55 protein-coding genes, 1 pseudogene and 1 riboswitch (1 of these 57 only partly in view) are annotated in these 54882 nt (G+C 70.7%); of the genes and pseudogenes, 21 read left to right on the top strand and 35 right to left on the bottom strand.

Annotated elements, in window-relative coordinates; genetic code table 11:
* Positions 1–402, top strand: the end of a protein-coding gene (locus tag OV207_RS25995) for a carboxypeptidase regulatory-like domain-containing protein (protein WP_267557790.1). 1236 nt of this gene lie to the left of the window's left edge; 402 of the gene's 1638 nt are visible here — the last part of the coding sequence; the start codon falls outside the window, past its left edge; the stop codon is at positions 400–402.
* An 8-nt stretch (positions 403–410) separates the two neighbouring features.
* Here the strand turns inward: OV207_RS25995 and OV207_RS25990 are convergent, their stop codons facing one another.
* The 3 genes from OV207_RS25990 to OV207_RS25980 all read right to left on the bottom strand — a co-directional run bounded on the left by OV207_RS25990 (position 411) and on the right by OV207_RS25980 (position 2907).
* Entirely contained in the window at positions 411–923 is a 513-nt protein-coding gene (locus OV207_RS25990; RefSeq protein WP_267557789.1) for a hypothetical protein, read from the bottom strand.
* A 101-nt stretch (positions 924–1024) separates the two neighbouring features.
* Positions 1025–1993: a tetratricopeptide repeat protein gene (locus OV207_RS25985; RefSeq protein ID WP_227027182.1), complete on the bottom strand. Its 969-nt coding sequence runs from the start codon at positions 1991–1993 to the stop codon at positions 1025–1027.
* Positions 1994–2169: 176 nt separating this feature from the next.
* On the bottom strand, positions 2170–2907 hold the full coding sequence (locus tag OV207_RS25980; RefSeq protein WP_267557788.1) for a hypothetical protein: 738 nt from the start codon (positions 2905–2907) through the stop codon (positions 2170–2172).
* Between the two features lie 220 nt (positions 2908–3127).
* Between OV207_RS25980 and OV207_RS25975 the strand changes: the two genes are divergently transcribed.
* Entirely contained in the window at positions 3128–3553 is a 426-nt protein-coding gene (locus OV207_RS25975) for a YciI family protein (protein ID WP_193348696.1), read from the top strand.
* Between the two features lie 19 nt (positions 3554–3572).
* On the opposite strand, the gene mutL is transcribed toward OV207_RS25975, so the two are convergent.
* Entirely contained in the window at positions 3573–5441 is a 1869-nt protein-coding gene (mutL, locus tag OV207_RS25970; RefSeq protein WP_193348695.1) for a DNA mismatch repair endonuclease MutL, read from the bottom strand.
* A 102-nt stretch (positions 5442–5543) separates the two neighbouring features.
* On the opposite strand from mutL, the gene OV207_RS25965 reads away from it, so the two are divergent.
* Both OV207_RS25965 and OV207_RS25960 read left to right on the top strand, forming a co-directional pair.
* Positions 5544–6515: an SDR family oxidoreductase gene (locus OV207_RS25965; RefSeq protein ID WP_267557787.1), complete on the top strand. Its 972-nt coding sequence runs from the start codon at positions 5544–5546 to the stop codon at positions 6513–6515.
* Positions 6512–8578, top strand: a complete 2067-nt coding sequence (locus tag OV207_RS25960; RefSeq protein WP_267557786.1) for a 1-acyl-sn-glycerol-3-phosphate acyltransferase — start codon at positions 6512–6514, stop codon at positions 8576–8578. Before OV207_RS25965 ends, OV207_RS25960 begins: the two co-directional genes overlap by 4 nt.
* 24 nt (positions 8579–8602) lie before the next feature.
* On the opposite strand, the gene OV207_RS25955 is transcribed toward OV207_RS25960, so the two are convergent.
* Together OV207_RS25955 and OV207_RS25950 are read right to left on the bottom strand one after the other, a co-directional pair.
* Positions 8603–9484, bottom strand: coding sequence for a GGDEF domain-containing protein (locus tag OV207_RS25955; RefSeq protein ID WP_267557785.1), 882 nt, complete (start codon positions 9482–9484; stop codon positions 8603–8605).
* Between the two features lie 97 nt (positions 9485–9581).
* Complete coding sequence (locus OV207_RS25950; RefSeq protein ID WP_267557784.1) at positions 9582–12101, bottom strand: carboxypeptidase regulatory-like domain-containing protein; 2520 nt, start codon at positions 12099–12101, stop codon at positions 9582–9584.
* A gap of 255 nt (positions 12102–12356) precedes the next feature.
* Here OV207_RS25950 and OV207_RS25945 point away from each other — a divergent pair, with 255 nt between their 5' ends.
* Both OV207_RS25945 and OV207_RS25940 read left to right on the top strand, forming a co-directional pair.
* Positions 12357–12656, top strand: a complete 300-nt coding sequence (locus tag OV207_RS25945; protein ID WP_193348690.1) for a DciA family protein — start codon at positions 12357–12359, stop codon at positions 12654–12656.
* Positions 12653–14272 (top strand): CAP domain-containing protein, encoded by a 1620-nt coding sequence (locus OV207_RS25940; RefSeq protein WP_267557783.1) that lies wholly within the window; start codon positions 12653–12655, stop codon positions 14270–14272. Before OV207_RS25945 ends, OV207_RS25940 begins: the two co-directional genes overlap by 4 nt.
* 199 nt (positions 14273–14471) lie before the next feature.
* On the opposite strand, the gene OV207_RS25935 is transcribed toward OV207_RS25940, so the two are convergent.
* Entirely contained in the window at positions 14472–14705 is a 234-nt protein-coding gene (locus OV207_RS25935) for a hypothetical protein (protein WP_014396719.1), read from the bottom strand.
* 291 nt (positions 14706–14996) lie between these two features.
* On the opposite strand from OV207_RS25935, the gene OV207_RS25930 reads away from it, so the two are divergent.
* Positions 14997–17132, top strand: coding sequence for a transglycosylase SLT domain-containing protein (locus tag OV207_RS25930; protein ID WP_267557781.1), 2136 nt, complete (start codon positions 14997–14999; stop codon positions 17130–17132).
* An 18-nt stretch (positions 17133–17150) separates the two neighbouring features.
* On the opposite strand, the gene cmk is transcribed toward OV207_RS25930, so the two are convergent.
* From cmk to OV207_RS25915, 3 genes are read right to left on the bottom strand one after another with little or no spacing between them, the layout of a single operon-like run.
* Entirely contained in the window at positions 17151–17846 is a 696-nt protein-coding gene (gene cmk, locus OV207_RS25925) for a (d)CMP kinase (RefSeq protein ID WP_267557780.1), read from the bottom strand.
* On the bottom strand, positions 17843–18934 hold the full coding sequence (hisC, locus tag OV207_RS25920) for a histidinol-phosphate transaminase (protein WP_193348686.1): 1092 nt from the start codon (positions 18932–18934) through the stop codon (positions 17843–17845). The genes cmk and hisC overlap by 4 nt, the downstream gene beginning before the upstream one ends.
* A gap of 14 nt (positions 18935–18948) precedes the next feature.
* The gene (locus tag OV207_RS25915; protein ID WP_193348685.1) at positions 18949–19917 is read right to left on the bottom strand and encodes an acetyl-CoA carboxylase carboxyltransferase subunit alpha; all 969 of its coding nucleotides are present in this window, start codon (positions 19915–19917) and stop codon (positions 18949–18951) included.
* Positions 19918–20009: 92 nt separating this feature from the next.
* On the opposite strand from OV207_RS25915, the gene OV207_RS25910 reads away from it, so the two are divergent.
* Together OV207_RS25910 and OV207_RS25905 are read left to right on the top strand one after the other, a co-directional pair.
* Positions 20010–20702 (top strand): tetratricopeptide repeat protein, encoded by a 693-nt coding sequence (locus OV207_RS25910; protein WP_267557778.1) that lies wholly within the window; start codon positions 20010–20012, stop codon positions 20700–20702.
* A 107-nt stretch (positions 20703–20809) separates the two neighbouring features.
* Positions 20810–21289, top strand: coding sequence for a hypothetical protein (locus tag OV207_RS25905; protein ID WP_267557776.1), 480 nt, complete (start codon positions 20810–20812; stop codon positions 21287–21289).
* A 24-nt stretch (positions 21290–21313) separates the two neighbouring features.
* On the opposite strand, the gene OV207_RS25900 is transcribed toward OV207_RS25905, so the two are convergent.
* The 6 genes from OV207_RS25900 to OV207_RS25875 all read right to left on the bottom strand — a co-directional run bounded on the left by OV207_RS25900 (position 21314) and on the right by OV207_RS25875 (position 29835).
* Positions 21314–23281 (bottom strand): ArsA family ATPase, encoded by a 1968-nt coding sequence (locus OV207_RS25900; protein WP_193348682.1) that lies wholly within the window; start codon positions 23279–23281, stop codon positions 21314–21316.
* Positions 23282–23568: 287 nt separating this feature from the next.
* Positions 23569–25008 (bottom strand): enhancer binding protein Nla6, encoded by a 1440-nt coding sequence (nla6, locus tag OV207_RS25895; protein ID WP_193348681.1) that lies wholly within the window; start codon positions 25006–25008, stop codon positions 23569–23571.
* Between the two features lie 68 nt (positions 25009–25076).
* Positions 25077–25697, bottom strand: coding sequence for a histidine kinase dimerization/phospho-acceptor domain-containing protein (locus OV207_RS25890; RefSeq protein ID WP_324291569.1), 621 nt, complete (start codon positions 25695–25697; stop codon positions 25077–25079).
* Positions 25698–25995: 298 nt separating this feature from the next.
* A complete protein-coding gene (locus OV207_RS25885) occupies positions 25996–26448 on the bottom strand; it encodes a deoxycytidylate deaminase (protein ID WP_193348679.1) in 453 nt (150 codons plus the stop codon).
* Positions 26449–26540: 92 nt separating this feature from the next.
* Positions 26541–27431 carry a S1 family peptidase gene (locus OV207_RS25880; protein WP_267557773.1) on the bottom strand — a complete coding sequence of 297 codons (891 nt, stop codon included), beginning with the start codon at positions 27429–27431 and terminating at the stop codon, positions 26541–26543.
* Positions 27432–27579: 148 nt separating this feature from the next.
* Positions 27580–29835, bottom strand: a complete 2256-nt coding sequence (locus OV207_RS25875; RefSeq protein ID WP_267557772.1) for a PrkA family serine protein kinase — start codon at positions 29833–29835, stop codon at positions 27580–27582.
* A 333-nt stretch (positions 29836–30168) separates the two neighbouring features.
* Here OV207_RS25875 and OV207_RS25870 point away from each other — a divergent pair, with 333 nt between their 5' ends.
* Complete coding sequence (locus OV207_RS25870; protein WP_193348676.1) at positions 30169–31689, top strand: Hsp70 family protein; 1521 nt, start codon at positions 30169–30171, stop codon at positions 31687–31689.
* Between the two features lie 114 nt (positions 31690–31803).
* Here OV207_RS25870 and clpX read toward each other — a convergent pair whose 3' ends face one another.
* From clpX to OV207_RS25855, 3 genes are all read right to left on the bottom strand, one after another.
* Positions 31804–33081, bottom strand: coding sequence for an ATP-dependent Clp protease ATP-binding subunit ClpX (gene clpX / locus OV207_RS25865; RefSeq protein ID WP_193348984.1), 1278 nt, complete (start codon positions 33079–33081; stop codon positions 31804–31806).
* 224 nt (positions 33082–33305) lie between these two features.
* Positions 33306–33944 carry a hypothetical protein gene (locus OV207_RS25860; RefSeq protein WP_227027181.1) on the bottom strand — a complete coding sequence of 213 codons (639 nt, stop codon included), beginning with the start codon at positions 33942–33944 and terminating at the stop codon, positions 33306–33308.
* A gap of 45 nt (positions 33945–33989) precedes the next feature.
* The gene (locus tag OV207_RS25855) at positions 33990–34922 is read right to left on the bottom strand and encodes an AgmX/PglI C-terminal domain-containing protein (protein ID WP_267557771.1); all 933 of its coding nucleotides are present in this window, start codon (positions 34920–34922) and stop codon (positions 33990–33992) included.
* A 127-nt stretch (positions 34923–35049) separates the two neighbouring features.
* Between OV207_RS25855 and OV207_RS25850 the strand changes: the two genes are divergently transcribed.
* Positions 35050–35826, top strand: a complete 777-nt coding sequence (locus tag OV207_RS25850; protein ID WP_415835278.1) for a tRNA pseudouridine synthase A — start codon at positions 35050–35052, stop codon at positions 35824–35826.
* Between the two features lie 14 nt (positions 35827–35840).
* Here OV207_RS25850 and OV207_RS25845 read toward each other — a convergent pair whose 3' ends face one another.
* The 9 genes from OV207_RS25845 to OV207_RS25805 form a co-directional block, all read right to left on the bottom strand.
* Positions 35841–36005 carry a ribbon-helix-helix domain-containing protein gene (locus OV207_RS25845; RefSeq protein ID WP_120533031.1) on the bottom strand — a complete coding sequence of 55 codons (165 nt, stop codon included), beginning with the start codon at positions 36003–36005 and terminating at the stop codon, positions 35841–35843.
* 61 nt (positions 36006–36066) lie between these two features.
* The gene (locus OV207_RS25840; RefSeq protein WP_267557769.1) at positions 36067–36600 is read right to left on the bottom strand and encodes a hypothetical protein; all 534 of its coding nucleotides are present in this window, start codon (positions 36598–36600) and stop codon (positions 36067–36069) included.
* A complete protein-coding gene (gene larE / locus OV207_RS25835; RefSeq protein ID WP_267557768.1) occupies positions 36597–37502 on the bottom strand; it encodes an ATP-dependent sacrificial sulfur transferase LarE in 906 nt (301 codons plus the stop codon). The genes OV207_RS25840 and larE overlap by 4 nt, the downstream gene beginning before the upstream one ends.
* Positions 37503–37594: 92 nt before the next feature.
* Positions 37595–38380: an adenylyl-sulfate kinase gene (gene cysC / locus OV207_RS25830; protein WP_193348670.1), complete on the bottom strand. Its 786-nt coding sequence runs from the start codon at positions 38378–38380 to the stop codon at positions 37595–37597.
* 157 nt (positions 38381–38537) lie between these two features.
* Positions 38538–39002 carry a M67 family metallopeptidase gene (locus OV207_RS25825; protein WP_267557767.1) on the bottom strand — a complete coding sequence of 155 codons (465 nt, stop codon included), beginning with the start codon at positions 39000–39002 and terminating at the stop codon, positions 38538–38540.
* A gap of 7 nt (positions 39003–39009) precedes the next feature.
* Positions 39010–39636: a HesA/MoeB/ThiF family protein gene (locus OV207_RS25820; RefSeq protein ID WP_267557766.1), complete on the bottom strand. Its 627-nt coding sequence runs from the start codon at positions 39634–39636 to the stop codon at positions 39010–39012.
* 7 nt (positions 39637–39643) lie between these two features.
* Positions 39644–39916 carry a ubiquitin-like small modifier protein 1 gene (locus OV207_RS25815; RefSeq protein WP_267557765.1) on the bottom strand — a complete coding sequence of 91 codons (273 nt, stop codon included), beginning with the start codon at positions 39914–39916 and terminating at the stop codon, positions 39644–39646.
* 2 nt (positions 39917–39918) lie between these two features.
* The gene (locus OV207_RS25810) at positions 39919–40158 is read right to left on the bottom strand and encodes a sulfurtransferase TusA family protein (RefSeq protein ID WP_193348667.1); all 240 of its coding nucleotides are present in this window, start codon (positions 40156–40158) and stop codon (positions 39919–39921) included.
* Positions 40146–40922, bottom strand: a complete 777-nt coding sequence (locus OV207_RS25805) for a HesA/MoeB/ThiF family protein (RefSeq protein WP_267557764.1) — start codon at positions 40920–40922, stop codon at positions 40146–40148. Before OV207_RS25805 ends, OV207_RS25810 begins: the two co-directional genes overlap by 13 nt.
* 134 nt (positions 40923–41056) lie before the next feature.
* Between OV207_RS25805 and OV207_RS25800 the strand changes: the two genes are divergently transcribed.
* From OV207_RS25800 to OV207_RS25775, 6 genes are all read left to right on the top strand, one after another.
* Positions 41057–41479 (top strand): hypothetical protein, encoded by a 423-nt coding sequence (locus tag OV207_RS25800; RefSeq protein ID WP_267557763.1) that lies wholly within the window; start codon positions 41057–41059, stop codon positions 41477–41479.
* Between the two features lie 90 nt (positions 41480–41569).
* On the top strand, positions 41570–42862 hold the full coding sequence (locus OV207_RS25795) for a sensor histidine kinase (protein WP_193348664.1): 1293 nt from the start codon (positions 41570–41572) through the stop codon (positions 42860–42862).
* Positions 42863–42882: 20 nt separating this feature from the next.
* Positions 42883–43635, top strand: a complete 753-nt coding sequence (locus OV207_RS25790; RefSeq protein WP_267557762.1) for a response regulator — start codon at positions 42883–42885, stop codon at positions 43633–43635.
* 102 nt (positions 43636–43737) lie between these two features.
* Positions 43738–44850, top strand: a complete 1113-nt coding sequence (locus OV207_RS25785) for an S-(hydroxymethyl)glutathione dehydrogenase/class III alcohol dehydrogenase (RefSeq protein ID WP_267557761.1) — start codon at positions 43738–43740, stop codon at positions 44848–44850.
* Positions 44847–45698, top strand: a complete 852-nt coding sequence (gene fghA, locus OV207_RS25780; RefSeq protein WP_267557760.1) for an S-formylglutathione hydrolase — start codon at positions 44847–44849, stop codon at positions 45696–45698. The genes OV207_RS25785 and fghA overlap by 4 nt, the downstream gene beginning before the upstream one ends.
* Before the next feature lie 106 nt (positions 45699–45804).
* Positions 45805–47079, top strand: a complete 1275-nt coding sequence (locus tag OV207_RS25775) for a DEAD/DEAH box helicase (RefSeq protein ID WP_193348660.1) — start codon at positions 45805–45807, stop codon at positions 47077–47079.
* On the opposite strand, the gene OV207_RS25770 is transcribed toward OV207_RS25775, so the two are convergent.
* Both OV207_RS25770 and OV207_RS25765 read right to left on the bottom strand, forming a co-directional pair.
* Complete coding sequence (locus tag OV207_RS25770; RefSeq protein ID WP_267557759.1) at positions 47073–47561, bottom strand: FKBP-type peptidyl-prolyl cis-trans isomerase; 489 nt, start codon at positions 47559–47561, stop codon at positions 47073–47075. The two genes, OV207_RS25775 and OV207_RS25770, sit on opposite strands and share 7 nt — an antisense overlap.
* A gap of 75 nt (positions 47562–47636) precedes the next feature.
* Positions 47637–48173 (bottom strand): DUF2378 family protein, encoded by a 537-nt coding sequence (locus OV207_RS25765; RefSeq protein WP_193348658.1) that lies wholly within the window; start codon positions 48171–48173, stop codon positions 47637–47639.
* Between the two features lie 188 nt (positions 48174–48361).
* Between OV207_RS25765 and OV207_RS25760 the strand changes: the two genes are divergently transcribed.
* From OV207_RS25760 to OV207_RS25750, 3 genes are read left to right on the top strand one after another with little or no spacing between them, the layout of a single operon-like run.
* Positions 48362–48901 (top strand): RNA polymerase sigma factor, encoded by a 540-nt coding sequence (locus OV207_RS25760; RefSeq protein ID WP_267557800.1) that lies wholly within the window; start codon positions 48362–48364, stop codon positions 48899–48901.
* Positions 48901–49560, top strand: coding sequence for a DUF1109 domain-containing protein (locus tag OV207_RS25755; RefSeq protein WP_267557758.1), 660 nt, complete (start codon positions 48901–48903; stop codon positions 49558–49560). Before OV207_RS25760 ends, OV207_RS25755 begins: the two co-directional genes overlap by 1 nt.
* Positions 49557–49853, top strand: a complete 297-nt coding sequence (locus OV207_RS25750) for a Carotenogenesis protein CarS (protein WP_193348656.1) — start codon at positions 49557–49559, stop codon at positions 49851–49853. Before OV207_RS25755 ends, OV207_RS25750 begins: the two co-directional genes overlap by 4 nt.
* Here OV207_RS25750 and OV207_RS25745 read toward each other — a convergent pair.
* Both OV207_RS25745 and OV207_RS25740 read right to left on the bottom strand, forming a co-directional pair.
* Positions 49817–50566, bottom strand: coding sequence for a glutathione S-transferase family protein (locus tag OV207_RS25745; RefSeq protein WP_267557757.1), 750 nt, complete (start codon positions 50564–50566; stop codon positions 49817–49819). The two genes, OV207_RS25750 and OV207_RS25745, sit on opposite strands and share 37 nt — an antisense overlap.
* A 260-nt stretch (positions 50567–50826) precedes the next feature.
* Positions 50827–52410, bottom strand: coding sequence for a LamG-like jellyroll fold domain-containing protein (locus tag OV207_RS25740; RefSeq protein WP_420715262.1), 1584 nt, complete (start codon positions 52408–52410; stop codon positions 50827–50829).
* A gap of 490 nt (positions 52411–52900) precedes the next feature.
* Between OV207_RS25740 and OV207_RS25735 the strand changes: the two genes are divergently transcribed.
* Complete coding sequence (locus tag OV207_RS25735) at positions 52901–53335, top strand: DUF3592 domain-containing protein (RefSeq protein ID WP_193348654.1); 435 nt, start codon at positions 52901–52903, stop codon at positions 53333–53335.
* 3 nt (positions 53336–53338) lie between these two features.
* Here the strand turns inward: OV207_RS25735 and OV207_RS25730 are convergent, their stop codons facing one another.
* The 3 genes and pseudogenes from OV207_RS25730 to OV207_RS25720 form a co-directional block, all read right to left on the bottom strand.
* On the bottom strand, positions 53339–54094 hold the full coding sequence (locus OV207_RS25730) for a class I SAM-dependent methyltransferase (RefSeq protein ID WP_267557756.1): 756 nt from the start codon (positions 54092–54094) through the stop codon (positions 53339–53341).
* A 106-nt stretch (positions 54095–54200) separates the two neighbouring features.
* Positions 54201–54527, bottom strand: a complete 327-nt coding sequence (gene sugE / locus OV207_RS25725) for a quaternary ammonium compound efflux SMR transporter SugE (RefSeq protein ID WP_267557755.1) — start codon at positions 54525–54527, stop codon at positions 54201–54203.
* A gap of 17 nt (positions 54528–54544) precedes the next feature.
* Positions 54545–54616: riboswitch (guanidine-III (ykkC-III) riboswitch) on the bottom strand.
* A gap of 37 nt (positions 54617–54653) precedes the next feature.
* Positions 54654–54882 (bottom strand): annotated as a pseudogene (locus tag OV207_RS25720) (hypothetical protein); the annotation flags it as partial.

Below are 54882 nucleotides of genomic sequence, written 5' to 3'. Positions count from 1 at the left end.
GCCCTGTCCGGCTGGCCCCAGCCGCCCATGGGCTTCGAGTCCCCCTACACCACCGACGCCCTGGGGGGCTTCCAACTGGCGTTGGATCCCGGCGAGTACCGGCTGGACTTCCTGCCCGGGGAGAACCTGCCGCGCGTCAGCCGCTTCGTCACCGTGCCGCCCCGGACGCAGGAGGCGGAGCGGCTGGAGCTGGTGCCCTTCACGCTGTCGCGGGGGCGCTCGCTGAGCGGGCGCATCACCCTGCCCCCGGATCCCGCGCTGGCGCCGGACGGCATCGCGGCGAACGCGTCCGTGCGCTTCTTCCGCGTGGTGACGGTGGCGGGCCGCCCCGCGTCACTGCTGCTGGCGCAGACGGTGTCCGACAGCACGGGGCGCTACTCCACCGTGCTGCCCACGCGCTGACGGAGGCTTCAGGGCTGCGTGTGGGTATTGCGTCGCGCGGCGTCGAAGGCGGCGTGCAGCGCGTCCACCGCGCCGCCCACCTCGCCCGCGTACTGCACCGCGTGGATGGTGTAGTGGTCCTGCACCTTGCCGAGCTGCTTGTACACGGCGCGCAGCTCCTTCCGGGCCGGATCGCGCGAGTCCAGGGCGCACTCGGATTCGGACTTGCGCAGGCGCGTGAGCCATTCGGAGCGGAAGCGCATCCACTCCTGGTCGACCTTGCGCGCGGGCAGCACGTGCACGAGCTTCTCGCGCTCGGCCTCCAGGTTGCGCCAGTGCCCATCCGCGGCGTCCAGACACTCGCGCACGGTGAGCGGCGGCGTCACGGCCGGGGGGCGCGCGGGCGTCATCGCCGCCACGGAGTGCCCCACGTTCCAGATCATCCACAGCGAGAACAGCGTGGACAGCGTGATGTGGACCCCGTACGCGGCGCCACGGAAGCGGCGGAAGCGGGGGTCTTTCCGGGGTTCGGGAGCGGACACGGGGTCCAGGTCTTACGACCCTGGACCCCGGGTGGCAATGCTTCCGTTTCGCGCCGTCCGGGGGAGGACCCAACCCCCCGGGGCGGCCACGGGAATTCCGGTTACTGGCCCGCGGGGGCGGCGGTCTGCGCGGCCGGAGCCACACCGGGGACACCGGCGGGCGGCGCGGCGTCACCACCGGAGGCGGCGCGCTTGGCGGACGAGAGGCGACCGCGGAACTGCGACAGGTACTGGGTGGCCGGGTACGTGGCCAGCGCGTCGCGCACCGTGTCCGCCGCCTTATCGTACGCGCCCGTCTCCTGGTACGACTGGGCGAGCAGCAGCATGGCGTAGTCGCGCGTCTTGGACTTCTTGTCGCCGTCCACGAAGCGGGCCAGCAGCGGCACCGCCTTGTCGTGCTGGCGCAGCTGGTTGTACGCCGTGCCCAGGAAGAAGGACGCGTCCAGCGCGTCCGCCTCCGCGGGGTTCATGGCGAGGAAGCGCGACAGGTCCGACACCACCGCGTTCATCTCATTGCGGCGGAAGGCCAGCTTGCCGCGCTCGAAGGCGGCGTCGCCCGTCTCACGGCGCAGGGCGGCGGCGCGATCATTGAGGGCCTGGCGCTCCAGCGACGACAGCCGCTGCGTGTCCAGCTTCACCAGCGCGTCGATGCCCTTGAGGCGCTCGTCCCCGGGCAGCGTCGTCATCATCTTGTAGACCTCACCCGCGGCGCGCTGGGCCGTCAGGTGCGCGGTGGCGTCGCCGCGCTGCTTCTCCAACTGGGTGCTCAGGTCCGAGACCTGCTTCTCCAGGCGCTCGCGCTCGTTGGTGGAGCTGGAGCTGCGCGCGCCGCTGACCAGCACCGCGCCACCGACCGCCAGGATCGCGAACAGCGCGTAGGCCACGGCCGAGGAGATCCACTGCCGCTTCTGGAAGTCCTCGTGACGCTTGCCGACCGCCTTCACCTCCGCGTGGAGGTTCTTCAGCAGGTTGTCCGTCTTGATGACGAGGTTGCGCGATTCGATGACTTCACGACGGAGCTCGGAGAGCTCCTTGTCGAGGTCAGTCTTCGGCGATTCAGAGGGGGGCATGGACATCTTCCTGGGACCGGTAATGACTTCGGCCGACTCACGCATGCTAGGGGACTCTCCTGGATGAGGGGCGGGTTCTTTTTCCGCTCCCCAACAGAGTTCGCCGCCAGCGTCATTCCCCGACCGCCTGGATGCCTGCGCGCCTGCCTGCCCAGATCACCACGGCCCGTGAAGGCCTAGAAGGTCGGAAGGGGGCGGGACGGATCCGGTGGGAACGTATAAGTCACGCCCAGCGAGAACCAGTTGCCGCCGCTGCTGAAGCTGAAGGGGCCCTTGAAGCGCGCCGTGTCCTGCGACTCCACCGGGCCGCGCAGGAACATGAGGCGGTATTCGGCGGTGATGCCCCACTTCGCGGACAGTCGCAGCGTGGCGCCGAGCGACCCCACCCAGGCCTGGGCCACGTTCTCCTGGAGGGCCGAGCCCTCGCGCTGCGAGGAGATGACGGTGGGCCCGGTGTGCAGGCCCACGAAGGGCACCAGCCCCTGCGGTCCGACGTCCAGCACGCCCTGGAAGCGCAGGCCCACGAGCAGGCCGTACGCCAGCGTGGTCACCTTGCGCGACACGGTGGTGCCATCCCCCTGCCCCTCCGTCAGGCGCAGGTTCTGCGTCGTGCCGACGAGGTCCAGCCCCAGCTCCACCAGGTCCGACACCGCGTACGCGAACGTCAGCGCGCCCACCGGGGCCCCGCTGGATTCCGGCGCGCGCTCCAGGCCCGCGCCCGGTCCCTTGGGGCCGTACCAGGATTCGTAGAGCGTGGCGTTGGAGGTCAGCCGGTAACCGGCCTGCACGGTGATGCGGCCCACGCCGTCCAGGGACGTGGGCGCGTCCCCGTCCGCATCATCCTGGGCGAAGGCGGGCGCGGCGATGAGGGCGAACAGCAAGGGTGCGCGGCGGAGCATCACGGAGGAGGACACGCATCTTTCTGCCGGAGTGACAGGCTCGGCCCGGTGCTACAGGCGTGTGGCGCACCGTAGCCCCGCGCCCCCCCGCGTCAACATTCCGGCCCCTTGGCGGGGACGCGCGCGACAGGAAAAAATGAGGCGTGTCGATCCTCGCGCCCCTCGTTCGACGCATCTTTGAAACGACGTGAACCCCGCGGGGGGGACAGCCCTCCCGCCCACAGGAGAGACCCACATGCGATTCATGATGATCGTGAAGGCCAGCGCGGACAGCGAAGCCGGCAAGCTCCCCTCCACCGAGGAGCTGGAGGCCATGGGGAAGTACAACGAGGAGCTGGTGAAGGCCGGCATCCTGCTCGCCGGCGAGGGCCTCCATGGCACCTCCAAGGGAGCGAGGGTGCGCTTCTCCGGCAAGCAGACGACCGTGGTGGACGGCCCGTTCACGGAGACGAAGGAGCTGGTGGCCGGCTTCTGGATCATCGAGGTGAAGTCGAAGGCGGAGGCCATCGCCTGGGCGCGGCGCGTCCCCTTCGTGGAGGGGGAGATCGAAGTCCGCCAGGTGGCCTCCGCGGAGGACTTCGCGGCGAGCGACCCCACCGGCGAGCTCATGGCGAAGGAGGAGCAGCTGCGCGCGCAGGTGGAGCAGCGCGCGAAGGCCTGAGCCCACCCCGCGCCGCGCTTCAGCGGGCGCGGCGCTCCAGCTCCAGCAGGGGCATCTCCAGCACCACCACCGTGCCGTGCGTGCACGGTGGGGTGAAGTCCGCGCGGTCCAGCTCTCCCAGGAGCGCGCGCAGCTGCGCGTCGGTGAGCGGCGTGGACGAGGCGCGGCGCGCGGCGTGACAGGCCATCACGCGCACGGCCTCCGCGAGGCTCGTGACGTCCAGCGGGGCGCTGCGAGGGGGCAGCGCGCGCGACAGGGCCTCCAGGAGCGCGCGCGGATCCACGCCCTCCAGGCCCGGGGGCACCGACTTGAGCGCGATGGCGGTGCCGCCAAAGGGCTCCAGGTCCACGCCCAGCAGGAGCAGCGCTTCGCGGCCCTCCACCAGCGACTTCACCGCCGCCAATGACAGCTCCACCGTGGTGCCGAACAGCGAAGGCGGCGGAGCCTTGGCCCCGTCGTCCAGCCGGCGCAGGTACGCGGTGAGGCGGGCGCGCTCCAGCGCGGCGTGCGGATCCAGCACCACCAGCGTGCCGCCGGGGCCTTCGCAGACGTGGAAGCGGCTGCCCAGCAGGCCCATGGGGCGCAGCGCGGCGAAGTAGCCCGGAGGCGGCGCTTCGTTGAGCTGGGGCTGCGCTTCACCGAACGCGGGCGAGCGGCCGGGCATCACAGGGCCCTGGAACGGACCCGGCCCCGCGCCTCCACCGGGAGGGGCGAAGTAGGACGGGCTCAGCGGTCGCCCGGGCTGCGAGGGCCCCGGTCCATCCATCGCCGTGGGCAGCGGCGCGCCCCAGGTGGCCTCCTGCGCGCGGGTGAGGAAGCGCTCCACGGCGTGCGCGTAGTGCGCGGCGTCGCGGGGCGGGGGGTTGGCGGCCTGCTGTTCGGGGGTGCCCAGCCAGGGGGACGCGCGGAGGACCCGGGTGAGCGCGGCGCTCACCGCGTCCTGCACGCCCCGGGCGTCGGCGAAGCGCACCTCCTGCTTCTGCGGGTGCACGTTGACGTCCACCGCGCGGGGCTCCACGTCGATGTGCAGCACCACCACCGGCTGGCGGCCCGCGGGCAGGAAGTCCTGGAACGCGCGCTGCACGGTGCTGATGAGGCCCCGGTCGCGGATGTAGCGGCGGTTGACGAAGGTGTAGAGGCCGCGCGCGTTGGGCAGCGTGTACTCCGGCGAGGCCAGGTAGCCCGTCACGCTCACGCCCAGCCGCCGCTCCTCCACCGGGAACAGGTGCGCGAAGGACGCGGGGCCCAGCGCCGCGGCGATGCGCTCGCGCGGATCATGTTCGCTGGCGGGGCTGGCGAACAGCTCGTGGCCCTCGTGGGTGGCGAAGAAGCCGACCTCCGGGTGCGCGAGCGCCAGGCGCACCACGGACTCCTCGCAGTGCTTGAGCTCGGTGGCGCCCTGCCGCATGAACTTGCGGCGCGCCGGCACGTTGAAGAACAGGTCCTCCACCGTGATGACGGTGCCCACGCGCGGCGGCGCGTCCTCCACCGCGGCCGGCCCTCCGCCCTCCACATGGATTTTCGTGCCCTCGTGCGCTTCGGGCTCCGCGGTGTGCAGCGTGAAGCGGGACACGGAGGCGATGGCGGGGATGGCCTCGCCCCGGAACCCCATGGAGTCGATGTGGAACAGGTCGTCCAGTTCGCGCAGCTTGCTGGTCGCGTGGCGCTCCAGGCAGAGCGTGGCGTCCTCGCGGTTCATCCCGTGCCCGTCGTCGGAGATGGTGATGCGGCCCACGCCGCCGCCCTCCAGCTCCACGCGCACGGTGCGAGCGCCCGCGTCGAGCGAGTTCTCACACAGCTCCTTCACCACCGAGGCGGGGCGTTCCACCACCTCGCCGGCGGCGATCTTGTTGATGAGCACGTCGCTCAGGCGCGCGATTCGGGACATGACGGTTTTCGACCCTCCGCCACCTGGATGACGTTGTCCAGAACATCACGGGCACACCCGGCTGACATTCCGGAACGGCTGGGCTAACACCCGCCCCAGCCAATGGAAGTGATCCGAGCAGGCAAGGGCCCGATGCGCATCGCGGTGACAGGCGCCAATGGCGACTACGGCAAGCTGCTCCTGCCGAGACTGGAAGCGGACCCGGCGGTGGAGAGCATCCTCGTGCTCGACACGAAGCCGCCGCAAGGAACGCGGAAGGTCGAATTCCACCGGGTGGACCTCACCCGCTACGACGCGGAGGGCGAGCTGACCGACGCGCTCACGGAGCGCCCCGTGGACGCGCTCTACCACCTGGCCTTCCTCTTCGGCCCCATCCTCAACGGCCCGCTGGCGCACGAACTGGAGGTCATCGGCACGATGAACGTGCTGACGGCGGTGGGCCGCGCGAAGCTGCCCCGGCTGGTGGTGCCGTCGCTCACCGCCACCTACGGGGCCCGGGGCAACAACCCCGCGCTGCTGCGGGAGGGGTCCCCCCTGTTCGGCTGTCCGCACAGCCGGTTCGTGAACGACAAGGTGGAGGTGGAGGGCCAGGTGCGGGCCTTCCGCGAACGGCACCCGGACACGCGCACGCTGGTGCTGCGCTTCGCGCCCCTGCTCGGTCGGAGCCTGGACAACCCCGCCACGCGCCTGCTGTCCCAGGCCGTGGTGCCCACGCTGCTGGGCTTCGACCCCCTGTGGCAGGCGGTGCACGAGGACGACGCGGGCCGGGCGCTGCACCTGGCCCTGGGCGCGAACGCCGCAGGGGAATTCAACATCGTGGGGCGCGGGGTGCTGCCCCTGTCCGGGCTCATCCGCCAGGCGGGCTCACAACCGCTCCCCCTGCCGGGGCCGTTGTTTCGTGGAGCACTTCGCGCGCTCGGGGTGCTGGGGGCGGGCACGTTGCCGGTGGCCCTGCTCGACTACATGCATTACTCCTGGGTCGCGGACGGAGAGCGCGCTGAATCCGCCCTGGGGTTCGTGCCCCTCCACCACGTCAAGGACGCCGCCGCGGCGCTCCGAAGGAGCCAGTCATGACCAAGGGTGTCCTCGGGAATGATCCCTTCCAGCGGGGCGCAGCGCCTCGCGCGGGTGACGCGAAGGAGGGCCCGACCGAAGCGAAGGCCCCGAAGAAGGCGCCCGCGAAGAAGGCCGCGAAGGGCGCGAAGAAGACCGCGAAGTCGAACGGCAAGACACGCGACGCGAAGGAGCCCTCGCGCGCGAAGGGCCCGAAGGAGGCCGCGGCCTCCCCGAGGACGCCCGCCGTGGCGGTCCACAAGTTCGAGGCGCGGGCGAACCCTCCGCGCGGCGCCACGCCCCCGGAGCACGACGACAGGGCGGCTTCGGAGCAGAAGGAGCCCCGGAGCGCGCCGGCCAGCAGGCGCGGCCCACCGCCCGCCGCGTCCGGGTCCACGTCCCAGGGGGACGAGCCGACGCCGCTGCGCGAGCCCTCGACGCCGCGGCCCCCTGTCGCGCCACGGGCCGCCAGGCCGCCGGTGCCCGATGAAGGGATGCACGCCCCGCATCGCGAGGAGCGTGGGGTGGACCGTGCGCTGACCGAGGCGCTGGCGTCGGATGCGGCGGAGGTCGCCGCGAAGAGCGCCGTGGAAGAGCTGCTCCCCAGACGCCCGGGCCAGGATCGCAGCATGGAGCGCATCCTCGCGACGGAGCTCGTCACCGAGCTGGCCGAGTCCGCGGTGCGGCAGGTCCTGGACGACGACCACGACGCCACCATTGAACGGGAGCTCGCCACCATGGTCGCGACCCAGGTGGCCGAGGCCACCGCCGGCGTCGCCGTGGACGAGGTGCTGGACCGCCAGGCCACCACGCCCGACGAGCGCGCCGTCGCCACCGCCGAGGACGGCGACTCCCAGGAGCTGGACGAGGCCGAAGAGGAGGTGTGGACCGCCGACGCCTGGCAGCGGGATCCGGCCAGCGTGCCCACGGACGCATCCCCCGACGGTGACGACGCATCGGAGGGCGTGGAGCGCGGCGAGGCGGACGGCGTGCACATCTCCGTCTCCATCCGCGCGGGCGCGGCCCCGACCAACGTGGAGCCGGAGGTCGAGCTGCCCGACGAGTCCCACGACGAGCTGCCCCCCAGCCGCCGCGTCCCCCTGTCCCTGGTGACGGACGAGGGCGCCCCGCTCCGCGAGGATCCGGAGCAGGACGCGTCCGCCTTCGCCCGGCCGGAGGAGGTTTCGCCGTCGCACGGGTTCGCGGGACGCGCGGCGGGCATGTTCTCCCTGGCGCGGGAGATCGCCGGCCAGGCGCTCGCGAGCGAGGGCCTGGGCCGCGCGGTCGGCGCGATGCACGGCCTGATGGAGGCGGTGCGCACGGGCCTGGGCACGGGCGGCGGCAGCCGGCTGGACGACTACGGCAAGGACGCCGGGCTGGTGGAGAACCTCCAGCCGGTGCTCGACTTCCTCTACGAGCAGTACTGGCGCGTGTCCGTGGAGGGCGTGGATCACGTGCCCCGGGGCGCCGCCATCCTCGTCGCCAACCACTCCGGCGCCCTGCCCTACGACGGGCTCGTCATGTCCCAGGTGCTCCTGCGCGAGCGCCCCGACCTGCTCGAACCCCGGTGGCTCGTGGAGGATCAGGTGTTCCACGCGCCCATGCTGGGCACCCTCTTCAACCGGCTGGGCGCCGTGCGCGCCTCACCGGAGAACGCGCTGCGGCTGCTCGACGAACGCCGGCCGCTCGTCGTCTTCCCGGAGGGCTACCAGGGCGCGAGCAAGCCGTTCGCGGAGCGCTACCGCCTCAAGCGCTTCGGGCGCGGCGGGTTCGTGAAGCTGGCCCTGCGCACCGGCGCGCCCATCGTGCCGGTGGCCATCGTCGGCGCGGAGGAGACGTCCCCGCTGCTGGGCCGCATCCCCGGCGGGTTCCTGGGGCTGCCGTCACTGCCGCTCACCGCCCCGGGCCCGCTGCCGGCCAAGTGGACCATCCGCTTCGGTGAGCCCATCACCATGGAAGGACTGCCCACGGAGTCCGCGGACGACCTGGGCGAGGTGCAGCGGCTCACCGAACAGACCCGCGAGGCCATCCAGGCCATGCTCCAGGCCCTGCTGCGCGAGCGTCGCTCCGTGTTCGCGGGCTGAAGAGGCCCACACGCCCGGGGGCGCTCAGCCGCAGACGCGGTTGCGCCCCTGGTGCTTGGCTTCGAAGAGGCGCTCGTCCGCCGTGCGCACCAGCTCCCCGGGCTCGCGGTGGTGCGGCTCCAGCGTGGCCACGCCCACCGACAGCGTGACGGGGATGACCTGCTTGTCGAACTCGAAGCGCTGCCGCTCCACCAGCTTGCGCACCTTCTCCGCGAGCTGCCGCGCGCCGCCCAGGGTGATCTCCGGCAGGAGCAGCGCGAACTCCTCGCCGCCATAGCGGGCGAAGACGTCCTCGCGCCGGATGCGCGTGCGCACCGTGGACGCCAGTTGCTTGAGGACCGAGTCCCCCGCCAGGTGGCCGAAGGTGTCGTTGACCTCCTTGAAGTGATCCAGGTCCAGCATCACCAGCGACAGCGTGCGCTCGTAGCGGCGGCTGCGGGAGATCTCCCGGTCCAGCTGTTCGTCGAAGTAGCGGCGGTTGTAGATCTGCGTCAGGCCGTCCATCGTGGTCAGCCGGTAGATCTCGTCGTGGTACGCCGCCTCGATGTTGCCGCCCGCGATGAACTTGAAGATGGTGCGGCCAATCTTCACCAGGTCGCCGTTCTGCAGCGACCGGCCGCCCCCCGGCGCCACGTCGTCGTTGACGAACGTGCCGTTGGTGGAGCCCAGGTCCTCGATGCGCACGCCCTTGGTGGTGTTGGTGATCCGCGCGTGGTTGCGGCTCACCGCCTCCTGATCAATCTGGATGTCCGCCTTGGACGAGCGCCCGATGAGGGTCTCCTCGCGCGTCAGGTCGAACTTGCGCCCCAGATCCAGGCCGTAGATGACCACCAGCGCCGCGTCCAGGTTGACGGGGCGCTCGGAGATCTTCGAGATGACGGTGACGACCGTCTCCTTCTGGCCCATGGCATTGGCAAACGTATCACCGCGCAAATCGTGAAAGCGAATTCACGGCCGGAGAAGGTGCCCTCCCAGGGCGGGGACGCCCCGGGGCGCCGCCACGTCAGGGCACGCGCACGGTGCGCACGGCGGTGACCGCGGGCCGCAGCGGCAGGCCCAGCCCATCCACCAGGGACGCCGCGAGCACCACCGCCTCGCCCGAGCACGCGCCGGGCAGCGACAGGACCACCTCGCCCGAGCGCGAGGCGGCGTCGCTGCCCACCTTCACGCCCTCACAGCCCGCGCCGCCGCCCCGCACGGTGAGCAACACCCCGCCCTCGTCGGTGAGGGCGGGCCCCACCTGGAAGCCCTCCACCCGCACACGGACGGTGGCGCCGCGAGCAAGCGAGGCCCCCTCGGGAGGCTCCACCCACGTCACCTGGGGCCGCCCCTGGTGCAGCGTGGACGCGGCGCGGGTCGCCTCCGCGAGCGCCTCCGGCGCGAACCCACCGGACTCCGCCAGCGCCGGGGCACCGAGCGGGGCCCCCTCCGCGGTCGTCGCCCGCAGGGCCTCCACGGACAGCGCCGCGCGCGAGCCTTCGGTGTCGCCCTGGAAGGTGCGGTCCTCCAGGCCCGCCGGGGGCACGGGCAGGCGCACGCCGGACGTCGCGCGGCGGCCGTCCATCAGCACCGTCCAGCGCCGCCCGGACGCGTTGGTGAAGGTCGCGCGCACCACGGTCGCCAGCGTCACCGGGGCGTCCAGGCGCCACTCGCGGGGCAGCAGGCCGTGCCAGGGCAGCACGTCCGGGTTGTAGTGGGACCCTTCCGGGATGGAGAGGAAGCCTTCGGGGAACGTCACCGGCTCGGTGCCCTCGGGGTCGAAGCGGGGGGCCGCCAGGGGGGCGAACACGGCGCTGGTGGCGGAGCCCGCGGCGGGCTCACCGACCAGGGCTCCCGACGACGCGAGCGCGAGCAAGCGGTAGGGCTGGCCCTCCAGGCCGTGATGCCCCGGGGCCATGCGCACGCGCACGAAGCCCGGCGCCAGCAGGCCCGGCTGCGTGTCCGTGAGCGGATCCGACGGCTGGGTGTTGATGGCGGCGCCCAGGCCCAGCGGCACCAGGCCCCGTCCGGGCGCGGCCACCGAGCCCAACACCACGGCACGCTCCGGGTAGCCGTCGCGGAAGCGCGGGAGCGCGGGGACGCGCACCACGAACGGGAAGGCCAGCGGCACCTGCTGGAAGTCATGCGTCACCGGCGCGAGCGGCACCTCCTCCCCTCCGTCCGGAGGCCGCAGCGTGAACTGCACGTCGCGCACGAGCGAGGAGGAGAACCGGCCCGACGGAGGCAGCGCCCGCGCCAGGAGCAGCAGCGGATCCGTGCCGGTGTCCATCGTCCCCGCCGGGAGCCCGCCCGAAGGCACCTGCGCGGTGAGGGCCCAGGCGGAGCGCGTGCCGCAGGCGCCCGCGCGCATGGCCTGCTCCGGATCCGTCACCTCCATGAGCCGGGCATCACAGACGCCCGCGATGCCGGGCGCGGTCACCGACGGCATGTCCGGGCTCCCCAGCCCGCGCACCCAGATGTTGGACGGCACCTGGAACTGGCGCGTCGCCCCTCCCAGCATCAGGTCCACCGGCCGCTCGGGCCCCGCCACCTGGGCGGGCGCCGCTTCCGACAGGAGCCCCGGCACCGACAGGCCCGTGAGCCCCACGGCCAGCGCCTCTCCTGAGCCCATTGGGGAGCCCACCGGGGCGAAGTGGTCGAACCGGGCGCGCACCCCACCCTCGCGGTCCGCCGGGTTGCGGCGCAGGGGCAGTCGCAGGTCGCGCGAACCCTTCGTGTCGTAGTGGGCCAGGGTGAGGTAGCCGAAGTCCTGGTGGAACACGGACACGCCCACCTCGCCCCGCGCGGCCACCACCGCCACGCCCGTCGCGTTCGTCGCTTCGCGGGCCAGCGTCTGGCCCAGCGTGTCCGAAACCAGCACGGACGCCCCCTCGACGGGGTGTCCCGTGAGCGCGTCCGTCACCAGCACCCGCACCTGCTCCGGCTCGGCGTGGCGGGGCAGCACGGTGACGCGCGCGCGGCAGGAGATGACGCCCACCCGGGCCTCCACCGCTTCGACCTCCGCTCCGGCCGTGGTCAGGGTGAAAGTGGCCCCGACCCCGGTGCCGCCCTCCCGCGTCACGGCCGCGGCCACGGCGGTCCAGGTGAGGGCCGCGCCCGGGACGAAGGGCTGCCCCTTCGCGTCGGACACCCAGGCCTCGAAGCGCACGGGGGTGCCCACGGGCGCGATGACCCGCTCCGGCACCACGCGACAGGCCGCGGCGACGGTCGGCGGCAGCGGCTCACCGCAGGCGCCATCGCGGCACACCTGGCCCTCCTCGCACGCCTCGTCGCCGGTGCAGAGGGCGGGCACACAGCGGCTCGCGTCACAGCGACAGCCCAGCGACCTGGACTCGCAGGAGAGGATGGCGTGATGCGAACCCCGGCGCTCCATCGAGCAGTCGTCATCGCTCCGGCACGCGGCCTCGCAGCGCGACAGGGCGGTGTTGCAGAAGAACAGGGCTGGATCCGCGCAGTCCTGATCCACCGTGCACGCCCCATCCGGGCGCTCCCCCTGGATGAAGGGGAAATCCGCGTCGGCCATCCCGCAGCCCATGGCGCACGCCAACAGCAATGCGAGCACGGGGCCGGGGGACCGGACCGCAAGGGGGACTGGAAGCATGAGGGGGAACTCCGAGGGGGACCGGCCTTGCCCGGACCTTACAAGGGGTCCGCCCGTGACGCGACCCGTGCGCACATCCGGGAACACCGTGGGTGCCCGAGGGGACGGAAAATCAGACGGGCGGGCAGGCAAGTGTCGGTTGGCATCCGGCGCCCGGGGTCCCAGAATCGCCCGACGATGGCGCGCAGTGAGCCCAAGACCCTGGAGAGCCTGCTTCCCCGCGTGCTGGCGCGCCTTGCCGGAGAGTCGGGCCGTGGGATGTCGCTCATGCCGCTCTGGGTGGCCGCGGCCGGGGCGAACATCGCGCGCCACAGCCGCCCGCACCACCTGGAGGGCAAGACGCTCGTCATCACCGTGGAGAACGCCGAGTGGGCCCAGGCCCTCACCCGCCAGTCCGCGTTCCTCTGCGAGCGACTCAACGCGACGCTGGGGCCGGGCACGGTGACGGCGCTCGAGTTCCAGCTGGAGGTGCGATGAGGCGGGCCGCGCTCCTGGGCGCGCTGCTCGCTCTGGCATGGGGCACGCCGCCCCGCGCGTCCGCCGGGCCACCGCCCCCACGGGTGGCCTCCGTCACGCCCGCGGATCCCGGCGCCGTGGCCGTCACCGCCCCCGTCGCGGCGCAGACGCCCCAGTCGCATGAGGCCCGGGCCCGCATGCACGTCGCGCGCGAATTCGAGCGCGTGGGCCGGCGCGCGCCCACCAGCGACAAGGGCCTGGAGACCGCGGCCCGGAGGCTCGCGCGCGAGGCCCTGAGTGAGTTCACCACCGGCGCCCCCGACCTGCTCACCCTGACGGAGGCCGTCAGCGAGTCCGGCGCCGCGGATCCCTCGCCGCGGACCCTGGTCATCCGCGCCTGGGTGCACTCGCACGCCATCGAGACCTTCCTCGCCCGCACGGACTTCAACGAGGAGCGCGCGAGCCACTACGGCGTGGGCGTGGCGTTCCTGGGCGAGCGGGCCGCGCTGGTGCTGCTGCTCGCGGACCGCAAGGCGGAGGTGCTCCCCTTCCCTCGCGCGCTCACCTCCGCGAAGACGGAGCGCATGGTGTGCGGGCGGCTGATGTCGCCGTTGCGGAGCCCGGAAGTTTTCATCACCCGGCCGGATGGCGAGGTGGAAGGCGTCCCGTTGACGCGCGCCCCCACGGGCACGGCCGGCTTCTGCGCCCGGCTGCCCTTCACGCGCCCCGGCTCCTACACCGTGGAGGTGGTGGGCCAGGGCCCGGCGGGTCCGGAGGTGACCTCGCTGTTCCTCGTGCAGGTGGGCGCGCGCTCGGCGCGGGGCGAGCGCGAGGCCACCCGCGAGCCCACCACCCTGGGCGAGGCCCGCACCGCCCTCTACGAGCGCATCAACGCCTTGCGCCGCGCGCACCACCTGCCGGAGCTCGCGCCGGACACCACGCTGGAGGACGTGGCGCTGCGCTACAGCACGCGCATGGCCAACGAGGGCTTCTTCGCCCACATCGCGCCGGACGGCTCCACCCTCACGCGCCGGCTCCCGGAGGGCACGCGCTACGTCCGCGCCGGGGAGAACCTGGGGCTCGCGGCGGGTCCGCTCGCCGCGCACTTCGGCATCGAGCACAGCCCCGGCCACCGCAAGAACCTGATGGACCCCGCGTTCCGCTTCATGGGCGTGGGCGTGGCGTTCCAGAAGCTCGACGGGCGCGACCAGGCCATCGTCACGGAGGTCTTCACCGCGGCCTCGCCCGGCGCGGCGGCCTCCGCGGATCCGCTGTCGGATGCATACGAGGCGCTGGCCCGGCACCGCGCCACGCTCAAGCTGCCGCCGCTGGTGCGCAGCGATGCGCTGGAGCGACTGGCGCGCGAACACGCCCGGCGCTCGCTCGCGCAGGATGAACCGTCCGCCGGAGCGGAGGATCCGTCTCCCTTGCACGAGCGGGTGTTCTCCGTGCTCCCCGACGCGGGCACGGCGTCGGTGGACTTCTTCGTCGTGGGAGACCCGGGCGCGCTGCCTGAGTCCCGCAGCCTCGCCACCGCCACCAACACCCGCGTGGGCGTGGGACTGGTGCGGGGAAACTCCAAGCGCTTCGGCCAGGGGCAGTACTGGGTGGCCGTCATCTACGCCGCGGTTCGCTGAAAACCCTGGGTGCCCCTCGTGGGACGCCCTTCCTGGCCCTGATGAAGCGCAGGGCCGCCAGCCGGGGTCCCTGGCCGGAAGGTCGGGGGCGGAGGCGCGACGAAGGGATGTCCACGCGGACTTCCGGCCACGACCCCCTTCGGGCGTGGCCGGAAAACAGCATCACGCGCCCGAAACAAAAGGGCGCGCCCGTCGATAACTAGACGGGGCGACGCTGGGTCGCATAGGCCTCGAGCCCCATCTGCGGAGGCGCGAGGTTGGCGTACATCGGGCACTTCATGCACGTGAACGACTGCCACCCACGACGCACGGCCTCATCGAGGCAGTTGTCGTAGTGGTTGCAGTTCAGGTTGCGATGCGTCTCGACGCCTGCCCGCTTGGGGCCGGCTTCGGGATTGATGGTCTGCGGCAGATCGGATGGACACGGCTTCATGGAGCCTCCCCTATGAGCTGTTTCCCCCCCCGAGGTCTGTGAACGAGCGGTGCTACCGACGACAGGTCCGGCTGACACGACGGTCCGGAGTAGCGCTCAACGGCGGCGCAACGTAAGGATTCCCTCCGGCTTGCGCAACGGGTGGACAACCCCTCGGGACCAGCCCGTGGGCGCGGGATCTAGGACTTGTCGGGCCGACTGTCAAACCGACCCCCGCCCACCTGGTGGGGAATGTCGACTTCAAACCTCTCGTTCCGTTGCCGCAAGGCCGCGATGTGAAAGGAAGATTCCATGAGTTGGACCGGCTGGGTGGCGGGTTGGGTGACGGGGGTGGCGCTGGGGCAGTCACCGGCGACACTGGAGGCCGTCCGCCTGCATCGGCCCGACGCGGCCGCCCTCGCCCAGGCGGAGCTCGCCGCCTGTGAGTCCAAGAAGTGCCCCGACGCCGGCCGCCTGGGCCTGCTCGCCGGCACCCTGGTCCTCTCCGACGGCGACGCGGCCCTGGCCCGGGACCTGCTCGCCCGCCACGCCGCCCCGCCCCCCCTGGAGGCCTTCCAGGCCTTCTACCTGGGTCAGGCGCGCTTCTACGCGGGCGACCCCAACGGCGCGGCCGGGGACTTCGAGCGGGCGCTGGAGAAGGCCTCCCCGGCCCTCGCGGTGCGCGCGCGCGCCCGCCTGGGCGAGGCCCTGCTGGAGGCCCACCGCCCCAAGGACGCGGCCCCGGTGCTGGAGTCCGCGGCGACGGCGCAGCCCACCCCGGAGCTGCTCTTCCAGCGGGCGACGACGCGCGCGGCCACCGGCAACGCCGCGGGCCTGCGCGCGGACCTGAAGGCCGTGGCGCTGCGCTTCCCCACCCACCCCTACGCGGACGAGGCGCTGGAGAAGCTGGCCGCGCTGAAGCCGGCGGTGAAGCTGACCCTCCCCGACCACCTCCAGCGCGCCCGGGGCTTCCTCTCCGCCGGCGCGGCGACCCGGGCCCAGGAGGAGCTGGAGACGGCGGAGAAGCGCTCGCTGGTGAAGGGCGCTCCCGCGCAGGCGCAGGTGGCGCTGCTGCGGGCCCAGGTGCTCTTCGCGCGCGGCAAGCCCGACGAGGCGGCGAAGGCGCTCGCGGTGGCGCGCAAGGGTCCGCCGGCCATCGCCGCGGAGGCCGCGCTGGTGGTGGCGCGCCGGGCGCTGCGCTCGGATGACAACGCGAAGGCGCGCGAGCTGATGGCGGCGCTGGACAAGGCCTATCCGTCCCAGGCCGCGGGTGAGGAAGGCGCGTTCTTCGCCGCGTGGTTGGACCTGCAGGGCGGACGCTTCGAGGAAGCGGCGAAGTCCTTCGCGGACTACGAGAAGCGCTACAAGGGTTCACGCCGCCGCGACGAGGCGATGTGGTTCCGGGCCCTGGCGCACCTGCGGCTCGAGCAGTACCCGCAGGCGAAGCTGGCGCTGGACGCGATGGTGACGGCGTATCCGAAGACGAGCCTCGCGCCGCAGGCCCGCTACTGGACGGCGCGCGCGGAGGAGCTGGCCGGCGGCAAGCCCGCCGTGGTGGGCCCGGCCTACGAGGCGGTCATCAGCGCCGCGCCCGCGTCGTTCTACGCGCTGCTGGCCTCGGAGCGGTTGCGGGAGCTGGGACGCACGCCGCCGGCCGCCTTCCCGCAGCCTCCGAAGCAGCTCACCCTGCCCCGTCCCCCGGAGCTGGAGCTGGCGGTGGCCCTCACGCGCGCGGGCCTCTTCCGCGACGCGGCGGACGAGGTGCAGTCGCGCGTGTCGGGCCTGCGCTCCGCGGACCAGGCGCTGCCGTTCGCGCACGCGCTCCTGCAACTGGGCGAATACGGGCACGCGCACAGCGTGGCCGCGCGCCACCTGTGGGGCCGCGCGTTCGGAGCGAAGGCCCCGGACGCGCTGGCCGCGTTCTATCCGCGCGCGTTCGCGAAGGCGGTGGAGGCGGAGGCCACGCGGCAGGCGCTGGATCCGTTCTTCGTGTGGGCCATCATGCGGCGGGAGAGCGCCTTCCGTCCGGAGGTGATGAGCGCCGCGGACGCGCGCGGGCTGATGCAGATCATCCCGCCCACGGCCACGGAGATCGCGCTGAAGATGTCGGAGCCCGCGCCCGCGCCCGCGGACCTCTTCGCCCCGGAGCGCAACATCCGCTACGGCGCGTGGTACCTGGCGCAGCTGATGAAGCGCTTCGCCCATCCGGCGCTCGCGGCCGCGGCCTACAACGCGGGGCCCAAGGCGGCGGTGCGCTGGACGCAGGAGCGGGGCAGCCTCCCGTTGGACCTCTTCGTGGAGTCCATCCCCTACCGGGAGACGCGCGGCTACGTGAAGCAGGTGCTCGCGGACCTGTACCTGTACCACCGCTTCTACGAGAAGGACGGCACCCAGGCCCGGCTGACGATGACGGTGCCCGCCCCCGCCACGGACGGCGTCAGCTTCTGACGGACGGCCGCGAAGGCGTCAGCCGCCGCCCGTGGCCCGGCGGCGTTCAATCTCCTGCTCCAGGGTCCGCACGACGTCGGACAGGGGCATGCTGCTGGAGTCCACGTGCACCGCGTCGTCCGCGGCCTTCAGGGGCGCCACGGCGCGGCCCGAGTCGGCGGTGTCCCGCTGCGTCTGATCCGTGAGGACGGCCTCCAGGCTGCTGTCCACGCCCTTCTGGAACAGCTCCTCGAAGCGGCGGCGGGCGCGCACCTCCGGGTCCGCCGCGAGGAAGAACTTCGCGTCCGCGTCCGGGAACACCACCGTGCCGATGTCGCGCCCCTCCAGGATGGCGCCCGCCTGCGTCTCCAGCGCCAACCGCCGCTGAAGCGCGAGCAACCCCGCGCGCACCACCGGCCGGCCCGACACCTGCGAGGCGCCCATGGAGATGGCCGGCGTGCGGATCTCCCCGGACACGTCCTCGCCCCCCAGGAAGACGTGGTTCTCCTCGCCCACCACCTGGAAGTGGATGCGCACGCGCCCGAGCAGCTCGCCCAGCTTCGCGTCGTCGTCGAACGCGATGCCTTCGCGGGAGGCCATCAGCGCCACGCAGCGGTAGATGGCGCCGGTGTCCACCAGCGCGAACCCCAGCCGCCGCGCGAGCAGCTTGGACACGGAGGACTTGCCCGCCCCGGCCGGCCCGTCGATGGCGACGATGAACGGACGCGGGCTCACGACAGGATCTCCTTCAGCGCGGCCACGCAGCGCGCGTTCTCCGCGGGCGTGCCCACGGAGATGCGCAGGCAGGTGGGGAAGCCGTTGCCCCCCATCGGCCGGACGATGACGCCCCGGCGCAGCAGCTGTTCGTACACCTCGCCCGCGGGCCGGTGGCAGTCCACGAAGACGAAGTTGGCGTGGCTCTCCGACAGCGTGACGCCCAGCTTCGACAGCTCCTGCCCGTAGTAGCGCAGGCCCGCGTGGTTGTTCTCCCGCGTCTGGCGCACGTGCTCCGTGTCGTCCAGCGCCGCCATGCCGGCCGCCTGCGCCACCACCGTGAGGTTGAAGGGCATGCGCGTGCGGTGCACGTAGTTCGCGAGCTTCGCGTCCATCACCGCGCAGCCCAGCCGGATGCCGGCGAGCCCGTGGATCTTGCTGAACGTGCGCAGCGCCACGAGGTTCGGGTGCGCGCGGAACAGCTCCACGGCGCTCGCGTAGTCGGGCCAGTCCACGAACTCCGCGTAGGCCTCGTCGTGGATGACGAGCACGTCCCTGGGCACCGCGGCCAGGAACGTCTCCAGGTCCTTGCGCCCGAACGTCGTCCCCGTGGGGTTGTCCGGATTGGCCAGGAACACCATGCGCGTGCGCGGCGTGACGGCGCGGGCCATGGCCACCAGGTCGTAGCGGAAGCCCTCGCGCATGGGCACCTCCACGAACGGCCGCCCGTGCGCCTGCGCGGAGATGCGGTACGCCGGGAACGAGCCCTGGCACAGGAGGATTTCATCCTCCGGCGTGGTGAACGTGCGCATCAACAGCTCGATGAGCTCGTTGGAGCCGCTGCCGAGCACGACCTCCTCCGGCTTCACGCCCAGGTGCGTGGCCAGCCGGCGCACCAGGTGGAAGCTCGTCGCGTCCGGGTACAGGTGCACGGATGAGACGGCGTTCTTCATCGCCTCCACGGCGCGGGGCGACGGGCCCAGCGGGTTCTCGTTGGAGGCGAGCTTGATGACACCGGTGAGGCCGTACTCCCGCTCGGTCTCCTCGATGGGCTTGCCCGGGACGTAGGCCTTGAGCGTCTCGACGTAGGGAGGAACGAGCGGTCGCATGTGGAGTGAACCTCTTACTTGCCGGAGAACATGCCCAGCGCGCGGAACTTGTTGTAGCGGTCCTTCACCAGCTCATCCGGGGACAGCTCGGCCAGCTGCCCCAGGTGCTTGCGCAGCATCTTGCCCAGCGCCTCGGCGGCCTTGGGCGGATCGCGGTGCGCGCCACCGGGAGGCTCGGGGATGACCTCGTCGATGATCTTCATCTCCAGGAGGTCCGGCGCGGTGGGCCGCATCGCGTCCGCGGCCTTGTCCGCCTTGGTCGCGTCGCGGAAGAGGATGGACGCGCAGCCCTCCGGGCTGATGACGGAATAGACGCTGTTCTGGAACATCAGCACGCGGTTGCCCACGCCAATGGCCAGCGCGCCGCCGGAGCCGCCCTCGCCCACCACCGTGGAGATGATGGGCACGCGCAGCCGGCTCATCACCTCCAGGTTGACGGCGATGGCCTCCGCCTGCCCGCGCTCCTCCGCGCCGATGCCCGGGTACGCGCCCGGCGTGTCCACGAAGGTCAGGATGGGCTTCTCCATCCGCTCCGCCAGCTCCATCAGCCGGCGCGCCTTGCGGTAGCCCTCCGGGCGCGGCATGCCGAAGTTGCGCGCCATGTTCTCCTTCGTGTTGCGCCCCTTCTGGTGGCCAATGACCATCACCGGCTTGCCGTCGAAGCGCGCGAAGCCGCCGACGATGGAGGGGTCCTCGCCGAAGTGCCGGTCGCCGCACATCTCGAAGAAGTCCGTGAAGAGGTACTGGACGTAGTCCAGGAAGTACGGCCGGGCGTTGTGGCGCGACAGCTGCACCACCTGCCAGCGCGTCAGGTCGCTGAAGATCTCCGTCTGGAGCTTCTTCGCCTTCTTCTCCAGCTTCGAAATCTCGGAGGAGAAGTCCACGGTGCCGCTCGTGGAGAGGACCTTGAGCTCCTCGATCTTCTTCTCCAGCTCGATGAGCGGGCGCTCGAAGTCGAGCGCATAGCCAATGCCGGTTGCCATGGCGCGGAACTAGCACCAGGGTTCGAGCCTTTCAACGCGCAAGCGGTTACGCACCCCTGGAATGTCCCAGGCCCCCGCCCGTCTGGAGCGACATGGTCCTCGCCCTGTCCCTGCTGGCCCTGACGCTGTCCGCCGCCCCCCCCGCCGCCCCCTCGGGCACGGCCCTCAACACCCAGGGCTTCCGGCTGTACCAGTCCGGCCAGTACCCGGAGGCCCTGGCCCGGTTCCAGGCCGCCGCCGAGGCGAAGCCGGACTACGCCCTGGCCCACTACAACGTCGCCGCCACCCTGGGCGTGCTGCGCAAGCAGGGCAAGGTGTGCGAATACAGCGCCCACCGCGACACCATCGTGGAGAAGCTGGCCACCGCCGTGCGCCTGGATCCGCGCCGGCTGAAGCGGGCGAAGGAGGACGCCGACCTGGACGTCATCCGGGACACGCTGGGCTGGCAGAAGCTGCTAGGCCTCACCCCGGCGAAGGTGGCGGACGTGCCCGCGCTCGTGCGCGCGGTGTCCTGGTACGGCCCCGGCGTCGGCGTCTACGGCACCACCCGCGCCCTCAAGTTCCAGGGCAGCGGCAGGGTGGAGTTCTGGCAGCGGGAGGTGGACGACTCCGGCACGCCCCGCGAGTCCCGCACCCAGGGCACGTACACCGTCCGGGGCCGCACAGTGCAGGTGAGGCTCCCGGGCAGCAAGCCCGTCTCCGGCACCCTGAGCACCGGGGGCGTCCTCACCTTCCCGGAGCCGCTGGGCGCCTTCACGGACAGCCCCTCCGAGTGCGACGCCTGAAGCCCGGCCGCGGGAAGTGACGTCCCGCGCACGCCTACACCCGCGCAAGGCCCCATCACCCTGGCGCGCCTGCCTGCCGGTGCCCATCGTGTTCCCCGAGTGGGGGGATGCCCGTGCAAGGACTGAACGCGAGGCAGTGGGGGCTGGTGGCGATCGTCGCGGCGGGGCCGTTCGTGCTCGCCTTCCTCCTGGGCGCGGCGGCCCCGGAGCTGCTGGAGCCGGTGCTCGGCACGCCGCTGGGGGGCCTGAGCTGGATGTTGGCCACCGGGCTGGGCATCGTCGGCGGCGCCCTCTTCGCGCGCATCCTCGCGGCCCTGCAGCGCCCGCGCATCCAGGCGTCTGCGACGTTGCGGCTGGTGGGGACGTTGGGCGGCGCCGGGGCGGTGGTGGGCCTGTGCATCGTGCCGGCGGTGGTGCTGCTGCTGGCCGGCCCCGCCTGGGCCACGCACCTGGACCGGGAACGGCTCCCGGCGCCCCAGGGGCTGCGCTCCCTGCGCTCGAGCGCGGTGGAGCTGGTGGGACAGGCGCGGCGCGTGATTCCGCACCGGCTGCCGCTGTCCCAGTTGCTGCTGCCCGGCCCCCGGTAGCGTGTCCAGGGGCCCGGCCTCGCGTCAGGCCGCCTTGATCTTCGCCGGCGGCGCGGACAGCGCGTACCACGCGGTGCGGAACGCCTTGAGCTCGCGCAGGCCGGCGGGGTGACGGCCCAGCGCGGGCGCCATCGTCACCGGCAGGCCGATCTTCTTCTCGATGGCCTTGGCCGCGTTCAGCTCCAGCTTGCGGCGGTTCTCGCACTTCTCGCAGGTGGACTTGGGGCCCACGCGGTTGACGAGCACCCGCTCCACCTGGAGCTTGCGCTCCTTCAGGTACTCCACCAGCCGCTCCGTGCGGGACGCCGCCAGCTCCTCGCCGCGCGTGACGACCACGAAGCGCGACTCGCTGGGGGACGCCAGCGCGTCCTCGAAGCGCTTCACGTGCTTGATCATCCCCGCGACGTCGTCCGCCAGGTCCGCCAGGCCCTTCGCGCGGTGCTTGTTGAGCACCGCGTGCAGCGCGCCCAGCCACGTCTTCGCCGTGTCCGCCAGCTCCACCACGCGCACGGACATCACCACCGGCGACGAGTCCACCACGATGCGCTTGAAGCGCTCCTGCACCAGCGCGTCCGTGAGCACGGACATGGCCGCCAGCTCGTCGATGCCCGGGGGCGCGCACTCCAGCAGGTTGCGCAGGTAGAGCAGGTCCGCCGGCACGTCGTTGCCCGCCTTGGGCGCGCCCTCGAAGGCCTTCTCCGCCTTCTCCTTCAGCCGCTTGCGCAGGGCGTTGAACCAGCCCGCCATGTCCAGCTCACGCGCGTACAGGCCCTTGGTGCCCTTCACCTGCGTCTCGGTGTCGGTCAGCCGGCTCTGCAGCACGTCCGACAGCGAGTGCGCCGGATCCGTGGAGATGAGGAGCACCGGCCCCTCCTTCTCCGTCAGCGTCACCGCCGCGGCGGCGGCGCAGGAGGACTTGCCCACCCCGCCCTGCCCCACGAAGAAGATGAGCCGCGTGGGCGGCAGCGGGGGCGCCGCGATGGGCGGCATGGAGGGCGCGCGCACCAGCGCCGGAGGGCCCTCCGCCGCGCTGAACTCCAGCGCCTTGGTCTCCTTGCCGGCCGACCACACGGCAGCGAACTCCTTCAGCCCGTCCAGCCCCCGGGGCGCCACCTCGCGGCGGCCCAGCAGGTTCACCGGCACGGTCTTGTCCAGCGCCTGGAACTTGCGCACGTGGGGCGCCTGGAGGCCGCGGCGGCCCTGACACGACGAGCAGCCCTCGTGGTCCTCCACCTGGTTGACGATCACCTCCGTCACCGGCAGACCGCGCTCGCGCAGCTGGGTGAAGTACGAGCGCGTCTGCGCCTCCGGCACCGGCTCCGCCAGCGTCACCAGGTGGAACGCGGTGCGCGCCGGATCCTTCAGCAGCGCGAGCAGCTTCTCCGCCTTCTGGCCCACCTGCTCCAGGAACCCGCCCGACGAGGCCGCGGCCTCCGCCTTCTTGCCCTTGCCACCGGACGCCGGCGCGCGGTCCTGGCCCGCGCGCACGAAGCCCAGGAACTTGCGCAGCTGGGTGGGCAGGTCGAACAGGCGCAGCGTGTGGCTGGTGGGCGCCGTGTCGACGATGATCCGGTCGAACTCGCCCGCCTCCAGCAGCTCCGCGACGTGGAAGAGGGCCACCAGCTCCTCCAGGCCCGGCACGGCCTGCTGGTAGAGCTTGCCCATCTCCTCGTCCGACAGGTGCGTGCCCTTCGACGCCGCCTTCGCCAGCGCCGGGAGGTACTCCGCGAGGAACGGCTTGAGCAACGCGGCGGGGTTCAGCTCCACGCCCCACAGCCCGCCTTCACCCTTGCCCGCCTGCAGCTTGGTGGGCTTCGTCGGCAGCTTCTTCTTCAGCAGGTCCGACAGCGACTGGACCGGATCCAGCGAAACCACCAACACCTTGTGCTTGGGAGCGTCTTCGGAGAGCCTCACCGCGTACGCTGCCGCGAGCGTGGTCTTGCCCACGCCGCCCTTGCCGCCGAAGAAGTGAAGAACTCGCGCGTCGCTCATTGCGTGTAGCCTTCCTGTGCCCCCCCGGCGGCACCCCAGATGACTCACGTCGGACGACCGCGCCCAGGGGGGCGGAAGTGGCCCGGTATGAACCTTCCCGGCCGGGCCCTCACCAACGGGTGGGAGAGGCCGGGAGGATCCCCCGTCCAGGGGTGAAAAGTCAAGAATTGACAGGGGTTTTCGAGACCTCCCCCTGCCCTCCGGGCCGCCCGGGAAGGCCCTGCCCGCGCCACTTCCGGGGCGGTTTCAAGGGCCCGAAATCCCGGGAGGTCCGCCTACCCGTGAGGTCAGCGGGTCAGGTAGCTGCTGCTGGCGCCCAGGGGGCCGTCGTTGCCCTGGCCGCCCAGGCCTCCGCCGCCCGGGGTGCCCTGCGCCCGGTTCTCCGCCGCGTAGCGGTTGAGCTTGTTGTAGAGCGTCTTCTCGCTCACCCCCAGCACCTCCGCCGTGCGCGCCTTGTTGTTCCCGTTGCGCTGCAGACTGCCCAGGATGTACTCGCGCTCCACGGCGTCCAGGCTCAGGCCGAACGGCAGCTTGAACGTGTGGCGCTCCGGGCCCTTGCCGGCCATGTCGGGCGGCAGGTGCTCGCGGGTGATGAGCTCCCCGTCGCAGAGGATGACGGCGCGCTCCACCGCGTTGCGCAGCTCGCGGATGTTGCCCGGCCAGTCGTAGTTCTTGAGCACCTCCATGGCCTCCGGGTGCACGCCGGAGACGCGCTTGGCGGAGTCCCCGCGGAACTTGTCCACGAAGTGCTGCACCAGGATGGGCACGTCGTCCCGGCGCTCGCGCAGGGGCGGCAGGTGGAGCTGGAAGACGTTGAGGCGGAAGTAGAGATCCTCGCGGAAGCGCTGGTTCTTGATCTCCTGCTTCAGGTCGCGGTTCGTGGCGGACAGCACGCGCACGTCCACTTCGATCTCCACCTTGCCGCCCAGGCGGCGCAGGCGGCCCTCCTCCAGCACGCGCAGCAGCTTCGCCTGCAGGTCGATGGGGATCTCCCCCAACTCGTCCAGGAAGAGCGTGCCGCCGTGGGCCATCTCGAAGACGCCCGGACGGCGCTGATCCGCGCCGGTGAAGGCGCCGCGCTCGTGGCCGAAGAGCTCCGACTCGATGAGGGTCGCGGGGATGGACGCGCAGTTGATGGCGATGAAGGGCTTGTCGCGGCGCAGCGACAGGTTGTGCACCGTGCGGGCGACCACTTCCTTGCCGGTGCCGGACTCGCCGCTGATGGAGACGCTGGCCTTGGACGGGGCCACCTTCTCCATCATCTCGATGACCTTGCGCATGCCGGTGGAGCTGGCGATGAGGTCCGTGGAGCCCAGCTGCTTGAGGCGACGCCGCAGCGTCTGCACCTCGCGCATGGTCTCCTTCTTCTCCAGCGCGCGGTCGATGCAGACCTTGAGCCGCGCGGTGTCCAGCGGCTTCACGATGAAGTCGTACGCGCCGTCGCGGATGGCCTCCACCGCGGTGTCGATGGTGCCGCGGCCGGTGAGGAACACCACCGGGCAGTCGGGCAGCTCCTCGCGCAGGTTGCGCAGGAGCCACAGCCCGTCCGTCTCCGGCATGGCCAGGTCCGACAGGACGACGTCGGGCCGGAACTCACCGGCCTTGCGGAGGGCGTCATGCCCGTCGAACGCGGTCTCGACCTTGTGGCCCCACGCGGACAGCATCTCCGCCAGGGCCTCGCAGGTCTCACGTTCGTCATCCACGGCCAGGATTCGTGCGCTGCCCAAGGTGAAAACCTCCACTGCGATGAAGCGTGATGAAACGAAAGAAGCCCGTCAGCGCCCGACCGGGGGGATCAGGCGCGCGGGAAGACGAGGCGGCAGGAGCCCGCCCGGATGCCGAATTCGATGCCCAGCTGGGCCGCCCGGAGCGTCAGGGCCGCCACGGTGTCCGACGCCTGCTCGGGCCCCGTGGAGCCATCCTCCACCTCCAGCACCGCCAGGGTCCCCTCCGTGCGCACCGTGACGACCACCGTGCTGCCGGAGGCCGCGCGGTTGAAGGCCCGCATCAGCACCTGCACCAGGAAGAAGCCCAGCTCGGTGGTGTCCTCCAGCCGCGCCTGCACGTCCGGTTCAATGGCGCGCTGCACCTGCACGCGCCGCCGGCGGCTCTCATGGCCCAGCACGTCCAGCGCCTTGCCGGTGGCGTCCGACAGCGGCGCGTCCCCGGAAGGGCCCGCGCCGCGAAACACGATGAAGTCCGAGAACAGCTTGAGCAGGCCGTCCACGCGCTGGATCTGCTCGCGCATGGCCTTGAGGTTCTTCTCCTGCGTGGCCGGCACCTGGCCGGACTCGCCCTTGAGCTTCTCGGAGAGGACCTCCAGGTGGATGGCCAGCGCGTTGAGCGGGTTGCGCACGTCGTGCAGCAGGCTGTCCATCAGCGCCGGCACGGCGTCGTAGCGGGCAGCGCCCACCACGGGATCCGACACTTCCTGGACAGAGGACACACTGCTGGCCATCGCTGATGAGCTAACCACCTGGAACTCCTCGGAATTTCCGTCGTCCCCACCCCCGCCGCCGCCCTACCGGAGCCAGGATTTAGGGAGCACCCTGGGGATTGGCAACCCTGGGTCGGTAATTCTTGCCGGAGTTCTGAAATTCCCGTGTGGGGACGCACACTTACGAATGCCGCGAAGTGTCCTGCACCCGACGGCCATCCCGTACCGGGCGGGCCGCGTGTCCAGGGTCTGTCCACCCCCGGACATCGGGCGGCCCTCAGGTTCCGGGGGCGGGAGGCTGGGCCGCGGGGCCCACGCCGATGAGCTGGAGGCCCAGGCGGGCCGCGTATTCGAAGATGCGGGGGTCCCGGTAGAACTCGCCGAAGACGATGCGGTTGCAGCCGCTGTTGGCGATCAGCTTGAAGCACGGCCAGCACGGGCTGGCCGTGGTGTAGATGGTCGCCCCGTCGATGGAGACGCCGTTCTTGGCCGCCTGGATGATGGCATTGGCCTCCGCGTGGACGGTGGCCACGCAGTGGCCGTTCTCCATCATGTGGCCCACGTCGTCGCAGTGGGGCAGCCCGCGGATGGCGCCGTTGTAGCCGGTGGACAGGATGGTCTTGTCGCGCACCAGCACCGCGCCCACGTGCTTGCGATCACAGGTGGCCCGCGTGGCCACCTGCTGGGCGATGTCCATGAAGTACTGATCCCAATTGCCCCGAGCGGACATGCGCGAACCTCCGGATGACGTGCCCCCGTGCTCTACCGCCGGGGCACGCCCTGTCCAGTTCACGGGTCCAGCGCGGGACCTGCCACGTCCAGTCAGCGACTGGCGGTCTTCTGCGGACCCGCACCGTCCGCGTCCGTGGCGCGCTCCAGCAGGCGGCCGAAGCCCTTCGCCTGGAGGAAGCCGCGCACCTTGGCGCTGGGCGCGGCGAACGTCTCCCCGGGCATGGGGACATCGAAGCTGTAGTTCTGCGCGGCCACCTCGAAGTCCACCTTCGCGGTGCGGTAGCCCTCCACGATGGCCAGCAGCCGGCCCGTCTCCAGGCTGAAGATGCCGCCCCCGGAGGCCCCGTACCCGATGGGCGCGTCCGTCTTCAGCATGCGCGGGTGCTTCGTCTCCTTGTCCCACTCCACCTGGGACACCATGCCGCCGGAGATGGACAGCGCGCGGCCGTACGGCGACGCCGCCACCACCACGTCCTCGCCCGGCTCCAGCTCGTCGTCCCCGGCCAGCTCCGCCGCGGGCCACGTCACGCCCGGCACGCGCAGGAGCGCCAGGTCCACGTCCGGCACCTGGCCCATGGCGACCACCTCCGCGGCGTATTCGTGCGACTCCGCGCGCCGATCCAACACGACCTTGAGCACCGGGTCCACCAGGTCCCCCTGCTCCACCGCGTGCGCGTTGGTGAGCACGTAGCTGACGGGCCCGGAGGCCCCCACCTCCGTGCCAATCACGACGCCCGACGCCGCGCGGCGCACCTTGCCGCCCTCCGTCGTCACCAGCCGCACGTTGAGCGGGAGGATGCGCCGCACCATGGCCTTGCGCGTCGGCTGGGCCACGGGCGCGGGCATGGAGCGCACGCGCTCCACCACGAAGGGGACCTGCGTGTGCATCACGACCGGGGCCTGCGCCGCTCCCGGAGACGGGGCACTGGCGCACGACACGAGGGCCAACAGGACGGGGGTGCCCAACAGCAACCGGTTCATCAACGCTCCAGGCAGGAAGTGGCGGGACGGGAGACGACGACACACGCGTGGGTGGGTAGCGGTCCCCATCATCCCGAGCCCTGGCCCGGATTGAAAAGCAGGCGGGCAGGCATCCACTTCCGGATGCCTGCCCGCTGTGGTGCTCACGTCACGCGTAGCGCTGGCGCATGAGGAACAGGATGGCGTCCTTCGCGCAGGACTCGCAGTAGCCGTAGCGCTCCGCCATCGTCTTGAGCGTGTCCTGCACCTGGGACTGCTCGCGCGGCGTCAGCTGGTTGCGGTCCTCGGAGAGGTACTTGAGGACGTTCTCCTTGTTCTTGCGCAGCACGCGCTTGCGCTCCTCGAAGTAGTGGTCGCGCAGGCGCTTGAACATGTCCGGGAAGATGCGCGGGTAGTCCATCACGCCGTCCGGGTTGTCCAGCCGGTGCGCGCCGATGGAGGCGATGAGCCCCCGGCGGAAGTCCGCGGGCGCTTCCCCCTGCGGCATGACGATGGCCTCCACCTCCGCCATGCGCGCCTCGTCCGGCTTCTCCGACTCGCCCGTCACGCGGTTGCGCATCTTCTCCCCGCGCACCCAGTGGCTGACGCTCTGGATGTAGCGCTCCACCAGCTCCCGGTACTGCCCCTCCGACACCAGCCCCATGGAGTCGCGCACCTCCGAGTCCACCCGGTCCAGGTACTCGGTCTCCACCACGCGCACGAAGGCCTCATGGTCGTGGTAGCCGTCCATGACCTCCTGGAGGAGGAACTCGTAGACGCTCTTGTCCTTGCAGAGCGCCTGCAGCTCCTCCAGCACCGCCAGCGCGTGCAGGCACTTGTAGTCGGGGTTCTGCGCGGCGTTGAAGAGCGCGGTCTTGATCTCCCGCGCGCTGGCGCCGGAGCGGCCCTCGTAGTTCGGGTAGGACTCCGACTCCTCGTACATCTCCTCGCGCAGCTTGAGCAGCTCCTTGGTGTTCGTCGAGCTCAGGCGGCCGGGCGCCCCACCCTCCTCGTACAGGTGCAGCTTCTCCACCGGCGCCACCTGGTCCACCAGGGGCTTCACGTTGGGCGGGTAGCGGTCCGGGATGGGCTTCTTCAGGCGCGTGAGCACCGCCCACATCGCGGCGACCTCCGTGGCGTGCGGCGCGACGTGCTTGCCCACGCTGGTGGCGGTGATCTGCGCGTCGTAGATCTCCTGCTCGACCTTGTAGCGGCGCAGGTACGGCACGCGCACCAGCTCGATGCGGCCCTTGAACGACGCGAAGTCCGGCAGCTCCTTGAAGGCGGACAGGTGCTTTTCGTTGGAGGATGCGATGAGCACCTCGTCCAGCTGGAGCACGAAGGGCTCCAGGGGCACCTCGCTCGTCTCGCTGAAGCCCAGCAGGTACTTGAACGCCTCCAGCGGGCGCTTGAGCAGGTCCGCGTATTCGATGAGGCCGCGGTTGGCGTGCACCAGGGGGCCGTGCGGCTCGAAGAGCACCGTGCTGTGCAGCGCGGCGGGCAGGTTGAGCTGGGTGCGGTCCGCGGAGATCTGCTGCGCGGCGGCGTCCACGCTCATCTGCGGCTCCACCGTCACCGTGCCCACCTGGTAGCGGCGCGACACGTAGAAGCGCTCCACCTGCACGTGCCGCAGCACCTTCAGGTAGTCGCCCCCGTAGGCGTTCAGCAGCGCGGTGTAGATGCGGCGGCACTTGGCGCACAGCTCGCCGTCGCGCAGGTAGTCGGAGAGGATGAAGTCCCCCGCCTCCCCGTCGCCGTTGCCCAGGCCCTTCTTCTTGAGCGCGCCCTCCAGGAGGTTCTTGCGCTCCGTGGGGGGCACCGCGAAGAGCGGGTGGTCCCTCAGCTCACACGGCATCCGCAGGTCCAGGGACTCCGCGTCCAGGTGGGCGAACGTGGTCAGCTCACCCTCGCCGGAGCCCGTCCCCGGGCGCTCGCCGAAGCCGATGGAGCCCTTGATGAGCTTCTCCGACGGGAAGACCCAGGCGATGCGGTACAGCGCCCCCTGCGGCTGGCGGGAATAGTCCTCCATCCCCTGCTTCAGCGCGTTGACGAGGCTGGACTTCGCGCTGCCGTTGGGGCCGTGCAGCATGATGAGCTTGTTGATGCGGCCGGCGCGCACGAAGTTGCCCAGCAGCCGGTAGAGGGCGTTCTGGACCTCCTCCTGCCCGGCGACGCGGCCGTCCCGGTCGGTGGAGAGCGCGTCGAAGACCTTGAAGCGCCGGATGGTGCCGGTGGGGTGCGGCACCTGTTCGGTGCCGTAGTGGTCCATCACGTCCCGCAGGTACTGCGCCGCGTTGCGCGCCTGGCCTCGCGGGTCCGCGAAGAAGAGCGTCAGGTACTCCTCGAAGGACAGGATGGACCGGTTCTTGACGAAGTCGGCGCTCACCTGCGCGCCCACCTCCTGCAGATAGCCCTTCGCTTCCACGGCGGCTCCCCTCTGTGCGTGGGTGAATCCCTCGGATGTAGCCACGGCGGCTGGCCGTCGCATGTGAACCCCGGGGGATGACCTTCGTTCCCGCCTCCTGGGATGTAAAGCGAGCGCCCCCTCTGTCAGGCCCGGTGTGTTCGGGGGCGAGCGGCCGGCCGGGCCCGGGCCGGTGCCCCGGCGGGAAGGAGGGCGCTTTGCTTCGGGGGGCTGGGACCGGCCTTCGGACGAACGACGGATGGTAAGCGATTCGCGCACCCGGGACGGGTGAGATACGGTGCCGGCTGCTTCCCCCTCGGAACCACGGCAAGCCCCACCCGGAGCCCACACGCGATGCACAAGGAGCCCATCATCGGCATCGACCTCGGCACGACGAACTCGTGCGCGGCGATCGTCGAGGACAGCGGGAACGTCAAGCTCATCCCCTACAAGGGCGGCGAGTACACCATCCCCTCCATCTTCGCCATCGACGACAAGGGCAACGAGCTCATCGGCTTCGAGGCGAAGCGCCAGTGGCAGCTCAACCCGCGCAACACCGTCTACGGTGCCAAGCGCCTGGTGGGCCGCCCCTTCGGCAGTGACGTCGTCGACACGATGAAGAAGGTCGTGGCGTACAACATGCGCCCCGGCCCGAAGAACGAAGTCACCCTGGACGTGGGCAAGAAGGAGTTCACCCTCCAGGAGATCAGCGCCAAGATCCTGGGGAAGATCCGCGAGGTCGCCTCCAACTACCTGAAGATGCCGATCAAGCGGGCGGTGGTGACGGTGCCCGCCTACTTCAATGATCGGCAGCGCCAGTCGGTGAAGGACGCCGGCAAGCTCATCGACCTGGAGGTGGTGCGCATCATCAACGAGCCCACCGCGGCGGCGCTCGCCTACGGCGTGGGCAAGGGGCTGGCGGAGAAGGTCGTCATCTACGACCTGGGCGGCGGCACCTTCGACGTCTCCATCATCGAAATCCGCGACCGCGTCTTCGAGGTGAAGTCCACCGGCGGCGACGTGTTCCTGGGCGGCATCGACTTCGACAACGCCATCATCCACCACGTCCTCAAGGACTTCGCGGCCAAGACGGGCATCGACCTGGCCACGGATCCGGTGGCCATGCAGCGCATCAAGGACCTGGCCGAGCGCACCAAGATTGACTTGTCCGCGCGCGAGGAGGTCCCCTTCAACATCCCCTTCATCACGATGACGGCGCAGGGCCAGCCCCTGAACATCGAGATGAAGTTCACGCGCAAGATGCTGGAGCAGCTGACGAACCAGCTGGTGGACCGCAGCCTCCAGATGGTCGCGCGCGTGCTGGTGGACTCCGGCCTGTCCACCAAGGACATCGACGAGGTGATGCTCGTGGGCGGCCAGACGCGCATGCCCATCGTGCAGGACCGGCTCACCAAGTTCTTCGGCAAGCCGCCCAGCAAGGGCGTCCACCCGGACGAGGCCGTCGCCATTGGCGCCGCGCTCTACGCGCATTCGCTCCAGGACGACACCAACCTGCGCATCCAGCTGTTGGACGTGATCCCCATGGCCATTGGCCTGGAGCGCGGCGACGGCGGCTTCCACGTCGTCTTCCCGCGCAACGCGTCCATCCCCAACGCGAAGCAGCTCCTGGCCACCACCAGCGTGGACAACCAGACGGAGCTGGCCATGCGCATCTACCAGGGCGACCACGACGTGGTGGCGCGCAACGACATGCTGGGCGAGTTCACCTTCTCCGGCATCCCGCCGTCCAAGGCCGGCACGGTGAACGTGGAGATCATCTTCGACGTGAACGTGGAGGGCATCCTCACCATGAAGGCGAAGGACCCCGTCTCCGGCCGCGAGATGAAGACCACCGTGCGCGTCACCCAGAGCTGAAGCGCGCGGTGCCCGCGCCCGGGGCTGTCGTCCCGGGCGCCAGAAACACCACGGCGCCCCTGCCAGTGAAGGCGAGGGGCGCCGGGTGGGAACACCGACCGCTTGGGGGAAACCTCAGGCGGTCTTCTTTTCCTTCTCCATGACGATCTGCGGAGGCTCGTGCTTGGTGATCACCTGTTCGGTGATCTTGCACTCCTTGACGCCCTCGCGGAACGGCACGTCGTACATGATCTCCAGCATGGCGTCCTCCATGATGGCGCGCAGGCCGCGCGCTCCGGAGTGACGGCGCATCGCCTCGCGGGCGATGGCGCGCAGCGCTTCCTTGGTGAAGGTGAGCTTCACCTTCTCGATCTCGAACATCTTCTGGTACTGCTTCACCAGGGCGTTCTTCGGGATCGTGAGGATGGTGACGAGGTCATCCTCCTTCAGGTCGTTGAGCGTGGCGATCATCGGCAGACGGCCGATGAACTCCGGGATCATCCCGAACTTCATCAGGTCTTCCGGCTCCGTCATCGCCAGCAGCTCACCCACGCTGCGCTCTTCCTTGTGGGTGATCTTCGCGCCGAAGCCCAGGCCCTTCTCACCCACGCGGCGCTTGATCACGCCGTCGATGCCGTGGAAGGCGCCGCCGCAGATGAAGAGGATGTTGGTCGTGTCGACCTGGACGTACTCCTGCTGGTTGTACTTCTTGCCACCGCGCGGGGTGACGTTGGCGCGGGTGCCTTCGATGATCTTCAGGAGCGCCTGCTGCACGCCCTCGCCGCCCACGTCGCGGGTGGCGCTGGGCATGTCACCCTTGCGCGCGATCTTGTCGATCTCGTCGATGTAGACGATGCCGCGCGCCGCCTTCTCCACGTCGTAGTCGGCGTTGTGGAGCAGGTTCTGGATGATGTTCTCCACGTCCTCGCCCACGTAGCCGGCCTCGGTGAGGCTGGTGGCATCCGCGATGGTGAAGGGGACGTTGAGGAAGCGCGCCAGGGACTGGGCGAGCAGCGTCTTGCCGGAACCCGTGGGGCCGATGAGCAGGATGTTGCTCTTCTGCAGCTCCACTTCCTCGCCGGTGGGGCTCTTCACGCCAGGGCGTGGCCGCGCGGCGGGCTTCTTCTGGTAGATGCGCTTGTAGTGGTTGTAGACCGCGACCGAGAGGACCTTCTTCGCCTGGTCCTGACCGATGACGTAGTCGTCGAGGAACGCCTTGATCTCCAAGGGCGTGGGCAGGCTGACCTGGGGCTTGCCCTCCTCGCGTTCGTTCTCGTCCGCGATGATGTCGTTACACAGCTTGATGCACTCGTCGCAGATGTAGACCGTGGGTCCGGCGATGAGCTTCCGGACCTCACGCTGCGACTTGCCGCAGAACGAGCAGGACAGGTTGACGTGGTGCTCCTTCTTCACTGCCGCCTCCGAGTTCGCCAGGCCCCGGTGCACCCGGAGCCTTCTCCGCCGACCACCGCACTCCGCCACCCTCGAAACCGCCCACGTCTCAGACGGCTCCAGGCCCACCTGCTACAGGCCCTTGACCCACTATAGGGCCCTCCTCCCCAGGCAGGAAGCCCGGTGGCGGTGGCCCCTTCGCGGAGCGTTCAGCCCCGGTCAGGTCGGTGTTGGATAACAGCGACTCAGGCGTCCGTCACGCTCGACGCGAGCTCTTCGACATCGTCCGCCAGGGCGGCCGCCCGCTCGGCGACAGCGTTCGGGACCCGACGGCTTCCCGCCAGCTCGGAGGCGAGCTTCCGGGCCAGCTGCGCCAGCTTCCGCACCTGGAGGCTCTCCGGCGGCGGCTCCGGCGGCGGACGGGGGAAGCGCTCGGCGAACTCCTTCTTGAGTTCCGTGGGTGACTTCTCCGGGCTCCAGATGCTGTCGCGCAGGGACTTGTACTCGGTGGGCGACAGTTGCCCCCGCTCCTCGGCGTCGGCCAGGACTTCCACGACCTCGAAGGCCGGGGCCTTCTCCGGGAACTCCTGCTGCTGCAATTCCTCGGGGGCCTCGTGCTTGGCCAGGAAGCTGAACGAGCGCGTGAGCTTCAGCGCCGTCTGCTTCTTGATGTGCAGCTCCTTGAGGCAGTAGGCCTCGAAGGTGGCGTGGCCCCACTCCTCGTACTTGGCCTCGTCCCGGACCTGGACGAGCAGCTTGCCCAGCTCAGCCCAGGTGGACTTGAACCGCTTGGCGGCCAGGAGGACGGTGTGGCGGAACGTCCCCGGGGGGACGCTCAGGGCCTTCTTCGAGATCTCGACTTCGGCGACGGATGCGGCGGACATGCCCTTTCTATCGGGCACGTCCGGGGGGTGGGCAAGAAAGTCACCCTACCCGCGCTTGCCGATATTGAACGATAGCCCCACGGTCGCGCGCTCGCCGTCGTAGGACTTGAAGGGCCACTTCTTCAGCTCCGTGAAGAGGCAGTCGTAGAGGGGGCCCTGCTTGAACTGGGGGTTGTCCACCCACAGCTTCGCCACCCGCCCGTCGTTGCCGATGACGAACTCCATCGGAATCTTCGCGGCCAGGCCCGGCGTGCGCTCGGCCTCTTCCTTGAAGCAGCGGAAGAGCGTGTTGCGGTTGCCGGCCACCACGCGGTTGATGGCCCCCTGGTCGAACTGCTGGGCCATCTCCAGGCCGTCCGGGTCGGTGGACACGCTGCCCGTCCGGGGCGGACGGCTGGTGGCGCTGGCCACGGCGGTGCCTGCTGCGGTGCCCGCGGGCTTGGCGGCCGTCCCCGTCCCCGTCCCTGTCCCGGTGCTCGCGGGGCGGTCCGGGCGGCGCGGGTCGTTGGACGGGTAGGCGAACAGGTCCTCGTCCCCCGCGCGCGAGCGGGCCAGGCGGATGGTGGGCGGATCCATGGTGATGCCGTCGCCCTCCTCCCCTTCCCCGAACAGGCCGTGCACGGCCGCGTTGCGCGCCAGGTACCAGCCCGCGACGCCCAGCAGCAGCGCCACGCCCGCGGCGACCCCGCCCAGCACCTTCACCCGGCGCTGGTTCTTCGCCTGCTCGACGAGCATCGTCGCGGCGACGCGGCCCTGGGCCTCGAAGCGCGCGATGTGCACCTGGAAGGCGGCGGTGTCCCGCAACGTGCGGAAGTCCCGCTCGCCGGCGGGGGCCACCGGGCTGTCCGGGGTCAGCTCCCCCGTGTAGAGCTTTTCGACCACCTGGGACGCCGTGATGGGCCCCAGCACCAGGTCGCCCTGGCGGAAAAGCCACTGCACATCACTGTCCACCGCGAGTTCTTGTTGTCGGGCCAGCATTCGCGCGGGAGTATCGTGTGTCTCCCCGCGCCATCGCAACGCCGTGGCAAAGACTCCTCCCCGACGAATTCCCGCCGTACTGTGGACTTGGTACCGCGGTGGAAACTTCCGCGGCTTCCAGCGCCAGGTGGAGGGTCCGACCGTCCAGGATGCCCTGGAGGACGCGCTGCGGCAGGCCGGCTCGCCCGCGACGGTGATGCCGTCCGGCCGCACCGACCGGGGGGTCCATGCCCGGATGCAGGTCATCAGCCTGCGCCTGGATGAGGACGTGCCCCCGGCGGAGCTGCCCCGGCGGCTCTCCCCGTTCCTCTCCCCGGACGTGGGCCTGTGCGTCGCGAAGCGGCCGCCCGGGTCCTTCCATGCGCAGTGGAGCGCGAGCGGCAAGGAGTACCGCTACCGGCTGACGCTGGGCGCGCCTCCGGCGGAGGCGTGGCGGCCCTATGCGCTGGACGTGGCGACGGAGGGGGCACTCCAGGGCGGGCGCGCGGTGACGCCGGAGCGGCTGGAGGCGCTGCTGGCCCGCGCCGTGGGCACGCGGGACTTCACCGCGTTCCACGAGCGCTCCAGCCCCCAGAAGGCGCGCACGCTGGCGTCCGCCACCCTGCGCGAGCGGGGCGGTGGGCTGTACGAGGCGTGTCTGGAGGGTGATGGCTTCGCGCGCTACCAGGTGCGGTACCTGGTGGGCAGCGCGCTGAAGGTGGCCGCGGGGCTCCTGTCCGAGGAGCAGTGGCACGCGGCGTTGGATGCGGGCACGTCCCTGGCCGGCTTCAAGGCCCCGGCGCATGGGCTGGTGCTGTGGGAGGTCCGCTATCCTTCCGCGGTGGACCCCTTCGGGCCCGTCGAGCGCCTCCATCCGCCCGGGCTGCCCGACTCGCCTCCCTTCACGGAAGCGGCGCCGGGCTGACTCGCAGCGCTCTTTCAGTCCACGAAGCGCGCTTCGTACTTCGCCAGCAGGTCCGAGATGGCCTCCCGCAGGTACTCGCTCTGACGGATGCGCGTGGCGCGCGACAGCTCCTTCAGGGCATCCAGCTTCTCGCGGTTGAGACGAAACACGACCGAGGTGAGGCGGGGATTCATGTCCAAGTGCGCAACCTCCTACAGATGCGCACACCTTCTCACAGAGTCGGACATCCGCAAGAAAATCTCACGAAGCCGAGCCCACCGGGATGATCCACTGAAGCCCGGTGGAGACCTCGGTGTCCGCGCGCAGTCCGGAGCCGAACCCGAAGGTGAATCCGAGCCCGCCGTACAGCGCGAAATGATCCGAGAGGGTGTGTCTGGCGCCGAACCCTATGCGAGGCCCCAGCCACGGCCCAGAAATCGGACGCACGCTCGCGCCGACTTCGAAGAAGGTCTGCCAGGACTCGGATCCGAAGACGCTGCGGTAGCCGCCGATCAGCGCCAGCTCCTCGCCGGGGCCCCCGCCGCTGCTGCCCCGGGCCAGGAGGAACACCTCGTCCCGGTCGTAGCCGACGGTGAGGCCCACGCCGAGATCCAGCTGCGCGGCGAGGCCGGACGCCGTGGAGGCACCGCTGATCCGCTCCGTGTACGTGGCTCCCGGCCCCGCGCTGAGGATCAGCGAGCGACGGCGCGCATACGGGCCGTCGTCCACGTATTCGGCGGCGAGGGCGGGCGCGGCCCCGAGGATCAGGAAGGACGAAAGGCGCAGGCCCCTCACCCCACCACCGGGAGCGGGAAGCCCTCAGGCTTCCCCTGCCCGCCCGTGGCTGTCGTGGGGGTGATGCCGGCGGCCTCGTTGAGCCGGCCGGAGCGGAAGGGCTCCAGATCCAGCGCCACGAACTTGAAGCCCAGCGACTTGAAGGCGCCGTTGATCCGCTCGCGCACCGCGGCCTCGAAGAAGCGCGGGTACTCCACGGCGTCCAGTTCAATGCGCGCCACGTCCTGGTGGTAGCGCACGCGGAACTGCCGGAAGCCCAGGGTGCGCAGCTCCGACTCCGCGGCGGCGATCTGCAGCAGCCGGTCGCGCGTCACCGACGTGCCGTAGGGGATGCGCGACGCCAGGCACGCCATCTGCGGCTTGTCCCAGGTGGGCAGCCCCAGCGCGCGGCTCCAGGCGCGGATCTCATCCTTGGTGAGCCCGGCCTGGGCCAGGGGCGACACGACCTTGTGCTCCTTCGCCGCCTTGTGGCCCGGGCGGTGATCCTTGAAGTCGTCCGCGTTGAAGCCGTCCAGCACCACCGACAGATCCAACTCCGCGCGCTTCGCCTCGCAGAGGTCGTACAGCTCCGTCTTGCAGAAGTAGCAGCGGTTGGTGGGGTTGGCGGCGTAGCTGGGGTTCGCCAGCTCGTTGCTGGAGACGACGACGTGCCGGGCGCCCAGCCGCGCCGCCAGCTCGCGCGCCTCCTGCTCCTCTTCCGGGGCGACGGAGGCGGACAGGGCGGTGAGGGCCAGGGCGCGCTCGCCCAGCACCTCCACCGCGACCTTGAGGACGAAGGTGGAGTCCACGCCGCCGGAGAACGCCACCAGGGCGCTGCCGTGCGCGCGCAGGGACTCACGCATCGCCTCCAGCTTGGGGCGGGACGCGTCACACAGGGCCTGGATCTGCTCGGGGCTCAGCATGGGGCAACTCCTAAAACGGAAGGGCCCCGGATTGCACGCGCATCGCGCACGCACCCCGGAGCCCCTTCACGGAAGAACGACGGATTCGACGACTACTTCGCCTTGCGCTTGGCGGCCTTCTTCGCGGCCGGGGCCGGCTTGCCCACGCGGGCGGCGCGGGTGGCCGGACGCGCCTTGGCGCCCTTGGAGCCCTTGTCCGCCTTGGGGGCCGCCACCTTCGCCGTCTTGGCGCCCTTGGCACCCACCATGCGAACCGGAGGATCCTCTTCGTCCTCGTCGCGGCGGGCCTTCTTGGGCAGCGGGTTGGCCTTCATCTTCTTGCCGGTGATCGTCTTCAGCTCGTCCGTGGACATCAGGCCGAGGTCCAGGAGCGCCTGGAAGATCTTCGCCGCGCCTTCCTCCACCGACTCCGTGTCGGAGTAGATGGTGACCTCCGGCGAGTTGGGCGGCTCGTACGGCTCCGTGATGCCGATGAAGTTCGGGATCTCACCGTTGAGCGCCTTCTTGTAGCGGCCGGTGGTGTCCCGCTCGATGAGCTTCTCCGTGGGGCAGTCGACGTAGACCTCCACGTACTTGCCCACCATGCGGCGCACCTCCTCGCGGCTCGCCTTGTAGGGGCTCACGCAGGGAACCAGCGCCGCCACGCCATTGCGGCTCAGCAGGTTGGCCACGAAGCCCAGACGGCGGACCACCGTGTTGCGCTCATCCTTGGAATCGCCGATGCCAGCCCACAGGTCGTTCTGGAGATCGCCCTCGTCGAGGATCTCCACGTTGCGCCCGACCTGCCGGAGGCGGGCCGCGATGTAGGCAGCCGTGGTGCTCTTTCCGGTCCCGGACATGCCGGTCAGCCAGAGGGTAAAGCCAGTGTTGGGGGCCATAAGGGTTCAAACTCCCTGCGTCCGGAGCGCTTCTTGCACGCGGCGTGGGACGCGGCAGATCCAATAGACCGCTGCTTTATAGACGAAAACCCACTGACTTGACAATTCGGACCCACCTTTCCGCAGGTGGGGGTAACAACCGAACAAGTGCCTGCCCTTACAAGGGTTTTTCAAACCTGAAATCCGGCAGGCGGATCGGAACACCCCGAAAATCGCCGTCCCTCCAAACAAACCGGGCCGCGGAGGTCGCCCTTCCTCCATGAACGGCGATCACCTCATACGACACGCACGGCAAGAGTGGGATGCCAGCCGGAGCAGCCCTCCGGCGGTCCTCGGCGGAGAAGGTGGCGGCGGTGTCGACGTGTGAGTGGAAGACGCAGACCAGCGTCTCCCGCCGGGCGTCCGCCTCCAGGCAGACCTGGAGCCACGCGTCCGGGGCGAAGGCGTAGGCGACGCGCGGGGTGGGCGCGACGTTGGGCAGCGGCACGACGCGGAAGGCACCTTCCTCCCCTTCCCCGCCGGCCCCCTGGAGGATCACGCCGCAGCCCTCCTGGGGCCAGGCGGCCTCCAGGTGGTGGATCATCCGGGCGACGACCTCCGGCGGGTAGGCGGGGCCGCTCACGGAGGGCTCAGGGCTTCCCGGCAGCGCAGCGGGAGCACCGGCGGGGCTCCAGTTCCTCCACCGCGCCCGGCGCGCCCAGCCACCGGCCGCCCAGCGACGGGCCCATCCCCAGGCGCAGCCGCTGGAACACCAGCGCGCCCAAGGCCCCCAGCGCCACGCCCAGGGGGCCATCCGGCGGCGTCCCCAGGTGGCGCACCGTCTCACCGAAACACCAGACGCACCCGTCCGCGCCCCGGAACACCACCGCGCCCCGCAGGCCGTCACCGCCCAGCGCGACCCAGGGCGCCTCGCCACTCCACGCGGCGGGGAGCTCCGCGAGCAGGCCGCCGCCGGGCGTGCCCACCGCGTCCGGGTTCACCTCCGGCACCACCTGGGCCAGCACGTCCGCCACCGGCCGGCCCACGTCCCGCGCGGAGGCCAGGAAGCCCGGCGACCAGGGCCCCATCGTCAGTCCGCCCACGCCCGTCACCGGCGTTCCGCCCGCCGCCAGGTACGCCGTCGCGGTGAGGCCGGACGCGCCCAGCCCGTCCACGCGCGCGCCGCCCGACAGCAGGGCCTCCTGGCCGCGCCCTCCTACGTCGCGCAGGAGGATCTGCCGGGAGTAGCGGAGAACCTGCTCCTCGCGCAGCGCCATGCCGCGCTCAGCCTCCCGCCATGGCGGGGATGAGGGTGAGCCGGTCCGTGTCCTTCACGGGCGTCTCCAGCGACTGGAGCGCGCGCACGTCCTCCTCGTTGAGGAAGACGTTCACGTAGCGGCGCACCGCCCCGCGCTCGTCGAATACGCGAGCGCCCATGCCGGGGTAGCGCGCGTCCAGGTCGCGCAGCACCTCGCCCACGGTGCTGCCCGAGGCCTGCACCTCGGACTGGTTGCGCGTCAGGGTGCGCATGGGGGTGGGAATGCGAATCGTGGCCATGTTCACGTCCCGTGCTTTCGCACCAGCAACCGGTGGGTCCCATCGCCGCGCGGCTCCAGCGCCACCACCTCGTGGCCCTCGTCGCGCGCGCTCCGGGGTACGTTCTTCAGGGGCTCTTCGCCCTTGAGCAGCACCTCCAGCAACGTGCCGGGGGGCAGCGACTCCAGCTTCAACTTCGTGCGCACATAGGTCATCGGACACACCTCGCGGGTGATGTCCAACGTCGCCGTCACGTCGGGCATGCGGTGTCCTCCTGGGACGAGGGGAACGGGGGCAGCGACTGGATGCCGCACCCCGGGCAGTCCGGCGCGCGCGTCACCTTCACCGTGCGCCCCTCCAGCGTCGCGCCGTCGAGCACGTGCAGCGTCGCCTCGCCCCGCGTCCGGCCGGCCGCGCCCGCCAGCAGCTCCAGCGCGAGCAGCGCCTGCACCGCGCCGATGAGCCCCGCCATCGAGCCCAGTACGCCCGCCTGCGCGCAGGTGGGCACCGCGTCCGCCGCGGGCACGTCCTCATAGAGGCAGCGCAGGCACGGCCCGCCCGGGTCGATGCGCAGGGCCTGCCCCTGCATGCGCAGCACGCCGCCGTACACCAGGGGCACGCCGGTGAGCACCGCCGCGTCCGACAGGAAGAACTTGGTGGCCACCCCGTCCGTGGCGTCCACGACCAGGTCGTGCGCGCGGAAGAGCGCCTCCGCGTTGTCCGCGTCCAGCCGTTCCGGCAGGGCCTCCACGCTCAAGGCAGGGAAGGCGCGCAGCAGGCCGGCGGCGGCGGACTCGGCCTTGAAGCGGCCCACGTCCCCGGCGCGATGCCAGAGCTGGCGGTGCAGGTTCGTCACGTCCACCCGGTCCGGATCCACCAGGGTCAGGTGGCCCACGCCGCCCTGCGCCAACGCCAGCGACGCCGGACAGCCCAGGCCGCCCGCCCCCACCACCAGCACGCGGGAGCGCTCGATGCGGGTGGCGTGGGGGATGCGCGCGTGGTGGTCGGTATCGGCGTGGCCGTGCATGGGACTGGTGCTCCGCGAGGAGCGAACGAATATGGTGCCGCGACCCCGCGTCCTGTCTCCGGGACGTTCCCGAAGCCTTCACACCCGTTGTCGCCACCGCCGCCGTCGCAAGCGGCCCTCAACTGCCAGGACATATGAAAAACCTGACCGGCGCGCTCGTGTTTTCCACCCTCCTGTCCCTGGCTGTCGGCTGCCACAAGAACACCGGCGAGAGCCCGGACGCCGCCACCCAGACGGGCACCACCCGCGAGGAGCTCCAGGCCGCTCCCTCCCCGGCGACCGCCACCGCCGAGGCCGGGACGCCCGACTCCGGCGCCACCGCCGCCTCCAGCGTCGACTCGGGCGCCAGCGACCGGCTGGCCCTGGAGTCCTGCGTGGACGGCTGGCTCACGTCCCACCGGCTGGACCGCTACGGCAGCAAGGAGGGCACCATGTACGCGGGCGGCACGCCCCTGTTCGACGAGCGCACCGGCGAGTCCCGCGACCGGATGGAGTTCGTCTTCGCGAAGCACCCGGACGCGAAGAAGGCCTGCGTGAGCGGCGGCGCCAGCAAGTAGCGCCTGCCCACGTCCTCGCCCGGCAGGGAGCCGACCTATCGGCTCCGGGAATTCCGCTCCCTGGGGAACGTCCCGTAAGCTGCCGGGCGCATGGACAGCGAGCTGAGAGACGGCGAGCAGCACCCGGCCCACGACCTGCGGGCCCGCGTCCGCGCCGTCCTGGAGCGCCGCAACCTCACGGACAACGTGTCCGCGGAGCAGGCCGCGGCCTCCTGGGAGCAGGACCGCTTCGTCGCCCGGGCCCGCGCCCTGTTCTACGCGCGGATGATGTTCCTCACCCTGGGCCTGCTCATCCTCGCGGTGCCCGCGTGGAGCGGCTACTTCGGCTTCAGCGGCCCCATCTCCTTCGTGGGCTACTTCGCGATGCTGCTCTACAGCGTCGCGAACCTGCTCGTCATCGACCACCCGAAGGCGGGCCGGTGGGTGACGTACCTCACGCTCTGCTTCGATCTGCTCATCACCGTGGTGCTCATCGCCCGGCCCCAGGTGGGCGGCGGACTCCAGAGCCCGCTGCTGGCGACGCAGCTGTTGTTCACCACGCTGTTCGCCATCCTCTTCCCCAAGCCGCTGGCCATCCTGCCGCCGCTCCTGGCGCTGCCCGTCACCACGCGGTTGGATCTGCTGTTGGACCGGTCCGTGACGGCGGTGGAGCTGCTCACGCTGCTCTGGTACCTGGGCCTCAACTTCATCATCGTCTACGTGCTCGTGTACCTGAACGAGCGCGAGGCCACCGCGCACCGCGAGGTGGTCTCCCTGCAGGGGGACTTGAAGGAGCTGGCCGTGGTGGAGGAACGCAACCGGCTGGCGCGGGAGATCCACGACGGCCTGGGCGCGTCCCTGTCCTCCATGATCATCCAGGCGGAGTACATCCTGAACATGGCGATGGCGCGCGAGGACGACGGGCTGCGCTCGGAGATCCGCGAGATGAAGGCCACCGCGGAGGAGTCCATCGAGGAGCTGCGCCGCAACCTGCGGATGATGCGCGACGACTTCGAGCTGGCGCAGGGCCTGGAGGACTACGTCAAGACGTTCCGCGACCGCACCGGCCAGGAGATCCGCTTCGAGCGCACCGGGATCACTCGCAAGCTGCCCCCGGACGCGCAGCTGGCCCTCTTCCGCATCCTCCAGGAGTGCCTGTCCAACGCGGCGAAGCACGCCGAGGCCAAGGAGGTCCAGGTGCGCCTGGACTTCAGCGCCGAGGGCGTGCACCTGGTGGTGCGCGACAACGGCAAGGGCTTCGACCCGGGCCGCACGCCGCGCGGACACTACGGCCTGCTCAACATGCGTGAGCGGGCGATGAAGCTCGGTGGTTCCATCGTGGTGGACTCGGCGCCCGGCGCTGGCGCCCAGGTGGCCTTTTCCCTTCCCTGTCTCTCTGCCTGACGCACCCGGAGCCCCGCCCCGTGGACCCGACCCCCGCCGCCCCCCTGCCCATCCGCGTGTTCGTCGTGGAGGACCAGACCAAGATCCTGAAGAACCAGCTGCGCCTGTTCGAGGGCCACCCGGACATCGACATCGTGGGCACCGCCCTGTCCGGCGAGGCCGCCATGGAGGAGGTGGAGCGCGCGGCGCCGGACGTGCTGCTGTTGGATCTGGGCCTGCCGCGCATGAGCGGCATCGACGTCACGCGCGAGGTGAAGGCGCGCTTTCCGAAGATGGAGATCCTGATCTTCACCATCTTCGACGAGGAGGACAAGGTCCTGGAGGCCGTGAAGGCGGGCGCGTCCGGCTACCTGCTCAAGGGCGCGACGGTGGACAAGATCGTGGAGGCCATCAAGGAGGTCCGCGCTGGCGGCACCGTCATCCAGCCGAACCTCGCGCGGCGCCTGTTGCGTCACTTCCGCGTGGAGCCGGACTCCAACCCCGTGCCCACCGAACCGCTGGCCGTGGCCCCCTCCGCCGCGGAGCCCGCCCCGTCCCCGGCGTCCGCCCTCCAGGAGGCCCAGGAGCCGCTGCTCAAGCCCCTGTCGGATCGCGAGCGCGAAATCCTCCAGCTCATCGCCAAGGGCGTGTCCAACAGCGAGGCGGCCCGGCTGCTCACCCTGTCGAAGGCCACCATCCGCACGCACCTGGAGCACATCTACCGGAAGCTGGAGGTGACGAACCGCGTGGAGGCCGTCACCGAGGGCATCCGCAAGGGCCTCATCTCCGTGTAGCGGCGGACGCTCGATGCGTGGAGCCCCCACTTTTCACAGCCGGCTCCGCGCGTGGCTCCTACAGTGGGGGGACTCTTCGTTTCCAACCCCTGGAGCCCCACCATGGACGTCCGCGCCGCCGTCGCCTTCGAGGCCGGCAAGCCCCTGAGCATCGAAACCGTGCACCTGGAGGGCCCCAAGGCGGGCGAGGTGCTCATCGAGCTGAAGGCCACCGGCCTGTGCCACACGGACGAGTTCACCCGCTCCGGCGCGGACCCGGAGGGCCTGTTCCCCGCCATCTTCGGCCACGAGGGCGCGGGCATCGTGGTGGACGTGGGCGCGGGCGTGACGAGCGTGAAGAAGGGCGACCACGTCATCCCGCTCTACACGCCGGAGTGCCGCGGCTGTAAGTCGTGCCTGTCCCAGAAGACGAACCTGTGCACGGCCATCCGCGCCACGCAGGGCAAGGGCCTGATGCCGGACGGCACCAGCCGCTTCCGCCTGGGCAAGCAGGCCATCCACCACTACATGGGCTGCTCCACGTTCGCGAACTACACGGTGCTGCCGGAGATCGCCGTGGCGAAGATCCGCGAGGACGCCCCCTTCGACAAGGTCTGCTACATCGGCTGCGGCGTCACCACGGGCGTGGGCGCCGTCGTCTACACCGCGAAGGTGGAGGCGGGCGCGAAGGTCGTCGTCTTCGGCCTGGGCGGCATCGGCCTCAACGTCGTGCAGGCCGCGCGCATGGTGGGCGCCGACATGATCGTCGGCGTGGACCTGAACCCCGCGCGCAAGGACATCGCGGAGAAGTTCGGCATGACCCACTTCGTCAACCCGAAGGACGTGGAGGGCGACCTCGTCCCGTACCTGGTCAACCTCACCGGCGGCGGCGCGGACTACAGCTTCGAGTGCATCGGCAACGTGAAGACGATGCGTCAGGCGCTGGAGTGCTGCCACCGAGGCTGGGGCGAGAGCATCATCATCGGCGTGGCCGGCGCGGGGCAGGAGATCAGCACCCGGCCGTTCCAGCTCGTCACCGGGCGCGTGTGGAAGGGCAGCGCCTTCGGCGGCGCGCGCGGCCGCACCGACGTGCCGAAGATCGTGGACTGGTACATGGACGGGAAGATCCAGGTGGACCCGCTCATCACCCACACGCTCAAGCTGGAGGACATCAACCACGGCTTCGAGCTGATGCACAAAGGCGAGTCCATCCGCAGCGTGGTGAAGTACGCATGAGCGCGGCCCCCACGCTCGTCAGTGAGCACGCGTGCTTCGGGGGGACGCAGTCCTTCTGGAAGCACGCGTCCGAGGCCTGCGGCGGAGAGATGCGCTTCAGCGTCTACACCCCGCCCCAGGCGAAGCACGGCAAGGTGCCCGTCCTGTACTACCTGGCGGGCCTCACCTGCACCGAGGAGACCTTCCCCACCAAGGGCGGCGCGCAGCGCGTGGCGGCGGAGCTGGGCCTGATGCTCGTGGCGCCGGACACCAGCCCGCGCGGCGCGGGCATCCCGGGCGAGGACACCGACTGGGACTTCGGCACCGGGGCGGGCTTCTACCTGGACGCCACCCAGGCGCCGTGGAGCGCGCGCTACCGCATGGGCACGTACGTCACGAAGGAGCTGCCCGGCATCATCGGCGCGCACTTCCCCGCGCGCATGGACCGCGAGGGCATCTTCGGCCACTCCATGGGAGGACACGGCGCGCTCGTCACGGCGCTGCGCGATCCCGGCCGCTACCGCTCCGTGTCCGCGTTCGCCCCCATTGGCGCCCCCATCCGCAGCCCCTGGGGCAAGAAGGCCTTCGGCGGCTACCTGGGCCCGGATGAGCAGACCTGGCGCGAGTACGACGCCACCGAGCTGCTCCGCTCCGGCAAGCGCGTGCCGGCGCTGCTCGTGGACCAGGGGACGAAGGACAAGTTCCTGCCGGATCAGCTCCACCCGTCCTTCCTCAAGGACGCGTGCGACGCGGCGGGCCAGCCCCTCACGCTGCGCATGCAGGACGGCTACGACCACGGCTACTACTTCGTCGCCACGTTCATGGAAGACCACCTGCGCCACCACGGCGCGGCCCTGAACGCGGGCTGAAAAGGCGTCCCAGGGGCTGCCGGGTCCGCCCCGGAACCCCCGGGGCGCGCCTGCCTGGATGTCAATCCCCTTCCCTCCCCGCCCCGGACGTGGGAGGCGTGGGGGCATGAGTGCAACCTTCAAGTCCCTGGGCCTGTCCCCCGAAACGCTGGGTGCGGTGAAGCGCGCCCGCTTCGGTACCCCCACGCCCATCCAGGCGCAGGCCATCCCGCCCGCGCTGTCCGGCCGTGACGTCATCGGCTGCGCGGCCACCGGTACCGGCAAGACCGCCGCCTACCTGCTCCCCATGATTGAACGCTTCGCGGGGGAGCGCGGCACGCTGGGCCTCATCCTGGCCCCCACGCGGGAGCTGGTGCAGCAGGTGGCCGAACAGGCCCGCTTCTTCGGCGAGCCCCGGCGCGTGCTGCCCATCACCATCATCGGCGGCGAGGACATGAACGCCCAGGTGGCGGAGCTGAAGGAGCGCCCCACCCTCATCGTGGCGACGCCGGGCCGGCTGGTGGACCTGCTGGGCATCAAGGCCGTGAACCTGTCGCACATCCGCACGCTGGTGCTGGATGAGGCGGACCGGATGCTGGACATGGGCTTCCTGCCGCAGATCAACCAGATCCTCCAGGCGCTGCCGCGCAAGCACCAGACGCTGCTGTTCTCCGCGACGCTGGGCGCGGACGTGGCCCGCTTCGGCCAGCGCGCGCTCAACAAGCCCGTGCGCGTGGAGGTGACGCCCAGCGGGACGCCCGCGGCGCGCGCGGAGCAGCACCTGTACATGGTGAAGCCCGAGGAGAAGTGGCCGCTGCTGCTCACGCTGCTCGCGGAGGATCAGGCCAGCGCGCTCGTGTTCGTGCGCACCCAGGCCCGCGCGGACAAGATGAAGGAGCTGCTGGCGGCCGCGGGCCACAAGTCCGCCGCGCTGCACGCGGGCCGCACGCAGGCCCAGCGCAAGCAGGCGCTGGAGGGCTTCCGCCGGGGCCAGTACCGCTGCCTCGTGGCCACCGACCTCGCCGCGCGCGGCCTGGACGTGGACGACATCGGCCACGTCATCAGCCTGGACATCCCGCATGGGCCGGAGGACTACGTGCACCGCATCGGTCGCACCGCTCGCGCGGAGGCCAGCGGGCGGGCGTCACTGTTCGCGCTGGACGTGGAGCGCCGCACGCTGCGCGACATCGAAAGCATCATCCGCCAGGAGCTGCCGCTCGCGGACGTGCCCCGCAAGAACCCCATCTTCCGCAAGGAGATGGAGGCGTTCCTCGCGAAGCAGCGCGACCCGGGGCCGCCCCAGGCGGGCCATGGCCGCTCCACCCGGGCACCTGATGCGACGCCCGGGCGCCATGCCCGCTCCCACGGCAAGGCCCGACCGAAGGGCCCCGACCGTCAGTGATCGTGGTCGTCGCCGGGGCCGTGCGCGTGGCCGTGCTCGAGCTCCTCGGGCGTCGCCGCGCGCACTTCCTTGATGGTGACCTCGAAGTGCAGCTCCTTGCCGGCGAAGGGGTGATTGAAGTCCACCAGCACGGTGTCCTTCTTCACTTCCTTCACCAGGAAGTCGACCTCGTCCCCGTCCGGATCCGTGGCGCTCAGGATGCCGCCGGCCTTGATCTCCAGGTCCTCGGGGAACTCGGTGCGCGGGACCTCCTCCACGCCTTCCGGATCGTAGTCCCCGTAGCCGTCCGCCGCGGAGACGGTCGCCTTCAGCGACTCACCGGCGGTCTTGCCCTCCAGGGCCTTCTCCAGGCCGGGGACGATCTCCTCGTAGCCGTGCAGGTAGACGAGCGGATCTCCCGCCTCGCTCTCGTCCACCACGACCCCGTCACCGAGGTGCAGTTTGTAATCAATGGCGACAACGCTGTCCTTGCCGATTTTCATGGGGCCCTCATAGCGCATTCAGCCATGCCTCGGTGGAAGGATGATGACCACCGTTGCCGCGTGCACACCGACGTCCTACCAACGGATGCGCAGTTCGAAGCGGCCCGTGCCGGTGTCACTTTCCAGCGCCACCGTGGGCATCGCGGCCCCGGACTGACGCAGGGCCTCTTCACAGCAGCCCGCCGCCGCTTCCGCCGGGAAGGGGTAGCCCTGGAACGTCACCCGCCAGTCCTTGGGCGCCAGCTCCACGGACTGGATCTCCACCGGCTCCATCACCGAGCGGAAGCTCAGCGCCACCCGCTTCATCGCGCGCTCCGGGCCGGCCACCCGCAGGGCCATGTTCACCACCTTGCCCACGAGCGTCTCGAAGTAGCCCCGCACCAGGTCGCGCCCCATCTGCCGCAGGGCCTCCTGGGGGGAGCGGCCCCCGTAGGCATACGCGAGCACCAGGTTCTGGCACCGCAGGAACACCGACGCCGGATAGGAGGCGCGAGGCTTGTCCGCGTCGTACCCGGCCGCGGCCAGGCGCTCCCGCAGCGACGCGTCCATCCGGACGCAGCGCAGGAGCGACTCGAACAACGTGTTCTGGATGACGACCTCGGCCGGGGACATGTGCGCTCGGAGTGGGAAAACGCGAGGGAACCGGAAAGGCGCGCGACACTAGCCGGTCGCATCGGGGAAAGGATCCCCCTGTCGCGGGCTTCCTGCGGGCCAGTGGTTTCAAGCCCTTGGAACGCCCAGAACATCAACCGTCCGCATCCGGAAACGAATTCCGAGGAGGGCCGTCCGTGAGCCAGACGATGGGGAGCGTCACGGACGAAGCACTCATGGACCTGTTCTGTCAGGGAGACCACTCGGCTTTCGAGGCGCTCTTCGGCCGACACGCCGGACGTGTGCACGGGTTCCTGGCGCGCATGGTGAGGGATGGACCGTTGGCGGAGGACCTCATGCAGACGACATTCCTGTCGGTCATCCGCGCTCGGGGTCGCTACGAGCCGGGCACGCGCTTCACCCCCTGGCTGCTCACCATCGCGGCGAACGCGGCCCGCGATGCCCTGCGGCACCAGCAACACGTGGATGCCCATGCGCACGCGCCGCCCGAAGGCCTGACGTCGGTGCCCGCGCCCGAAGGCGACCCGGTGCTGCGCCGGCGCATCGAGGACGCGCTCCAGCAGCTGCCCCTGGAGCAGCGCGAGGCGGTGGTGCTGAGCAAGCTGGAGGGTTGGTCCTTCGAGGAGATCGCGGAGCTGCGCGGCATCCGCGCGGGCGCGGCGCGGCTGCGGGCGCACCGGGGCTACGAGAGGCTGCGCGAGCTGCTCGGCGGGCTGGAGGAGGTCTGATGCCCGCCCCTTCCGATCCCCTGTCTTCGCCTCCGCCCCGGTTGGATCCCCGGGCGCTGGAGCGCGCGCTCGCGGCGTCGCGCGCGGAGCTGTCCCTGGGACAGCCGGTGCGGCGCTGGCGTTCGCAGGCGGTGCGGTTGTTCGCCGCGTCCGCGGGCATGGCGCTCTTGATGACGGGGGTGCTCCTGGCGCTGGGGCAGGCCTCGGGTCCAGCGCTGCTGGGCCGCGCCCCCATGCTGGCGCTGCTGCTGTCCACGAGCGCGGTGTGTTCCTGGGGCGCGATTGCGCCACGTCGGCGTGCGCTGCGGTGGGTGGGCGTGGGGATGGCGGCGGTGAGCGCGGCGCTGCTGGTGCTCACCCGGGCGACGCCCCTGGGCCCGTCCAACCTGCCCCCCTGGGTCTGCACCGCGGGCCACGTGGGGATGGCGCTGGTGCCGCTGGTCGTGGGGTTGGTGGTGCTGCGCCAGGCGGCCTTTGATCCGCTGCGCGCGGTGGTGGCGGGACTGGCGGCGGGCACGGTGGGCGCGTTCGTGGGCGAGCTGGCCTGCGAACAGGGCGCCGGACACGTGGCCGCATATCACCTGGGCGCCTGGGCGCTCCTGGCCCTGACGACCTGGGCCGTGTCGAAACGACTCAAACCCCGGACCTACGCTCCATGAAGCAAGACCCTTCGCTCATTCTGACGGAAGACGTGGACGGCGCGCCGGTGCGCATTGGCGCGGCGGTGATGATCGTCCGCACCGCGCCGGACGATCCCATCACGGAGCGGTTCCTGGACCGCGTGGGCGTCGTCGTGGCGCTGGTGTTCGACGATCCCCCCCGGCAGTACCCGGCGGATCCGCTCATCCAGGTGCGCGTGCACGGCGTGGGCGAGGACCTGTTCTTCGCCCGTGAGGTCGCCGCCGTGCCCCAGGGTCACTTCATCGCGTTCGGGTCGTCCAGCTCCGCGTAGTGGCGGAAGATGCCCTGCTCGTTGAAGGGCTGGGCGCGCTTGGAGGCCTTGTAGGCGGCGATGCGGGGGCGCTCCGCGATGCGCTGGCGCAGGGCCATCACCCCAGGCACCCGCGGGGCAACGTTCCGCATCGCGTTCGGGAACGCGTAGAGCAGGCCCTCCACCAGTTGGAACAGCGCCAGCTCCGGGTAGCTGAAGTCCCCGCCGAGCAGATACCTGCCACCGCCCCGCGTGTTCGCCTCCAGCACGCGTTCGAAATAGCCCAGGTACTTCGGGATGCGCTCGGTGCGGAAGACCTCGGCGCGGGCCTTCGCGGGCTCCTTCTGCTCTTCGTAGGTCTTCATCACCGCGATGGGGTGGTGCGTGTCATGCGCCTCCAGCACCACGTCCGCGACGGTGAGCTGGAGCTGGCGCGCATGCAGCCGGGCGGCTTCGTCGGGGGGCACCAGGCCGAAGCGCTCGCCCAGGTAGGAGCAGATGTTGGGCGCCTGGGCGATGACGAGCCCGCCCACCTTGAGCACCGGCGGCGCGTACGCGGGCACGGGCCCCTTGCCCAGCAGGTCCATGACGGCCTTGGCCCCGCCACCCTGTGACTCCGGCAGCAGGCCCACGTCCACCCAGTCCGCGCCCGCCTCCTCCAACACCAGTCGCACGAACTCGCCCCGGCCCGGGAGGCCCGGCCAATAGAACAGCTGGAACTTCGCGTCGCTCATCGCCGTGTCCTCGCGTGGGAAACAGACGCGCATCCTCCGCCCGCGAAGGGCTGGTCACGGAAGGGCTGTGAGGAGGGAGGATTCACTCCCCCACAGTCCGGCGGGGCATTGCCGGCCCGTCAGGAGGAGGTCTTTTCAGTTTCATATTCCGTCAGGCGGCCCCCTGGCCTCTCCACGCATGCCCGCGACCCTTCAGGTCGGGAGCAGATCATGCCCCGGTGCGGGAGAGTGAACCCGCACCGGAGTTTTTCAGCAGCCTGCTAGGGCGTGCTCAACACGGCGACGTCGCAGACGGAGAGCTCGCGGCTGTAGGTCCGGACATCGTCGAACGAAGCCGGAATGCTGAAGAATCCGCCCAGGCAGGTCGGCAACCTGCGGCCGATGCGGAACGAATTGGCGCCCGTAAGGTTCGTCGGCGCAGCGCTGGTCGCGGAGCCGACCAGCACACCGTCAATGTACACTTTGAGCGAGGTCCCGCCGCGGGTGTAGACGACGTTGTGCCAGTTGCCATTGTTGAGCGGCGATGGAGAGACGTTGACGCCTGCACCGTTGGCGCCTCCAGCGTTCTCATACATCTCGAGCGACGCTACCGAGGTGCTGCCGTTGAGCCTTGCCGAGAGGTAGTTGCCTGCGCTCCCAAGCACCCGGTTCCCGATGAGATCGCCGCTGCCGGAGCTGTTGAACGTCGTCTTCAGCCAATAGCTCACGGAGAAGTCGCCCGTCCCGAATTGCCCGGGCGCGGCGCCGAAGTCGACGTGGGCGTTGAGGTCGCACTGCTGAGTGGGCGTGAGGGTGACTGCGCCGGAGCCGTCGAAGCTGACCGTCCGCGACGCCGAACCGCCCAGCGTTCCGTTGGACGTGCCCGCCGAGTCCAGGGCGGTGTTGCCGCTGTCTTCGTCGAAGGTCCACTGGTGGGCCAGGTTGCTGATCGTGTCGCCGACGGTCGGGCCTCCGGTGCAGACCCCTTCCTGACAGGAGTCCGGCTGGGTGCAGGCGTTGCCGTCGCTGCACGCCGTTCCATTGGGGGCCGCCGGATTGGAGCACTGCCCGGTCGCCGGATTACAGGTGCCTGCGACATGGCACGCGTCGAGAGGCGCGCAGACCACCCCCGCGCAGAGGTCGGGCTCGCAGGTGTAGCTCCCGGGTGTGTTGACGCAGATTTCACCCGGCTGGCAGTTCGCCGTCCCGCAAGCGCACTCGTCAATGTCGGTGCAGACGCTCGGCTGTCCCGTGCAGGTGTAGCCCGGCTCCATTTCGCAGACGCTGTTGCAGCCGTCTCCAGAGAGCTGGTTGCCGTCGTCACAGGCTTCGGGTCCGCCCAGCACCCCATCACCACAGAAGACCCGCAGCGACGTCTCCACCGCGTCCACCAGGTAGAGCGCGAGCACCGCGCCCCTCAGGCGCACGTAGCGATAGGGCACGTTCCCCGGGTACGTCGCCACCGCCACGTGCGTCCCCAGGCCCAGCTCCACCAGGTGCAACGGGCTGGAGCCAATGAACGTCCCGTCCGCCTTCAGGAAGTCCACCTGGGCCACCAGCGCCAATGACAGACCCTTGTAGTAGACGCGCAGGTCGCCGGTGCCTTCCTCGCCCTGGCCCAGGTCCAGCACCAGCGCCGAGTTGAGCAAGCCCAGCAGTGTCGCGGCCTGCCCGTCCGGAGCGCCCAGCGCCGCGCTCGCGTTGAGCACCGTCGCCGTGGTGCCCGACGCCACCGCGTCCGCATACGGGTCCCACGTCAACAAGGCTTCCGGACGTTCACGCGTCAGCGCCCCGTCATCCTCTTGCGACGGCACCCCCTCCTCCGGGGACTCCACACCGCACGCCCCCAGCGACAAGGCCAGCATTACACCCAGCCCCCACGACCACAGCACACCAGGACGACTTTGCATTGGATGTCCCCCACCGAGGAGCAGGATGGAGTCCAGGATGGACCATCCCCCCAGGGAATGAACGACGCCTCTCCTCGCACCCGACAGCTCGGCGCGCAACACATGGATGGCCAACGTCCTCAGGCCACCAGCCGACAAGCACTTGAGGACCATGGATACAGAGTCCATGACAGGCATTTGCCCATCTTGGCGAAGCGACGGGGCCGTGTTGCGCAGGCGGCGCAATGCGCCGCGCCCATGAAGCAGCGACGGAACTTGGGATAGTGGTGGGTCCAAGCAGTTTCACCACTCCGCACCGCTGCTCTGCTCTCGGTGCCGGCCCTTGGACTCAGGGATCACACTTCGTCACAAGTGGGATGTCGAAAACCGCTAGCATGACGCCGCGTCCGGAGCGGTCCGGAGCATCCACCACCGGGAGCAGTCACCTGTGAGCATCAGTCCGTCCATGCGTTGGGTTGGCGTCGGCCTCCTGGGGGCCTTCGCCGTGGGCCTGTTCATCGCGTCCTTCGTGCTCACCCGGAACGCCTCCGACTTCCAGGCCCATGCCGTGAGCGTGTCGGGCGTCATCAGCGGCCACGAAGAGGACCGGTGCAGCGGCAAGGACCGCAACAAGCGGCGCTACCAGTACACCTGCTTCAAGTACCGCGTGCGCTACGAGACGGAGGGCGGCTCGCGGGAGTCCGTGGTCGACCAGACGCGCTCGGACCGGCCGGACCGGCTGGGTGAGCAGGTGGAGCTGCGCCTGGATCCGCGCACGCAGACGGTGTTCTTCGCCGGAGCGGGCCCCTGGACGGGCCCCATCGTCACGGCGCTGTTCGGCCTGCTCTGCCTGGGCGGCGCCTTCCTGTTCTTCAAGCTCACCGACCCCGAGCGCCGCTGACGCCTACCCGGGCATCCGGGCCGAAGCGCAGAAGATCATCTCGCCGATGTACGTGGCATCCGCCTTCGTGCGCTCCTCGATGAGGCGCGCATCGAGCGTGTCGATGCCCAGCTCCTCCTCCGTGGCCACGCCCCGCTCCAGGATGCGGGGGAGCATCGCGCGCGCGATGGGGCCCACGCAGTGGTGCATCTCCGGGGTCTGCACGATGGCCTCGGCCCGCAGGTGCTCCACCGTGAGGCCCGCCCGCGTGAGCGCGGAGGCGAGCCCGAAGCCCATGTGCACGTTCCCGCCCTCGCGCTCGACGGTGCGCCACATCCACTCCCGCACCTGGGCGTGGAGCGGGAGGGGCGTGAGGCTCGTCGGCGCAACCGTCGAGTCGTGCTCCTGGAAGACCATCAAGCCCCCGGGACGCAGCACGCGGGCAAGCCCGCGCAAGGCCTCGGCGGCATCCGGCTGATACATCAGCACCCGTCTTCCGACCGCGGCGTCGAACAAACCGTGCTCGGACGAGAGCGTGCGGAAGTCACCCTCCACGAAGGTGATGCGAGGGTCATGGACCGTCTCCCGCGCCATCGCGAGCGCCCGTGAATCGATGTCCACGCCCACCACCTGCCCGCGCTCGCCCACGAGGCGCGCGATGAGCTGGGAGACCAGGCCCCTCCCGCAGCCGACATCGAGCACACGCATCCCTTCGCGAATGCCCGCGTCGACCAACATCCGCTCCGTCACCGCTGTCACCGTTGCCGCCAGATCCACCATCGTTCCGCTCCTTGCCGTCCCCCTTCTGTAGGAGGGCGACGGCAGGATGCGAAGGGCGGCGATTGGGAAGGCATCGGCCGATCTTTCGATTCGGCCTGCCGCCGCGTCAGTGCCCGCCGCTGGTGACCTTCAGACCCACGATGGCCACCAGCAGCAACCCCAGGAAGAACAGGCGGGGCGCGGTGGCCGGCTCGTTGAAGAGCACCATGCCCATGACGGCCGCGCCGAACGCGCCAATGCCTACCCAGACCGCGTAGGCCGTGCCGATGGGCAGGCTCTTCGCCGCATAGGACAGCAGACCCATGCTGGCGATGATGCCCGCCACGGTGAGGATGCTGGGGATCGGGCGGGTGAAGCCCTGCGTGTACTTCAGGCCAATGGCCCAGCCCACTTCCAGCAGCCCGGCGACGATGAGGAGGATCCACGACGACATGACGCACCACTCCCGTGAGAGCGTCGTCTTGTCGTGACCGGGTACGGCGCACCTCGTCCGGGCTCCGAGCCCCCACCCTGGGGACTCGCACGCATCGCCCACCTTAACCCCGGGAAGTCCCCTCCGCTACCGGTTCTCGGGGGGCGCTGTCACGCCTTCGACGTGCGTCTTGCCGTCCTTGTCCACCGTCACGCGCACGCGCGGCTTCTCCTCCGCGTCACTGACCACGACCTTGGCGACGTCCTGATCCACGCTCAGGGAGATGCGGTCCTTGCCCTTCACCATCAGGTAGAGGGAGGGCTGCTCGTTGAAGACCCCCAGGCACAGCGACTCGTAGCCCGCCTTCGTGTCGAAG

The sequence above is a fragment of the Corallococcus sp. BB11-1 genome (assembly GCF_026626625.1).
Taxonomy (GTDB): Bacteria; Myxococcota; Myxococcia; order Myxococcales; family Myxococcaceae; genus Corallococcus; species Corallococcus soli.
Note: the sequence above shows the minus strand (reverse complement) of the source record. Positions and strands in the feature narration are given on the sequence as shown.

What these genes read in the sequence shown, in the direction of transcription:
- mutL (WP_193348695.1), bottom strand. Translation starts at nt 5,441, where the DNA reads ATGTCCCGAATCGCGCGCCTGAGCGACGTGCTCATCAACAAGATCGCC.
- OV207_RS25965 (WP_267557787.1), top strand. Translation starts at nt 5,544, where the DNA reads ATGGAAGTGATCCGAGCAGGCAAGGGCCCGATGCGCATCGCGGTGACA.
- OV207_RS25855 (WP_267557771.1), bottom strand. Translation starts at nt 34,922, where the DNA reads ATGCTGGCCCGACAACAAGAACTCGCGGTGGACAGTGATGTGCAGTGG.
- hisC (WP_193348686.1), bottom strand. Translation starts at nt 18,934, where the DNA reads ATGCGACCGCTCGTTCCTCCCTACGTCGAGACGCTCAAGGCCTACGTC.
- OV207_RS25870 (WP_193348676.1), top strand. Translation starts at nt 30,169, where the DNA reads ATGCACAAGGAGCCCATCATCGGCATCGACCTCGGCACGACGAACTCG.
- OV207_RS25940 (WP_267557783.1), top strand. Translation starts at nt 12,653, where the DNA reads ATGAGGCGGGCCGCGCTCCTGGGCGCGCTGCTCGCTCTGGCATGGGGC.
- OV207_RS25860 (WP_227027181.1), bottom strand. Translation starts at nt 33,944, where the DNA reads ATGTCCGCCGCATCCGTCGCCGAAGTCGAGATCTCGAAGAAGGCCCTG.
- sugE (WP_267557755.1), bottom strand. Translation starts at nt 54,527, where the DNA reads ATGTCGTCGTGGATCCTCCTCATCGTCGCCGGGCTGCTGGAAGTGGGC.
- OV207_RS25755 (WP_267557758.1), top strand. Translation starts at nt 48,901, where the DNA reads ATGCCCGCCCCTTCCGATCCCCTGTCTTCGCCTCCGCCCCGGTTGGAT.
- OV207_RS25775 (WP_193348660.1), top strand. Translation starts at nt 45,805, where the DNA reads ATGAGTGCAACCTTCAAGTCCCTGGGCCTGTCCCCCGAAACGCTGGGT.
- fghA (WP_267557760.1), top strand. Translation starts at nt 44,847, where the DNA reads ATGAGCGCGGCCCCCACGCTCGTCAGTGAGCACGCGTGCTTCGGGGGG.
- OV207_RS25800 (WP_267557763.1), top strand. Translation starts at nt 41,057, where the DNA reads ATGAAAAACCTGACCGGCGCGCTCGTGTTTTCCACCCTCCTGTCCCTG.
- OV207_RS25815 (WP_267557765.1), bottom strand. Translation starts at nt 39,916, where the DNA reads ATGGCCACGATTCGCATTCCCACCCCCATGCGCACCCTGACGCGCAAC.
- OV207_RS25955 (WP_267557785.1), bottom strand. Translation starts at nt 9,484, where the DNA reads ATGGGCCAGAAGGAGACGGTCGTCACCGTCATCTCGAAGATCTCCGAG.
- OV207_RS25910 (WP_267557778.1), top strand. Translation starts at nt 20,010, where the DNA reads ATGGTCCTCGCCCTGTCCCTGCTGGCCCTGACGCTGTCCGCCGCCCCC.
- OV207_RS25765 (WP_193348658.1), bottom strand. Translation starts at nt 48,173, where the DNA reads ATGTCCCCGGCCGAGGTCGTCATCCAGAACACGTTGTTCGAGTCGCTC.
- OV207_RS25740 (WP_420715262.1), bottom strand. Translation starts at nt 52,410, where the DNA reads ATGCTGGCCTTGTCGCTGGGGGCGTGCGGTGTGGAGTCCCCGGAGGAG.
- OV207_RS25900 (WP_193348682.1), bottom strand. Translation starts at nt 23,281, where the DNA reads ATGAGCGACGCGCGAGTTCTTCACTTCTTCGGCGGCAAGGGCGGCGTG.
- OV207_RS25880 (WP_267557773.1), bottom strand. Translation starts at nt 27,431, where the DNA reads ATGAACCGGTTGCTGTTGGGCACCCCCGTCCTGTTGGCCCTCGTGTCG.
- OV207_RS25735 (WP_193348654.1), top strand. Translation starts at nt 52,901, where the DNA reads ATGCGTTGGGTTGGCGTCGGCCTCCTGGGGGCCTTCGCCGTGGGCCTG.
- OV207_RS25985 (WP_227027182.1), bottom strand. Translation starts at nt 1,993, where the DNA reads ATGCCCCCCTCTGAATCGCCGAAGACTGACCTCGACAAGGAGCTCTCC.
- OV207_RS25795 (WP_193348664.1), top strand. Translation starts at nt 41,570, where the DNA reads ATGGACAGCGAGCTGAGAGACGGCGAGCAGCACCCGGCCCACGACCTG.
- OV207_RS25935 (WP_014396719.1), bottom strand. Translation starts at nt 14,705, where the DNA reads ATGAAGCCGTGTCCATCCGATCTGCCGCAGACCATCAATCCCGAAGCC.
- OV207_RS25730 (WP_267557756.1), bottom strand. Translation starts at nt 54,094, where the DNA reads ATGGTGGATCTGGCGGCAACGGTGACAGCGGTGACGGAGCGGATGTTG.
- OV207_RS25785 (WP_267557761.1), top strand. Translation starts at nt 43,738, where the DNA reads ATGGACGTCCGCGCCGCCGTCGCCTTCGAGGCCGGCAAGCCCCTGAGC.
- OV207_RS25905 (WP_267557776.1), top strand. Translation starts at nt 20,810, where the DNA reads ATGCCCGTGCAAGGACTGAACGCGAGGCAGTGGGGGCTGGTGGCGATC.
- OV207_RS25770 (WP_267557759.1), bottom strand. Translation starts at nt 47,561, where the DNA reads ATGAAAATCGGCAAGGACAGCGTTGTCGCCATTGATTACAAACTGCAC.
- cysC (WP_193348670.1), bottom strand. Translation starts at nt 38,380, where the DNA reads ATGGCCCCCAACACTGGCTTTACCCTCTGGCTGACCGGCATGTCCGGG.
- larE (WP_267557768.1), bottom strand. Translation starts at nt 37,502, where the DNA reads ATGCTGAGCCCCGAGCAGATCCAGGCCCTGTGTGACGCGTCCCGCCCC.
- OV207_RS25915 (WP_193348685.1), bottom strand. Translation starts at nt 19,917, where the DNA reads ATGGCAACCGGCATTGGCTATGCGCTCGACTTCGAGCGCCCGCTCATC.
- OV207_RS25945 (WP_193348690.1), top strand. Translation starts at nt 12,357, where the DNA reads ATGGCGCGCAGTGAGCCCAAGACCCTGGAGAGCCTGCTTCCCCGCGTG.
- OV207_RS25975 (WP_193348696.1), top strand. Translation starts at nt 3,128, where the DNA reads ATGCGATTCATGATGATCGTGAAGGCCAGCGCGGACAGCGAAGCCGGC.
- OV207_RS25750 (WP_193348656.1), top strand. Translation starts at nt 49,557, where the DNA reads ATGAAGCAAGACCCTTCGCTCATTCTGACGGAAGACGTGGACGGCGCG.
- OV207_RS25760 (WP_267557800.1), top strand. Translation starts at nt 48,362, where the DNA reads ATGGGGAGCGTCACGGACGAAGCACTCATGGACCTGTTCTGTCAGGGA.
- OV207_RS25745 (WP_267557757.1), bottom strand. Translation starts at nt 50,566, where the DNA reads ATGAGCGACGCGAAGTTCCAGCTGTTCTATTGGCCGGGCCTCCCGGGC.
- OV207_RS25820 (WP_267557766.1), bottom strand. Translation starts at nt 39,636, where the DNA reads ATGGCGCTGCGCGAGGAGCAGGTTCTCCGCTACTCCCGGCAGATCCTC.
- OV207_RS25950 (WP_267557784.1), bottom strand. Translation starts at nt 12,101, where the DNA reads ATGGCCGACGCGGATTTCCCCTTCATCCAGGGGGAGCGCCCGGATGGG.
- OV207_RS25930 (WP_267557781.1), top strand. Translation starts at nt 14,997, where the DNA reads ATGAGTTGGACCGGCTGGGTGGCGGGTTGGGTGACGGGGGTGGCGCTG.
- OV207_RS25810 (WP_193348667.1), bottom strand. Translation starts at nt 40,158, where the DNA reads ATGCCCGACGTGACGGCGACGTTGGACATCACCCGCGAGGTGTGTCCG.
- OV207_RS25885 (WP_193348679.1), bottom strand. Translation starts at nt 26,448, where the DNA reads ATGTCCGCTCGGGGCAATTGGGATCAGTACTTCATGGACATCGCCCAG.
- OV207_RS25960 (WP_267557786.1), top strand. Translation starts at nt 6,512, where the DNA reads ATGACCAAGGGTGTCCTCGGGAATGATCCCTTCCAGCGGGGCGCAGCG.
- OV207_RS25805 (WP_267557764.1), bottom strand. Translation starts at nt 40,922, where the DNA reads ATGCACGGCCACGCCGATACCGACCACCACGCGCGCATCCCCCACGCC.